55 protein-coding genes, 1 tRNA gene and 1 pseudogene (1 of these 57 running past the window's edge) are annotated in these 57,671 nt (G+C 42.3%); 30 read left to right on the top strand and 27 right to left on the bottom strand.

Features of this window, described 5'->3' with window-relative positions; all coding sequences use genetic code 11:
* Window positions 1-45, bottom strand: the 5' end (the start) of a protein-coding gene (locus VFW36_RS06455; protein ID WP_329657991.1) for a hypothetical protein. 420 nt of this gene lie to the left of the window's left edge; 45 of the gene's 465 nt are visible here — the first part of the coding sequence; it begins with the start codon at window positions 43-45; its stop codon lies off the left edge, out of view.
* Between the two features lie 366 nt (window positions 46-411).
* On the opposite strand from VFW36_RS06455, the gene VFW36_RS06450 reads away from it, so the two are divergent.
* From VFW36_RS06450 to VFW36_RS06425, 6 genes are all read left to right on the top strand, one after another.
* Complete coding sequence (locus tag VFW36_RS06450) at window positions 412-885, top strand: transglycosylase SLT domain-containing protein (protein ID WP_329657990.1); 474 nt, start codon at window positions 412-414, stop codon at window positions 883-885.
* A 41-nt stretch (window positions 886-926) separates the two neighbouring features.
* Window positions 927-1,142: a hypothetical protein gene (locus tag VFW36_RS06445; RefSeq protein WP_329657989.1), complete on the top strand. Its 216-nt coding sequence runs from the start codon at window positions 927-929 to the stop codon at window positions 1,140-1,142.
* A complete protein-coding gene (locus tag VFW36_RS06440) occupies window positions 1,143-2,090 on the top strand; it encodes a DUF523 and DUF1722 domain-containing protein (RefSeq protein WP_329657988.1) in 948 nt (315 codons plus the stop codon). It abuts the gene before it with no gap.
* A 2-nt stretch (window positions 2,091-2,092) separates the two neighbouring features.
* A complete protein-coding gene (locus VFW36_RS06435; protein WP_329657987.1) occupies window positions 2,093-3,472 on the top strand; it encodes a deoxyribodipyrimidine photo-lyase in 1,380 nt (459 codons plus the stop codon).
* A 58-nt stretch (window positions 3,473-3,530) separates the two neighbouring features.
* Window positions 3,531-5,261, top strand: a complete 1,731-nt coding sequence (locus VFW36_RS06430) for a putative bifunctional diguanylate cyclase/phosphodiesterase (protein ID WP_329657986.1) — start codon at window positions 3,531-3,533, stop codon at window positions 5,259-5,261.
* 88 nt (window positions 5,262-5,349) lie between these two features.
* Window positions 5,350-6,954, top strand: coding sequence for a methyl-accepting chemotaxis protein (locus VFW36_RS06425; RefSeq protein WP_329657985.1), 1,605 nt, complete (start codon window positions 5,350-5,352; stop codon window positions 6,952-6,954).
* A gap of 38 nt (window positions 6,955-6,992) precedes the next feature.
* Here the strand turns inward: VFW36_RS06425 and VFW36_RS06420 are convergent, their stop codons facing one another.
* The 3 genes from VFW36_RS06420 to VFW36_RS06410 all read right to left on the bottom strand — a co-directional run bounded on the left by VFW36_RS06420 (window position 6,993) and on the right by VFW36_RS06410 (window position 12,278).
* Window positions 6,993-8,618 (bottom strand): methyl-accepting chemotaxis protein, encoded by a 1,626-nt coding sequence (locus tag VFW36_RS06420; RefSeq protein WP_329657984.1) that lies wholly within the window; start codon window positions 8,616-8,618, stop codon window positions 6,993-6,995.
* 64 nt (window positions 8,619-8,682) lie between these two features.
* On the bottom strand, window positions 8,683-10,914 hold the full coding sequence (locus tag VFW36_RS06415) for an HD domain-containing phosphohydrolase (protein WP_329657983.1): 2,232 nt from the start codon (window positions 10,912-10,914) through the stop codon (window positions 8,683-8,685).
* Window positions 10,915-10,976: 62 nt separating this feature from the next.
* On the bottom strand, window positions 10,977-12,278 hold the full coding sequence (locus tag VFW36_RS06410; RefSeq protein ID WP_329657982.1) for a DEAD/DEAH box helicase: 1,302 nt from the start codon (window positions 12,276-12,278) through the stop codon (window positions 10,977-10,979).
* Window positions 12,279-12,464: 186 nt separating this feature from the next.
* Between VFW36_RS06410 and VFW36_RS06405 the strand changes: the two genes are divergently transcribed.
* Complete coding sequence (locus VFW36_RS06405) at window positions 12,465-13,931, top strand: flagellar hook-length control protein FliK (protein WP_329657981.1); 1,467 nt, start codon at window positions 12,465-12,467, stop codon at window positions 13,929-13,931.
* On the top strand, window positions 13,928-14,179 hold the full coding sequence (locus VFW36_RS06400; RefSeq protein ID WP_329657980.1) for an EscU/YscU/HrcU family type III secretion system export apparatus switch protein: 252 nt from the start codon (window positions 13,928-13,930) through the stop codon (window positions 14,177-14,179). Before VFW36_RS06405 ends, VFW36_RS06400 begins: the two co-directional genes overlap by 4 nt.
* Before the next feature lie 2 nt (window positions 14,180-14,181).
* Here the strand turns inward: VFW36_RS06400 and VFW36_RS06395 are convergent, their stop codons facing one another.
* Both VFW36_RS06395 and VFW36_RS06390 read right to left on the bottom strand, forming a co-directional pair.
* The gene (locus tag VFW36_RS06395; protein WP_329657979.1) at window positions 14,182-15,807 is read right to left on the bottom strand and encodes a methyl-accepting chemotaxis protein; all 1,626 of its coding nucleotides are present in this window, start codon (window positions 15,805-15,807) and stop codon (window positions 14,182-14,184) included.
* 87 nt (window positions 15,808-15,894) lie between these two features.
* Window positions 15,895-16,329 (bottom strand): YcgN family cysteine cluster protein, encoded by a 435-nt coding sequence (locus VFW36_RS06390; RefSeq protein ID WP_329657978.1) that lies wholly within the window; start codon window positions 16,327-16,329, stop codon window positions 15,895-15,897.
* An 84-nt stretch (window positions 16,330-16,413) separates the two neighbouring features.
* On the opposite strand from VFW36_RS06390, the gene VFW36_RS06385 reads away from it, so the two are divergent.
* Window positions 16,414-16,872 carry a hypothetical protein gene (locus VFW36_RS06385; RefSeq protein WP_329657977.1) on the top strand — a complete coding sequence of 153 codons (459 nt, stop codon included), beginning with the start codon at window positions 16,414-16,416 and terminating at the stop codon, window positions 16,870-16,872.
* 135 nt (window positions 16,873-17,007) lie between these two features.
* Here VFW36_RS06385 and VFW36_RS06380 read toward each other — a convergent pair whose 3' ends face one another.
* The 4 genes from VFW36_RS06380 to VFW36_RS06365 form a co-directional block, all read right to left on the bottom strand.
* Window positions 17,008-17,433, bottom strand: coding sequence for a type II toxin-antitoxin system PemK/MazF family toxin (locus tag VFW36_RS06380; protein ID WP_329657976.1), 426 nt, complete (start codon window positions 17,431-17,433; stop codon window positions 17,008-17,010).
* Window positions 17,434-17,592: 159 nt separating this feature from the next.
* Window positions 17,593-19,707 carry a KAP family P-loop NTPase fold protein gene (locus tag VFW36_RS06375; RefSeq protein WP_329657975.1) on the bottom strand — a complete coding sequence of 705 codons (2,115 nt, stop codon included), beginning with the start codon at window positions 19,705-19,707 and terminating at the stop codon, window positions 17,593-17,595.
* A 213-nt stretch (window positions 19,708-19,920) separates the two neighbouring features.
* Window positions 19,921-19,997 (bottom strand) — tRNA-Gly (locus VFW36_RS06370).
* A 45-nt stretch (window positions 19,998-20,042) separates the two neighbouring features.
* The gene (locus VFW36_RS06365) at window positions 20,043-20,582 is read right to left on the bottom strand and encodes a DsrE family protein (RefSeq protein WP_329657974.1); all 540 of its coding nucleotides are present in this window, start codon (window positions 20,580-20,582) and stop codon (window positions 20,043-20,045) included.
* Between the two features lie 65 nt (window positions 20,583-20,647).
* Between VFW36_RS06365 and VFW36_RS06360 the strand changes: the two genes are divergently transcribed.
* Window positions 20,648-21,223 carry an NUDIX hydrolase gene (locus VFW36_RS06360; protein ID WP_329657973.1) on the top strand — a complete coding sequence of 192 codons (576 nt, stop codon included), beginning with the start codon at window positions 20,648-20,650 and terminating at the stop codon, window positions 21,221-21,223.
* On the opposite strand, the gene VFW36_RS06355 is transcribed toward VFW36_RS06360, so the two are convergent.
* The 5 genes from VFW36_RS06355 to VFW36_RS06335 all read right to left on the bottom strand — a co-directional run bounded on the left by VFW36_RS06355 (window position 21,220) and on the right by VFW36_RS06335 (window position 25,496).
* Complete coding sequence (locus VFW36_RS06355) at window positions 21,220-21,933, bottom strand: DUF3108 domain-containing protein (RefSeq protein ID WP_329657972.1); 714 nt, start codon at window positions 21,931-21,933, stop codon at window positions 21,220-21,222. The genes VFW36_RS06360 and VFW36_RS06355 overlap by 4 nt on opposite strands.
* 57 nt (window positions 21,934-21,990) lie before the next feature.
* Window positions 21,991-23,937, bottom strand: a complete 1,947-nt coding sequence (locus tag VFW36_RS06350; RefSeq protein WP_329657971.1) for a CHASE2 domain-containing protein — start codon at window positions 23,935-23,937, stop codon at window positions 21,991-21,993.
* Window positions 23,927-24,487 carry an OmpA family protein gene (locus tag VFW36_RS06345; RefSeq protein ID WP_329657970.1) on the bottom strand — a complete coding sequence of 187 codons (561 nt, stop codon included), beginning with the start codon at window positions 24,485-24,487 and terminating at the stop codon, window positions 23,927-23,929. The genes VFW36_RS06350 and VFW36_RS06345 overlap by 11 nt, the downstream gene beginning before the upstream one ends.
* Window positions 24,488-24,524: 37 nt before the next feature.
* Window positions 24,525-24,950, bottom strand: a complete 426-nt coding sequence (locus tag VFW36_RS06340; protein WP_329657969.1) for a FecR family protein — start codon at window positions 24,948-24,950, stop codon at window positions 24,525-24,527.
* Between the two features lie 144 nt (window positions 24,951-25,094).
* Window positions 25,095-25,496 carry a hypothetical protein gene (locus tag VFW36_RS06335; RefSeq protein ID WP_329657968.1) on the bottom strand — a complete coding sequence of 134 codons (402 nt, stop codon included), beginning with the start codon at window positions 25,494-25,496 and terminating at the stop codon, window positions 25,095-25,097.
* 115 nt (window positions 25,497-25,611) lie between these two features.
* Between VFW36_RS06335 and VFW36_RS06330 the strand changes: the two genes are divergently transcribed.
* Together VFW36_RS06330 and VFW36_RS06325 are read left to right on the top strand one after the other, a co-directional pair.
* Window positions 25,612-26,370 (top strand): DnaJ domain-containing protein, encoded by a 759-nt coding sequence (locus VFW36_RS06330; RefSeq protein WP_329657967.1) that lies wholly within the window; start codon window positions 25,612-25,614, stop codon window positions 26,368-26,370.
* Window positions 26,371-26,379: 9 nt separating this feature from the next.
* Window positions 26,380-26,790, top strand: coding sequence for a rhodanese-like domain-containing protein (locus VFW36_RS06325; protein WP_329657966.1), 411 nt, complete (start codon window positions 26,380-26,382; stop codon window positions 26,788-26,790).
* A gap of 19 nt (window positions 26,791-26,809) precedes the next feature.
* Here VFW36_RS06325 and VFW36_RS06320 read toward each other — a convergent pair whose 3' ends face one another.
* Both VFW36_RS06320 and VFW36_RS06315 read right to left on the bottom strand, forming a co-directional pair.
* Complete coding sequence (locus tag VFW36_RS06320) at window positions 26,810-28,069, bottom strand: diguanylate cyclase (protein ID WP_329657965.1); 1,260 nt, start codon at window positions 28,067-28,069, stop codon at window positions 26,810-26,812.
* A 12-nt stretch (window positions 28,070-28,081) separates the two neighbouring features.
* A complete protein-coding gene (locus VFW36_RS06315) occupies window positions 28,082-28,378 on the bottom strand; it encodes a DUF2018 family protein (protein ID WP_329657964.1) in 297 nt (98 codons plus the stop codon).
* Window positions 28,379-28,521: 143 nt separating this feature from the next.
* Between VFW36_RS06315 and VFW36_RS06310 the strand changes: the two genes are divergently transcribed.
* From VFW36_RS06310 to VFW36_RS06255, 12 genes are all read left to right on the top strand, one after another.
* Window positions 28,522-29,241, top strand: coding sequence for a PAS domain-containing protein (locus tag VFW36_RS06310; RefSeq protein WP_329657963.1), 720 nt, complete (start codon window positions 28,522-28,524; stop codon window positions 29,239-29,241).
* 3 nt (window positions 29,242-29,244) lie between these two features.
* A complete protein-coding gene (locus tag VFW36_RS06305) occupies window positions 29,245-32,445 on the top strand; it encodes a chemotaxis protein CheB (protein WP_329657962.1) in 3,201 nt (1,066 codons plus the stop codon).
* Window positions 32,438-33,769, top strand: a complete 1,332-nt coding sequence (locus VFW36_RS06300) for a diguanylate cyclase domain-containing protein (RefSeq protein ID WP_329657961.1) — start codon at window positions 32,438-32,440, stop codon at window positions 33,767-33,769. Before VFW36_RS06305 ends, VFW36_RS06300 begins: the two co-directional genes overlap by 8 nt.
* Before the next feature lie 50 nt (window positions 33,770-33,819).
* Window positions 33,820-35,673, top strand: coding sequence for a diguanylate cyclase (locus tag VFW36_RS06295; RefSeq protein ID WP_329657960.1), 1,854 nt, complete (start codon window positions 33,820-33,822; stop codon window positions 35,671-35,673).
* 141 nt (window positions 35,674-35,814) lie between these two features.
* Entirely contained in the window at window positions 35,815-36,453 is a 639-nt protein-coding gene (locus tag VFW36_RS06290; protein ID WP_329657959.1) for a response regulator, read from the top strand.
* Window positions 36,453-37,010 (top strand): hypothetical protein, encoded by a 558-nt coding sequence (locus VFW36_RS06285; protein WP_329657958.1) that lies wholly within the window; start codon window positions 36,453-36,455, stop codon window positions 37,008-37,010. Before VFW36_RS06290 ends, VFW36_RS06285 begins: the two co-directional genes overlap by 1 nt.
* Before the next feature lie 80 nt (window positions 37,011-37,090).
* Window positions 37,091-37,699, top strand: coding sequence for a POTRA domain-containing protein (locus tag VFW36_RS06280; protein ID WP_329657957.1), 609 nt, complete (start codon window positions 37,091-37,093; stop codon window positions 37,697-37,699).
* Between the two features lie 3 nt (window positions 37,700-37,702).
* Window positions 37,703-39,427 carry an EAL domain-containing protein gene (locus VFW36_RS06275; RefSeq protein ID WP_329657956.1) on the top strand — a complete coding sequence of 575 codons (1,725 nt, stop codon included), beginning with the start codon at window positions 37,703-37,705 and terminating at the stop codon, window positions 39,425-39,427.
* A gap of 42 nt (window positions 39,428-39,469) precedes the next feature.
* On the top strand, window positions 39,470-40,657 hold the full coding sequence (locus VFW36_RS06270; protein WP_329657955.1) for a hybrid sensor histidine kinase/response regulator: 1,188 nt from the start codon (window positions 39,470-39,472) through the stop codon (window positions 40,655-40,657).
* The gene (locus tag VFW36_RS06265; RefSeq protein ID WP_329657954.1) at window positions 40,654-41,325 is read left to right on the top strand and encodes a response regulator transcription factor; all 672 of its coding nucleotides are present in this window, start codon (window positions 40,654-40,656) and stop codon (window positions 41,323-41,325) included. The genes VFW36_RS06270 and VFW36_RS06265 overlap by 4 nt, the downstream gene beginning before the upstream one ends.
* Window position 41,326: 1 nt before the next feature.
* Window positions 41,327-42,985 carry an EAL domain-containing response regulator gene (locus VFW36_RS06260; RefSeq protein ID WP_329657953.1) on the top strand — a complete coding sequence of 553 codons (1,659 nt, stop codon included), beginning with the start codon at window positions 41,327-41,329 and terminating at the stop codon, window positions 42,983-42,985.
* Complete coding sequence (locus VFW36_RS06255; RefSeq protein ID WP_329657952.1) at window positions 42,975-44,087, top strand: HAMP domain-containing sensor histidine kinase; 1,113 nt, start codon at window positions 42,975-42,977, stop codon at window positions 44,085-44,087. The genes VFW36_RS06260 and VFW36_RS06255 overlap by 11 nt, the downstream gene beginning before the upstream one ends.
* Before the next feature lie 8 nt (window positions 44,088-44,095).
* Here the strand turns inward: VFW36_RS06255 and VFW36_RS06250 are convergent, their stop codons facing one another.
* The 6 genes and pseudogenes from VFW36_RS06250 to VFW36_RS06225 all read right to left on the bottom strand — a co-directional run bounded on the left by VFW36_RS06250 (window position 44,096) and on the right by VFW36_RS06225 (window position 50,298).
* Window positions 44,096-44,425 carry a CZB domain-containing protein gene (locus VFW36_RS06250; protein ID WP_329658056.1) on the bottom strand — a complete coding sequence of 110 codons (330 nt, stop codon included), beginning with the start codon at window positions 44,423-44,425 and terminating at the stop codon, window positions 44,096-44,098.
* Between the two features lie 87 nt (window positions 44,426-44,512).
* A pseudogene (locus VFW36_RS12560) lies at window positions 44,513-44,806 on the bottom strand (methyl-accepting chemotaxis protein); the annotation flags it as partial.
* Window positions 44,807-45,500: 694 nt separating this feature from the next.
* Window positions 45,501-45,989, bottom strand: a complete 489-nt coding sequence (locus VFW36_RS06240; protein WP_329657951.1) for a PAS domain-containing protein — start codon at window positions 45,987-45,989, stop codon at window positions 45,501-45,503.
* Between the two features lie 79 nt (window positions 45,990-46,068).
* The gene (locus tag VFW36_RS06235) at window positions 46,069-48,024 is read right to left on the bottom strand and encodes a PAS domain-containing sensor histidine kinase (protein WP_329657950.1); all 1,956 of its coding nucleotides are present in this window, start codon (window positions 48,022-48,024) and stop codon (window positions 46,069-46,071) included.
* Window positions 48,021-48,791, bottom strand: a complete 771-nt coding sequence (locus tag VFW36_RS06230) for an MBL fold metallo-hydrolase (RefSeq protein ID WP_329657949.1) — start codon at window positions 48,789-48,791, stop codon at window positions 48,021-48,023. Before VFW36_RS06230 ends, VFW36_RS06235 begins: the two co-directional genes overlap by 4 nt.
* Window positions 48,781-50,298 (bottom strand): response regulator, encoded by a 1,518-nt coding sequence (locus tag VFW36_RS06225; protein ID WP_329657948.1) that lies wholly within the window; start codon window positions 50,296-50,298, stop codon window positions 48,781-48,783. The genes VFW36_RS06230 and VFW36_RS06225 overlap by 11 nt, the downstream gene beginning before the upstream one ends.
* A gap of 93 nt (window positions 50,299-50,391) precedes the next feature.
* Between VFW36_RS06225 and VFW36_RS06220 the strand changes: the two genes are divergently transcribed.
* The 6 genes from VFW36_RS06220 (at window position 50,392) to VFW36_RS06195 (ending at window position 54,856) form a co-directional block, all read left to right on the top strand.
* On the top strand, window positions 50,392-50,757 hold the full coding sequence (locus VFW36_RS06220; protein WP_329657947.1) for a hypothetical protein: 366 nt from the start codon (window positions 50,392-50,394) through the stop codon (window positions 50,755-50,757).
* 10 nt (window positions 50,758-50,767) lie between these two features.
* Window positions 50,768-51,262 carry a histidine phosphatase family protein gene (locus VFW36_RS06215; protein ID WP_329657946.1) on the top strand — a complete coding sequence of 165 codons (495 nt, stop codon included), beginning with the start codon at window positions 50,768-50,770 and terminating at the stop codon, window positions 51,260-51,262.
* 389 nt (window positions 51,263-51,651) lie between these two features.
* On the top strand, window positions 51,652-51,825 hold the full coding sequence (locus VFW36_RS06210) for a hypothetical protein (protein ID WP_329657945.1): 174 nt from the start codon (window positions 51,652-51,654) through the stop codon (window positions 51,823-51,825).
* Between the two features lie 3 nt (window positions 51,826-51,828).
* On the top strand, window positions 51,829-52,839 hold the full coding sequence (locus tag VFW36_RS06205; RefSeq protein ID WP_329657944.1) for a hypothetical protein: 1,011 nt from the start codon (window positions 51,829-51,831) through the stop codon (window positions 52,837-52,839).
* 6 nt (window positions 52,840-52,845) lie between these two features.
* Complete coding sequence (locus VFW36_RS06200; protein ID WP_329657943.1) at window positions 52,846-53,451, top strand: hypothetical protein; 606 nt, start codon at window positions 52,846-52,848, stop codon at window positions 53,449-53,451.
* Between the two features lies 1 nt (window position 53,452).
* Window positions 53,453-54,856 carry a DNA sulfur modification protein DndB gene (locus tag VFW36_RS06195; protein WP_329657942.1) on the top strand — a complete coding sequence of 468 codons (1,404 nt, stop codon included), beginning with the start codon at window positions 53,453-53,455 and terminating at the stop codon, window positions 54,854-54,856.
* 21 nt (window positions 54,857-54,877) lie between these two features.
* Here the strand turns inward: VFW36_RS06195 and VFW36_RS06190 are convergent, their stop codons facing one another.
* The 4 genes from VFW36_RS06190 to VFW36_RS06175 form a co-directional block, all read right to left on the bottom strand.
* Window positions 54,878-55,243: a DUF86 domain-containing protein gene (locus tag VFW36_RS06190; RefSeq protein WP_329657941.1), complete on the bottom strand. Its 366-nt coding sequence runs from the start codon at window positions 55,241-55,243 to the stop codon at window positions 54,878-54,880.
* Window positions 55,236-55,526, bottom strand: coding sequence for a nucleotidyltransferase family protein (locus tag VFW36_RS06185; RefSeq protein WP_329657940.1), 291 nt, complete (start codon window positions 55,524-55,526; stop codon window positions 55,236-55,238). Before VFW36_RS06185 ends, VFW36_RS06190 begins: the two co-directional genes overlap by 8 nt.
* A gap of 50 nt (window positions 55,527-55,576) precedes the next feature.
* Window positions 55,577-55,960 (bottom strand): DndE family protein, encoded by a 384-nt coding sequence (locus VFW36_RS06180; RefSeq protein WP_329657939.1) that lies wholly within the window; start codon window positions 55,958-55,960, stop codon window positions 55,577-55,579.
* The coding region (locus VFW36_RS06175) for an AAA family ATPase (RefSeq protein ID WP_329657938.1) at window positions 55,957-57,671 on the bottom strand (1,715 nt) is incomplete at its 5' end. The genes VFW36_RS06180 and VFW36_RS06175, both read right to left, overlap by 4 nt.

Genomic DNA, 57,671 nt, shown 5'->3' with positions numbered 1-57,671 from the left:
CGATACAAGCAATCCAATCGTAAGTTCTGCATGCAAAGGTATCACGCATATCAAGAAAATCATTAATCGGACAAAAATTGTTTCATTTTTACTCATGAGCTCTTTTTTTACCTCTTTTTTTGATACTTTTAGAAAACTTTTTACTCTGAAACTTAAATCAACAACGACAATGATGACATTTTATAACATATAACAACAGTATTTTGGCTCAATCTTAATCACCTGTTTCCCGCTATGGGGTAGGATAGACCCCTTTTCTATTACTTTTTCTTAACTGATTCATTTAGAAAGCTCACACCATTGTTATATCTTCCAGAGTACCCTAAAATTTCACATTCCATTTTTGAGGTGTAACTTTTGAGAATTCTTTCCCTAATATTACTATTTGCTTTGTCACTTTTTGCTGATTCTATGACCCCTAAACAACTCCATGTATTACAAACCGTACGTGATGTCGCGAAATCCATTCCCGATAAAAACGGCAAGACGTATGAAAATACCCTTAGTGCGATTTGTATCACCGAGAGCGATGCCGGTCAATATACCATCGGCGATTTTAAACATAAAACATCTTTTACCAAAGCGTCCCTTGGACCGATGCAGATTCAAGTCGCTACCGCACGTCACGTTTCACAAAATGTCAAAAAACTTCGTTGGCTTAATAATCTTAGTGATGTTCAATTAGCCGGACGTCTCTTAGGCGATATTAAACTCTCTGCTCAAGTTGCTACTCATTATGTTGTACTTCTTCAAAACCGACGTGTTGATCACTTTTGTGCTATCAGCGGTTACAACGGCGGAACCGCCAACTATACCTACTATAATCGGGTTATGAAAAATATGCAAATTGTAAATCACCTCGTCTCAGCCGGTAAGCTGTCATAATTTTTAAGCTATAATACTTCCACTTGAATAGGGAGGTTATTATGAATGACGAAAAGCTCAAAATCGTATTAGCACTTCTGGGTGGTGTTATTTTTAGCTTGGTGTTTATCCTTTTAGCCTTTATTCTCCCCCTTCATCCACCCAAAGTTCCCCCTAAAACCATGAACTCAGAACTCCAAAAACTCTCAAAAGCGTATAAAGAGAGTCAACTCAAACTACCGCCTGAACAACAACAGTCTCCAAAAAAAGAAGAATAGTTGAAAATAGCTGTTTCCGCCTGTTTGTTAGGTCAAAAGTTGCGTTTTGACGGAGGACACAAACATGAGCACTTCATCACTGATGAGCTCTCTCGATTTGCCGAATTCGTCCCGTTTTGTCCCGAACACTTAGCCTTTGGTACACCGCGTCCTTCTATGCGGTTGGTACGTCATGAGAATGCGCTTGTTGTTCAATCCAATAAAGACGGTACCGATCTTACCGATAAGCTTATTTCCCTAAGTAATGAAGAACTCTCCAAGATTTCTAATGAACCGCTGTGTGGAATCATTTTCAAATCCAAATCCCCAAGTTGCGGGATGAAAAGTGCCAAAGTCTATCTTGATAACGGCTTTTGTGAGGGGAAAGAAGACGGTATATTCGCTTCGATGTGTATTGAGCACTATCCGCTCCTTCCGATGGAAGAGGAAGGCAGGCTCCAAGACCCGTGGTTGAGAGAAAATTTTATCATGCAGATTTTTGCCTATGATGCGTATGAGCAATTTAGCGCTTCTCATCCGAATTTGGGAGATATGGTCCGATTTCATACCGTCCATAAATTTTTACTTCAATCCAAAGACGAAAAACTATACCGAGAACTCGGTAATATCGTAGCCAACCGTGGGAATCTGCCTCTCGAAACCCTGCTTGCACTCTATGAACTTGGATTTAAAACCGCCATTTCTCGTAAAAGCTCGATTAAAAAAACACGCAATGTTTTAGAACATTTAGCAGGATTTTTCAAAAACGACCTGACCAAAAATGAAAAAAAAGTGCTCCACACTCAAATCGACGATTTCACCGATAAAATCATCCCTCTGATCGTTCCGTTGTCAACGATCTCTCTGTACGCACAAAAATACAATAACACCTATCTACACGAGCAAACCTTTCTCAACCCCTACCCTAAAACACTGGCATTGCGATCTCATATTGACGCGGGAAAATAACCGTGCGACGTATCGTATGGTTTCGTCGTGATCTGCGCATTGACGACAACCCCCTCCTCTCATTGGAAGGGGATCTCCTCCCCATCTTTATTTTTGATACCCATATTCTCTCTTCGCTCAAAGCGGATGATCGGCGTGTCACGTTTATTTTCAATGCACTCTTCCAGCTCAAATCCTCTTTACAGCAATTGGGGCTTGATTTAGCTGTTTTCTACGGTGAGCCGACCGAAATTTTCCGCTATCTTCTAGCGCACGCCCATTTTGATGAAGTTAGTGCTTCGGGTGATTATGATGCATACGCTCTTCAGCGAGACCGACAAATATCCCATCTTCTCACCTTTAACTATATTAATGATACCTATATCTTCCGAAGTGATGAAATACTCAAACCCGACGGAACCCCCTATTTGGTCTTTTCCCCCTATTACAACCGAGTGAAATCCCTTTTTAGACCTGAGCACATGAGAGAGTTTTTTCCTAAGACTCACGCTCTTATTCCGTTTGATTATTCACCACTGCATTGTGTTCAAAGGTCTCACTATACTCCGAAACCTCTATCACTCGAATCAATCGGATTCATCCCGCAGATCTTGACATCTAGCCAACAACGCTCACCCTATACAAAACTCGATCAGTTTGCCGATAAGCTCGATCACTACTCAAAAAATAGAGACTTTTTAGCCTTGGATGCGACCTCCGAGCTCAGCATCGATTTACGCTTCGGAACCGTTTCGATACGTCATGTTTTGCGGTGGCTGACAACTCAAAAAAATCGAGGAGTTGATACGGAGCCTTTTTTTCGTCAACTGATCTTTCGGGAATTTTATGCCATGCTCTTAGCCCATTTCCCCCATCTCAGCAATCGAAATTTTCGCTATAACTTTGCAGGAAGAGAAAATGAAGCGTATTTTAAAGCATTTTGCACCGCCCAAACCGGAGTCCCCATTGTCGATGCCGGAATAAGAGAGCTATTGGAGAGCGGAGAAATGCATAATCGTGTTCGGATGATCGTCGCCTCGTTCTTCACTAAAAACCTCCTCTTGCCGTGGCAATGGGGTGAAGCCTTTTTTGCCGAGCATCTCAACGATTATGATGCGAGTTCCAATAGTCTCTCATGGCAATGGAGCGCGGGAACGGGTATCGATCCGCAACCTTATTTTCGTATTTTCAATCCCTATACCCAAAGTGCTAAATTTGACCCCGATGGGGTTTATATCCATCGATGGCTTCCTGAATTAGCCGGTATCCCCGCTAAAACACTCCACTGCGAAGAAAGATTATCCGCACTGGCATTAACGGGTTACCCCGCACCGATTGTCAATCATAAAATGAGTTCAGAAAAAGCGTTACATTATTTTAAATCGCATAAAAATGTGCTATGATGTTTTAGAATAATCTGCATAAGTGAGAACAATGTTTTAGTAGTAGGAGGAAGAGTGTATGAATGATAACCATTCGTCGATTTCTCAAACACAGCCTTTAACGCCGGAAGAGGCGCAAGAGTTCCGCCGACTCAAATTTGCTATCAGTTCCTCTGAAGACGGTATTTGGGAATTTAATGTCCAAAATAATACTACCTATGTCTCAAAACGGTGGCTGGAAATCATCGGATATGATGAAAACGAGTACGAAAGTTCCATCGAAGCATGGAAAGATCTACTTCATCCTGACGATGTTGAACAAGCAATGGGTGTCCTTTTTAACTCCATTGCCAATAAAATCGAAAGTGCCCATGTCCGTTACCGCGTTCGTCATAAAGACGGGCATTGGATTTGGATTCATGATCGGGCAAAAATCCTTTTTGATGAGGCGGGAGAACCCCTCATCGTTGCAGGTTTTCGCACCGATGTTACGGAACTTGTCACTGCGCAAGAGCAACTTCTTTATTTAGCAACCCATGATTCACTCACCGCTCTACCGAACCGGACTCTCTTTTTAGACCACCTTCAAAATACCCTCAAAAAAAATTATTTCTCGGATGAGAAAATTGCCGTTTTGTTTATCGATCTTGACCATTTCAAACAGATCAACGACTCATTAGGGCATCCGGTCGGCGATAAACTGCTCGTACTTGCTTCTCAACGACTCAAGAGTATCTTACGCGAAAGCGACACTATCGCTAGGATGGGAGGAGATGAGTTTAATATCCTCATCGGAAGTATCAACCATGTCGACGACCTGATTGATATTTGCGAAAAATTGATCCACGCATTCCGAGAACCTTTTGCGATAGACGGACGCCTTTTACACACCTCTCTGAGTATCGGGATTGCCCTCTCTCCGGATGATGGGATGAGTGCCGAAACCCTGCTCAAAAATGCCGATACCGCCATGTACCGTGCCAAAAATGAAGGGCGCAATACCTACCGTTTTTACGCGAATGAGATGGGAGATAAAGCATTTGAGAGAGTTGTGATGGAAAATGCCCTGCGCATCGCACTCAAAGAGAACCAATTGCAAGTCTATTATCAGCCGCAAGTCGATTTAGTGAACGGAGAATTAATCGGACTCGAAGCACTGGTAAGATGGATGCATCCGACTATCGGGATGGTCTCCCCGATCAATTTCATCCCTCTTTGTGAAGAGATGGGGCTTATTTCGGAAGTCGATTTTTTTGTCTTGGAGAGCGTCGCCAATCAACAAGTGAAGTGGCATAATCAAGGGATAAACGCTCCGAAAGTCGCCGTCAACTTTTCGGCAAAAACGCTCGGAAATCCGCTCATTGCCAAAGAGGTCGCTTCCATATTAAATTTTTACGGATGCGTCCATGAATGGATAGCGATCGAAGTGACCGAATCGCATATCATGAAAAATCCCGAAGAGGTCATTTATATTTTAAAAGAACTAAAAGATTTAGGGCTGGAAATCTCTATTGATGATTTCGGTACGGGGTATTCCTCTCTCTCGTATCTCAAACGGCTCCCCATCCATAAGCTCAAAATCGATCAAAGTTTTATACGTGAGATCCCCTACGATGAGGACGATATAGCCATTACTAAAACCATCATCGGGCTGGCGCACAATCTCAAACTCGACGTCATCGCCGAGGGGGTAGAGACCGCTGAACAACAAACATTTTTGCTCGAAAACGGCTGCCAGCTAGCACAAGGGTATCTCTTTTCAAAACCGCTCGATACCGAAGCCGTTACCGGAGTGCTCAGAAATCTATAGAATGATTTATTTATGAGTACTTCGCCATTCTTTTAATCTCATTTGTGATAAAATTATTAACATTACATAACAGAGAGAAAGGGTTGAAATGCTCAATTTATCCACCATAAAAGGGAAACTCGTTGCCTTGATGACAATCAGTTTCATCACTTATGCTACCTTAGGGTATTTGTCCTATTCAAATAATCAAGATGCGACAAAAACTGCTGAGCGCATGGTTTTGTTGGGTGACATTCGTGCCCATACGAACGGTGCTATGATGGAGCTTCGCGGCTATCAGCTCCTCTTTACTCAAGAGAAATTGGACTCCTATAAAGAGAGAATTGTCAAACTCAATGAAGCGATTGACAACCTTTCAAAAATAACCCGTTCTCAAGAGAACAAAGACCGTTTGGCTGAGATGAAAGCAGATTTTAAAGCATGGGAAGATCTCAATAAGCCCCGTCTTGAAATACTAACCGACCATAAACAAGAAACACTTACTCCTGAGTTTGCTGCCACTACAGACGGTCAACTATTGTCTAAAATCACCAAAGAATCAGCAGAGACACATAAAAAAGTCATTGAAGAACAACGTGCTCTTGTCAAAGCAATGGAAAAGAAAAACCTCGAAACGCTTGATTCCAATGCGACTACTATGGAAATCATCGTTTTACTCAGTATCGTGATTATGATGGGTATTTTTTACTTTATCATCCAAACCATCTCCCAATCCATCGCGCGACTCGAAGAGATGATCCGTGTTGTTGCTCAAGAGCGTGACTTTACTCAAAGTACAAAAATCGAAGGTCACGATGAACTCGCCCAGATAAGCCGAAGTGTCAATGAGCTTGTCAATACCCTCCGAAGTGCGTTTAGCAGTATCCGCTCCGCGTCGAGCGAGAATCTCTCGGTATCGGCTGAACTCTCTGCAACTACCCTATCGATCGGCAGAGCGGCAGAAGAAGAAGCAAAAATCGTTACTCAAACGACAGTTGAATCCGATAAAATGAAAGAGGCGATGAAAGCTTCTGCCATCGAAGCACAAAGTGTACGTCAAAAAGCGCTCGGTGCTCGTGAAAACCTCCAAGAGGCACAATCGGCACTCCACAACACCATCGAACAACTCTCTATCACCGTCCAAATGGAAGGGGAGATTAATGATCGTCTCAACTCCCTCTCTCAAGAAGCATCTCAGGTCAAGCAAGTTCTCACGGTTATCGCCGACATCGCCGATCAAACCAATCTCCTTGCGCTCAATGCCGCTATCGAAGCGGCACGTGCAGGTGAACACGGACGCGGATTTGCCGTCGTTGCCGATGAAGTACGCAAACTTGCAGAACGTACCCAAAAAAGCCTCGTAGAGACCAATGCAACCGTCAATGTCATCGTCCAATCGATCAACGACATTACCGATCAAATGAACCACAATACTGCGCGGATCGAGACATTGGTGCAAGCTTCAGCCGAAGTCAATGACCACACCGAAACAGCGGTTAATGCGCTAGCCGATACCGTCAGCGCCATCGAAAAACTCTCGAATGAGACTCAAAGCAATGCGGCAACGACGGAATCGATTATCCATAAAATCGGTAACATCAACGAGCTCTCTACCAGCAATGCACGAAGCGTCGAAGAGATCGCAGCGGCTGCGGAACACCTCCACCAAATGACCGAACAACTCACCGCTCAAATCGCCGTATTTAGAACGTAATCCTCTTTTCCCCTTTGGGGGATCTCTCATTTCTTACGTTATTTTGCAAAACTAAGTTTTTCACCCAACTCATACGAAATAGAATTTAAACGGCTAATTTTTTGATCCATCCGTTCCATAATTTCGATATTGCTCATCGAATCTTTATCGATATGAACCATTAGCTCTGCAGCCGATTCCCCATGTTTTTGAAGTAAGCTATAACTTGTTTGCGCCTCTTTCATTGCTGTTATGGCATCGCGCATCGCATTAGTCGCATCACTAATAAGCACCTCGGTCTCTTCTGTGGTTTTTGAAAGCGCTACAATCCCTTCTGAAGAGGTAATTGTACTATCTGCTATATCACCTACGGATTGGATAATAACTTCGGTCGTAGCTCGGATTTCTGTTAAACTTGACTGTGTTTTTTCCGCGAGTTTTCGTACTTCATCGGCAACGACGGCAAATCCGCGTCCGTGTTCACCTGCACGTGCCGCTTCGATAGCGGCATTGAGCGCAAGGAGATTGGTTTGATCGGCGATGTCCCCTATGATGGTCAAAACAGAACGGATTTGTGATGCTTCAGTTGCCAAAGAACGAAGTTTTTGGGAAATCATCTCTCCATTGACAGCGCTCTCACGTGCACCACCTACCACCGCATGAATACTATTCTTTGTCATTTCCAGCTCATGATCAGCTTTATCAAGAGAATTAACGACACTGCTAGTTAGCCCTGACATTGTCTGTATCTGATTACTGATGGTATCAATCTCTTCAAGATTTTTTTGAACCAATGTTCTAGTATTGGTCACTTTTCCGGTAACATCATTTGTGTCTCGTACTGCTTCAGAGGCGAGTAAGACATTCTCTTTGGATACGTTTACCGCTTCAAAAATAACACTCCGAATCGTATGTAAAAAATGTTTCATAGCATTTGAAAGACGAGCTATTTCATCTTTTCCGCTTGCATCAAACGGAGTTGTCAAATCTAACGATTTGGAAAGATTTTCTACGTTATGGGTTAACGAACTCAATCGACGGGTAATAAGAGCTGAAATCCACCATGCAATAACGCTTGCTATGACCAAAACGATCAAAAAGATCAACAGACTTTGCATCAACATTCCATTGAGCGCAACATTGATACTATCAACTTTCATATCGGCACCGATCATGTATAATTTGCCGCCATCGGATTTGTTGATCTGCAAATAGGAGCGAAAGTTGCCGTATTTATCGGATGTGTCTTCGTAAAACGTGTGCCCCTCTTGAAATCCCTTCTGTATCCCTTCGCTCGCATCATATTCGGTATAAAAAGGGTCGTACTCATTTGCTTTAAGCTCATCCGTCGTTGCACTGCTTACAACCGTATAAACTTTATCACCCTCTTTAACCATCAAATAGATGTATTCTAAGCCGTTATCTTGGGCATATTTACTCAGTTTTGTCACTAACTTTAGATGTTCATCGGAACTCATCGGGTGTGTTTGATCATAACGGTCGACTAAATCATTCCCCAGATAAAGAGCACCTGCCTGTGCGACAACTTTGAGCTTATCATCTACATTTCCCGTATACAGGTTTTTTTGTACATTGTAGATAAAAAGCATAAATAATAGGCTCGCAATAGTCGCTATAAAAAGGGTAGCCGCAATAATCTTGATTCGTAAACTTCCATTAAACATTCTATGCCTTATCTGTTTTTTATCAAACAGATAATAACTGCTTATTGTTAAATATAATGTTAAATCAACCCCTAATTAGCGCATCAAACTTTTGGAAATCATCACCGTTTGAAAACGTCATATTCTCCGATTTCATAACAACGATTTGTTGCGGATCCAATTCATCTATACGGAGTATCTCTACATCGCAGAAAACTTCCTTTTCAGAAAGAACGACAAAATCATCCCCTTCAAAACGGAAAATTTTTGCGTCACTAAATTGCTCTTTGAGCAGGTTGGCTATACGGATAAGAAGCTCATTACCTTTATTCCATGACATTTGTTTGTTGTAGGTCGTGAAATTGTGAAGACGTAGTACACTCAGGTATGTTTTGGAGGTAATCTGATGTAACATCAATTCCAAATACGCTTCATTGTACAATCCCGTGAGATTATCGTTAAAGAAATACGAAAATCGCTGCCGTTCTAAATCACTCTGAGGCATTTGCGTCGTTTGGGAGATAACAACATCCACCAGAGCATTATTAGCGGCTTCAACAACCCTCGGATGAAATTGTTTAGTGTTTTGTCTATTAATCTCATTAAGTGCATCCTGAGCGCTTAAACGCCCTTTATAGATACGATTTGTCGTCATCGCGTCAAACGCATCGGCAACGATCAGGATATGGGACTCTATCGGGATCTCGTCCTCCTTAAATCCGTACGGATACCCCTTGCCGTCATAATGCTCATGGTGGAATTTCATAATCTCTGCCAATTCCGCATACATTTTCACTTTGGAGAGCATTTTATATCCCGCCGTGACATGGTTTTTGATCAGTTCGTATTCAAGGGCATTGAGCCGACCCGGTTTGAGCAATATCGTATCGGGAGTCGCTATTTTTCCGATGTCATGTAAAATAGCCGCTTTTTCAATCTTATGGATCATACTCTCCTCAATCCCCATATACTCGGCAAGACGGCGAGAGTATTTGGCGACACGAAGCGTGTGCCCCGCCGTGTAGGCATCGCGCTGCTCGATCATATCGACAAAGGCGAGAATCGTCTCCTCGTAGTTCGTAATCTGTTCTTTTTGCAATCTCTCGGTCATTTTACGCTGTTTGTAGGCGCTGAGCGCCATCGTAATGTCATGTACGACGGTATCGAGGATATTGATCTCTTCTTGATCGAATCCCTCGTCTCGGTTGCTCCAAAACGCAAGGACGTCAAACCCTTTTTGTTCTTCGTTTTCGATCAACGGAAAAGCGATTGCGGCGCTCAAATCATAATCTTCTTGACGATGACGTTCACGATGAGGCAGCGTTACCGTACACGGGGTTTGCAAATACCAATGTTTATCCGCTATCGCATTGTATATTGCCGTATAATCCGCATTATTTGCAAGCTCTTTCAGATTGGAATGTTCTTTCGTAAATATCCCGTAAATATCCCCTGAAATGTAGCGCTGATGAAAGATCTCACCGTCAAAATGGCCGAATAAAATGAGTTTATAACTTGGATGATGCTTGAGCGTTTCCAAACTCGTTTCGATGATAGACCCCAGAGAGTAGGTACTGATCAGCGATTCATTGAGCTCGGTAATAGTCTCAAGAAGCCGTTTGAGATAATGCTCTCGGCTGTAGAGCATTTGAACTTCACGGGTACGCTCTAAGACTTTTTTCTCCAAAGAACCGTTTAGCTCTTCTATATGCTCTTTATTTTTAAAAATGTTATGGATAAAATAGATCAAAAGTCCCAGCCCAAGCACATAAACACCGATTACCATTGCATAAAAAAGACGGAATTGGTTTTGAATCGTATGAAGGCTATTTTGGTAGTGATTCAGAGGAAGGGTAATCTCAATACCGCCGCGCATTTCACCGGCTGTAAAGTTGGTATGGCACGCAACACATCGAGCCTGTGTATAGAGTACTCCGACAACATCAAAACGCTCATTATCGGGAGAAAATCGGTGGTAAAGGGATTCTTTGGGGTGAGTTTTGAGATACATCAATGCATCTTTGGCAAAGCCTGTCGCACGATTGGATTCATTTTTAGGGTTTAAACTGTAAATATTAAAGTGGTAATCGTTGTTGTTTACCCCCTCTTTAAAAACCCCGCCGAATTTGTTGTGCCAAATTTCGAGCTCTTTGATCGTACCGTAATGGGCAGTTGCTTCTTGGAGAAGAAGCTCTTGCGTTTGGCGAATTTGAACCTTTTTAGCATTGTCCAAAATCCCCAACACAATCACAAGACCAACGATACTAATACAAACAGTCAGAGCAATAAATACGATCCGTTCTTTCGTTTTAAACATCGACAAACCTCAAATAGTGTCCTTAATTGTACACTGATTTATCGAAAAAAGTTATCCTCTAATTAATAGCGTCGATCATTATCCCGACGTGAGGGTTCATGCCGCCCGCCGTCACGTTTTTGTGAAGGTTTATTGCCTCGATTTCCTCCGCCGTTACCGCCACGGTTACCGCCGCCTCCGCCGCCTGCTCCCCCGCGACCTCGTTGGATCGGTTCGGCTTTGATAGAGGGATCGGGTTCATACCCTTCGATAATACGGCTATCGAGTTTTTTGTTGATCAGTTTTTCGATCCCGCGTAAATAATCGGCTTCATCCACACACACCAATGAGAGTGCTTCCCCCTCACATCCCGCGCGTCCGGTACGCCCAATGCGGTGGACATAATCCTCTGCGATGTTAGGGAGTTCAAAATTGACCACATGAGGCAATGCGTCGATGTCGATACCGCGTGCGGCAATATCCGTGGCGACCAATACCCTCACCGTGCTTTTTTTGAAATCATCAAGTGCTTTGGTACGAGCGGCTTGGCTTTTGTTTCCATGGATTGCGGCGGCGGTAATGCCGATTTTTTGGAAATACTCGGTGAGTTTGTTCGCCCCGTGTTTGGTACGGGTAAAGACAAGCACCTGCTCCCATTTATTTTTGCCGATAAGTTCACCCAAAAGGGCACTTTTGCGCTTGCAGTCAACCAAAATGACACTTTGTTTTACCAACTCGCTGGAGGTGTTGCGGCGTGCTACTTCAACCTCGGCAGGATTACGGAGCAACGTATTGGCAAGGGTTTTGATCTCATCAGAATAGGTAGCGGAGAACATAAGGTTTTGTCGTGCTTTTGGCAAAATAGTAATCACACGGCGAATATCGCGGATAAATCCCATATCGAGCATTCGGTCGGCTTCATCCAGAACAAATATCTCAACACCGCTGAGATCGACTGTCCCCTGCCCTACATGGTCTAACAGCCTACCCGGAGTAGCAATGAGAATATCGATCCCGTTGCGGAGCATCGTGATTTGAGGGTTAATCCCGACACCGCCGAAAATTACGGCACTTTTGAGGGGGAGATATTTGCCGTAAAGTTTGACACTCTCTCCTACCTGAGCCGCCAGTTCACGCGTCGGAGTGAGGATAAGAGCTCGGATTTTACGATGGGTTTTTGGAGTTTTTTGGGAGCTCAGAATTTGAAGCAAAGGGAGGGTAAACCCTGCCGTTTTGCCCGTACCGGTTTGCGCACCCGCGAGCATATCACGCCCCTCTAAAATAAAAGGGATCGCTTGGGATTGGACGGGGGTCGGGGTTGTATAGCCTTGGTCTTTGATTGCTTTGAGCAACGACTCGTTGAGGTTTAAATCAGAAAATGTCATAAAAAGGGTTCCTTTGGTGGTTCGGCCCAACCAAAGTCGCAACTGTGGACGGTTTTAGGCAAGGGGAAAATTAGGGGTGAAAGTGCAGTTAAAGGCAAGTTCGCAAATGCGCCAACCGTAGGCGCACATCATTAAGCGCATTATAGCACACCTATTGGATAACATTTCTATGTTATCATTTTCCCCATGATAACTTTATCCCCCGAAGCGCGGCTCAGCATTATCCTCCCCAACACGAACAAAGCCCTATCCGAGGCGATCAAAAATGCGACCCCCGAACAGCTCGAAACGCTCAAAGAGGGAAAAGACATAAAATCGCTTCTCACGTCGGTCTTTCAGGATAAAACAACCGCTTCCAAATCGGATCAAACGCTTCTCGATCTTCTCAAAAACTCGTCGGCTTTTAAAAATATGGGGAGTTTCAGCGACTCGCTTCAATCGCTCCTCAAAGAGATGAAATCCTCCCCCGATATGGCTCCAAAAACGGCGATATTGGAGAATTTTCTCAAAAATATCGCCACCCTCGATCCCCAAAATCTCAAAAGCCAGATTGCTTCGAGCGGCGTGTTTATGGAATCCAAATTTGCCGCCGCTTTGAATAAAATCCCCGATCTGACCCAGAATCTCGAAACGCTCAAATCGCTTCTGGCTAAAATACCGACCAACGACGCCAAAGCGCTCCAAAATAGTCTGACTTCTTTGCTATCGAGCCCTATACTCCCCTCTGCAAGCACGAATCTGCAAAGCGCTCTCCAACTCACGGAAGGGTTAAAAAAAATCGCCGAAACCCTCCAATCGCTCATCTCCAAAACCGATCCACTCTACTCCAAAGAGGTTGCCGCCCTCGCTCTCAAACTCGATCAGCAATCCGCTACCTCAGAGATCAAGACCACCCTTTCTCAGCTCTATGGAACACTCCTCTCCAGCACTGCACCCGATACCAATGCCCTCCTCGACTCCATCGAGAAACTGCTCAAAAATCTAAACAGCTCCTCCGCCGAAGAGGTTAAAACCTTTGCCCGCCAACTCGACAAAGCAATCAGCGAAGGAGACACCTCTAAAGAGCTCACAACGATCAAAGCCGCGCTGAGCGAATTCACCAACCCCAAAGAGCTCGTCACCGAAATCTTTCTCAAAGAATCGATGTCGGATGATCTGAAATCCAATCTCCTCACCTTGCGCGAAGAGCTAGCCCAATCCAATGATCCGAGTGCGCCCAAACTGCTAGAGCAGACCGATAAACTCCTCACCCAAATCGACTACCACCAGATGCTCTCCCACCTGAGCGCATCCAATTCGATCTATTTTCCGTTTGTGTGGGATCAGCTCCAAGAGGGATCACTGACGTTTAAAAAATCAAATAAACAAAAGTTCTACTGCGAAATCAATCTGAAACTCAAAGAGTACGGTGAACTCGATCTGATGATGGGGCTGTATGATGAGAATCAGCTCGAGATCCAAGCCCATACCGAGAAAAGCTCTCTCAAAGCCCTAATCCAAGAGAATATTTCAGAGCTTCGTTCCCTCCTGAGTAAAGCGGGGTTAACACCCCGTTCTATCCGCGTTTTTGACAAAAGCGAAACGCATAGTTCGCTCAATGAAACGTATACTATATCAGGGGGTTCAGATATGGGGTTTGAGGTAAAAGTATGAAAAAAGCGGTTGCACTCTCTTATGATCTCGACAAAGACAGAGCGCCCCGTGTCGTTGCCAAAGGCAAAGGGCAAAGTGCGGAGAATATCATCAAAATCGCCCAACTCCATAACCTCCCGATCAAAGAGGATGAGGACTTGGTGGAGATGCTCAGCAAAGTCGAGTTAGATCGTGAAGTGCCCGAAAAACTCTATCTTGCCGTCGCCGAAGTGTTTAGTTTTATCTATAAAATTACCAATAAGCACTAAATCTAGGCTCTAAACCGTCCGAGATTTTGCTTTAATCCATCCGCTACATTATAGAGATGTTCAGCCGTCGTAGCGATCTCTTCGACACCCCGTGCATTTTCATGCGATAAATGGTTCATCGTCGCGATCCGTTTGGAAATCTCCTCGACCTCTTTGGTGTTGCTGTCGGCATCTCTGACCAGTTTTTTGATTGCTTCGCTCGTTTGATTCACAACACCCGCAGTATGGTCGATTTTTTCTCCGACAAGCTTGGATTTCTCACCAAGCAATTCAATACTTTTCGCATTGTGCCCCATTTGTACCGAAGCTTCTTCGATCGAAGAGACGATCACGGAAATCGTCGCATCGGTCTGAGTCAGACTCCCCTGTGTCCGCTCGGCGAGTTTTCTCACTTCATCGGCCACCACGGCAAACCCGCGCCCGTGTTCGCCCGCCCGTGCCGCTTCGATCGCCGCATTGAGTGCTAGGAGATTGGTTTGATCGGCGATTTCACCGATGACGGAGAGAACCTCGCGGATTTGACGCGCATTGTTCGTTAGTTCATGGATTCTCACCGCGAACTCGGCTTCCACTTCGACACTGTGGCGTATCATCTCGATCATCGCCATCAATTCGTTTTGTGACATTTGAAGCGTCTCACTCGCGGCAACAATCTCTTTACAGGTTGCCTCATTTTCCCCTTTGGAAAGGGTCAAAAGTCGAATGATCTGCTCTGTAGAGCGATGAATCGCATCCATTTGAGTCGATTCGTCTTCCATTCGACGCCCGATTGCCAAAGAGGTTTTGGAGAGTTCCGTCGCTACCGATGCATTTTCATCGGAAGAACGTTTGGCATTTTGAACCATGGTCTGAATCACCCCGATAAACGAGTTAATCGATTGAGCCGTCTGTCCCGGTTCATCCGTTCCTGTAATCGCTAAACGTTTGGTCAAATCGCCATCACCGCTGGCAAGCTCTTGTGCCATCTCCTGCATCGTTTCAAGTTTGCGTCCGATGGAGCGCTCGATGGCTATCAACAATCCGACAACCACCGCGATCAATAGTGCAATCGAAATCCCTTTTACGATCACCAAATCCAAAAATTCATTATCGACATCATCAATATAAACACCGCTTCCGACGATCCATCCCCATGAGGGAAATGATCTGACAAACGTGAGTTTCGGCAACGGAGTTTCGGTATCGGGCTTCGGCCACATATAAGTGACATACCCCTCTTTCTCCTCTTTGGCTACTTTTGCAAACTCAACAAACAGATGTTTCCCCTCAGGGTCTTTGATGTCGGAGAGGTCGGTATTGTCCAATGCGGGTTTGATCGGATGCATGACCCCCTGCACTTTGTCATTTAGAATAAAGAAATATTCTTTACCGTCGTATCGAAGGGTTTTGATATGCGTTTTGGCTGCTTCTTGAGCACTCTCGAGGCTCATGCGCCCCTCTTTTACCTCAGTATCATAATACGCCAACAGTGAGCTGACCGTATCGATCTGTGTGGTAAGCATCGTCTTTTTAGCGTCCATCAGTCCGCTTTTTGCAGAGATCAGAGATTCAACGGCAATCACCAAGAGTGCCAATGAAACCAATAAAGAAACAAGCAGTAACTTAATTTTGATCGTGACATTATTCATTGCATACCACCTTTTTTATATTAAGTGTAACTTTGAACCGCATTATAGGGATCAACCATAGCACGAGTGTAGCATAAAATACTCTAACTAGTCTATAATATAATCTTCTAAATCAATTTCATCCTTTTCCAAAATCGGATTCAGCGCGTGCATCCCATGAGGATGTACCGTTGCTGGGTCTTTAGTGATAAGAGGATGCCATGAGGGGATCGCTCTGCCCTGATGACGCAAACGATACGCACAGCTCTCAGGGAGCCAGTCAAATTCCTCTACCCGCTCTAGCGTCAGCTTCATGCACCCCTCTACCCGCTCATGGCGGTTGGCGTAATCACTGCATGCATGGGCGGCTATGTCATAGCAGTGGCAGGCAACACGAGTCAAATAGATCGCATCGTCGTCTTCGTCTTGGATACGGTGCAGACAACAAAGCCCACACCCGTCACACAATGCTTCCCATTCACTCTGGGTTAGTTCTTCAAGCGTTTTCGTTTCCCAAAATGGGGCTGTTTCAATATTTTCCATAACCGCAAAATAGCATATTTAGGGTTAAATCTGAGCATTTGGAGCGTTATTTGGGTATGATGAGGATACTAAAAAGGATATTGTATGACAACGGAACAACCATTAAATGAACTCTTACGCGAATGTGCAGACTCCGTGGGAGGCAAAAACTTTTTCCTCACCCTCGCTGAGACCATCCGTAGTACCCGTGAGGGGATTCTCGTCGGCGAGAAAAAACAGATCAACTACACAAGCGGGACGATGACATGGAACAAAACCCTCCATGCCGATAACTGGAGATTGTTGATCGAATCGGCAAAAGTACGCACCAAAGACGGCAATATTTTGCTCCCCGCCGAAGACAAACGACACAAAAACATCCTCAACATGATCCGCACCCTCAAACCGCTCATGTTTACGGTCAAACCGACGAACAGTGCAGATGGAGAGGGGTTTAGTTTCAATGCGTTGGAAGTGATCGATGAGAAGACCACGCGGGTATCACCGCTCTTTAAAGCGATGTTTGTCATGCCGATGGATGTATTGAAAAAGAATATGGGGTAAGTTTTCAAAGTAAAATTAAATTTTAAACAGTTTTAAGTTTAATTAGACAATAATTCTACTGTATATATTCGAACAGGTATCGCAAGGTATTCTGTTTTGACCCTTGGGGTCTTGCCTCGCTTCGGCGGGGCTTTTTTATTTAAAGCTCTTAAACATCGCTCTTTTTATTTTTCTCCGTATCGGGTCAGGCACCCAATTTAAAACGATTCTTTTTATTCGCACTTTTTTCTCGATAGTCACAATGTTGTCAATCAAAATCGTCGTATCTTTATAGAGAAAATATTTGTATTTTTGGTATTCAAGGATCACACGCGAAGGGTTCTCAGCATCACCGTGTTTGGTTTCGGTTAATGGAACGACAGTAATAGAGCTATTAGCAAGATTTTTAGAAATGACGATAGCCATGTGGCGCATTGAAAATTCATTATCGGTATTGATACCGTAGGGGTATTTTCCCATCATATCAACACAATCATGTGGAATCTCTACATATTTTTTAGGTGTGCCAAATTCTACTTCGACGACTGCCCAGCGATAGAGTTCACTCCATTTTACTGCCATTTAATTTTCCCTTTCCCATCGTTTCCTCACGCTGTCCCCTATTTTCGTTTTTACTTAATAAACAAATACCAAAAAATTAAGATAAATACGATGATTGGAAGAAAAAATGAGAAAACTGCTGTTTTAGCGAGACTCATAAAATAATGCATTCAATTTTCCTCATCCTCTATTGTTGTATTGCGAGATAAAATTTTCAACCGCATACACGGTTAACTCATCTTCATTCACATGGATATTCCTTACACGTTCAATAACTGTTTCAATATCAATAAACATGTCAATATCTTTATAATTATACGTCTTGTACGTATACATCGTATAGTCGTTAGCTGACTGTCTACGACCATATGAGATAAATAGCTTTAAAAAAAGTAATAGATTATTCTCATCTTGAATTTGTTTAGAAACATAGTCTTTGGCTTGTTCATTTTGCAGTCTTAACCACACGTATAAAATACTTAACGCGTTTTCATGCTCTAATAAATTATGTCTTTCAATCCATGTAGAAATTTTAGATAGCAGTATCTCTTTTAAAATAAGCAAATCTTCTTTTTCAATTAAACATTGTGATGTTGGTTCAGCTTCCTTGTCATATTCTCCATGCTCTTGCATATGAATACTCACATCTTCCGTCATTATATGAATACTATTTTCAGCTTTTTCCATAGCAGTCTTTAATATTTCAAATCTCTCTTTTTTATTCTCAACACGTATGAGCAATTGATGAAAGATTCTCATAATTTGCATACTAATTCCAAATGAAAATTTCCCTTCATCTTCATCTGGAAAAGCATCACCAGTATCCATCAAGACGTTGATCAGGGATTGAAAAGACTCTTTTGGAATATCTGTTGATGTAAAATCTTGGAGTTTATCTAAAAATCCAGTTATTTTACCATGCTCATTCAGCCATAAAATTTCTTGTTTAAAATTCTCTTCATCAGCTATTTTTTTAATATAACCTTTCATTTCATAACTTGAAAGTTCCTTTTCATTAAGCACCATCGTAAAATAGGTATCAAAATACGCTTCACTACAAATTTTTGCGTCTTTTCTACATTTTGAGGGTGATCCGACATAGTGTGTATTTGAATACACCTCTTTTATTTTTATAAAAAGTTCCTCCAACAAGCCAAGATATGCTTCTTTGGATAATGCTTGAAGATTTTTATATGATTCTTCGATAAAGCTTTTTATTTTCTCTTTTACATCATCACCACCATAACGATTTTCTGGTATCGAACCTATAAATAAATCCTTATTCGCTTTCATTGATTCAAAAATCTTTGGTTCAAAAACCTGCAAAGCAGTTGATGCCATTAAATCCACTACGTTTACTTTATTTTTTAATACCCCATAATTAAAGCGTAATACATTGATATATCTAACAATATCTCTTATGTTTTTAAAAAAATGTTTGTATCCACTATGGTACACATTAACCCAATATTTTTTATCAAAACTCTCATCGTCTTTGACAATCTCATCAAGTTTCATGAAGAGGAATTTTTGAACTTCTTCATTCGAGATACTTGGAACCATAAACGGTACGTTTATAATTTTTTCAAGATACTCACTCCCATCCAATTTTTGATCCTCAAACAATGCATTGGCAACTATATCTTTATCCATTGAAGACAAGTAAACCGTATTAGGAAAGTTACCTAACACCTTAATCATTTGAAAAATCTGTCTGATTTCCGTATTATTGAGTCTATCAATGTCATCAACAATGATTAATATCTTTTTATTTAATTTTAAAAGATGTTTTTCAATAGATAATTTGGTATCTGATAAACTTTTGCTTTTTACCTCTCCCCATTTTTTGCCAGCTTTTCCAATACTGCCAAAAACTTTTGAACTTGCCAAACTAAAAAAAGATATTGTAGGTTCAGGTATTAAACCTAATGGTTCAAAAAAGGCAGCATACGCTTCAAGCTCTTCACCGATTTTTTTTGCCTCATCGGCATAATCTTTGTACTTTACAGCCTTGGCAAATGCTTTAAAAAAATTACTTATCAATTGTTGTGTATCCGAAAATATCCAAGGTTCAAATTGAACAATAATAATATTTTCTTTACTTTCAAGATTTTCTGTAATCATATTGATAATTGAAGTTTTACCAGACCCCCACTTACCATACAGTCCTATCGTCAGACTCGAATTATCTGCGTCTGAATAGTTCAGAATAGCATTACTGATATTTTCTGCAAAATCTTTTCGATCTAAAAAGTCTTCACGTTTACTTTTTATTGGTTTATCAACAATCAACATATTCTACACACTCTTCAAATCATAAATACAAAACTGTTTCATTGTTAAAACCTATACATTGTTTTTTTGTTTTTTTAAATTATAGCGGAAAAGAAGGATGGAGGAAAATTTCATATTCGATACGAACAGATAAATGCAAAATAGATGCGCGTTACACTTGATTGTTGAATGGATGTAATAATAAAAAAAGGGATTGTTTTAAGAAGAAAGAAGTGGAGCGGGAAACGAGACTCGAACTCGCGACATTCAGCTTGGAAGGCTGACGCTCTAGCCAACTGAGCTATTCCCGCATCACTGATGGAAGTATATCGCCGATACCCTTAAAAGTTCATTTATTAGTGAACCGGAATGTAGCCATACCCCTCGTTTTGCCATTTTACCAACCCCACCATCGCCGATTTAATCGGCGTTACAAACGGATAAATATCTTCGGTTAGTATCCCTTTTTTATGCATACCCGACATACATATTTCCAGATGAACCTGATATTTTTTTTCGATCTCTTCGAGACGTTTCTGGATCGATTCTTGACGTTCAACGAGCGATTTATCCACTCCGTACTGCGTGTTTTCCAAATTTTTGACAAAGAACTTATAGGCATCGCCGTGTATCACGACAGCGACTTCCACCGTGTCTCCTTGCCCCCTAAAATAGTCGATAGTCCCAGGCATACCGCTCAAAATCACTTTGTCAAACGTCTCAAAATCACCAGTTTTCAAATCGATCATAAACTTTTTGGTATCTGCAAACGCAAATGTACCTAAACATAACAGTAGAAAAAATATCCGCACGATTGCCGTCCTAGCGAGAGAATTGTTGAGTGTATCATGACTCAACTCTGTAAAAAGAGTGTAAAAAAATCGTTTTTTGTACATGATTTATCTGTATAATTGTTGTTCAATTTGCAATCCATACTTTATGACATATCGGATATTACTTTATGAGAACTCAGCGCGTACCGTTCGGCCAACAAAATCCCGACAAAAAGGATGCCGTCTTTTTAGCCATCTACGTCGATGCGATTTCTCCGTGGCGCTATTTCAAAGACGATATGCAGCACCTCAAATGTCCTGCGCTGATTATGATCGACCGATGGGACGGACGGATGGGATTCCCCGGAGGAACGGTCAATGCTGGGGAGAGTCTGCTCGATGCACTGGTGAGAGAGATCAAAGAGGAGATCGGTATCACGATCAAGCCAGATAAAGTCCACCCCATCGCAACCCACGAAAACCGTATCGTGACCCACCTCTACGGGCTAAAAGTGCTCGAAGCGGAGTTTTTGCACATCTACTACCACATCCTCAACAACTTCTCCCGCTCGATCCTACTGCACGCCTACGAAGAGGGGGATGAGTCACACTTTATGTCCGAGATTACGGGGATCAAGATCGTCCCTTTGATTCAGCATGAGAACAAAGGGATCAAACGTTTCGTCGAAAACGCGTTTGCGGGGGCGACACGGGAAGATTTGGACGTTCTGCTCAAAGAGATATTTCACATCAATTTGGATTAACGAACCCGTTTACCGACAATATCCCCAAAGAGAAGTACATCCTCCAAAATCGCTTTTTCGCACAATCCGCCGCTGTCAAGATTGATCAACAGCTCCCCCTGTGCGCTGGAGAAGATACGGTCATTTAAAATGACTTTCAAAAAATCCCCCCCGTCGAGTTCAAGCGTCTCTTTCATCTCCTTGAGGGAATCTCCTTTGGGGAACGTAACATCAATCCGTCCGTCTTTGCGGTTCCCGCCGATCACATAAAAGGCTCTGTCTTGGCGATTTTTCAAATAATTTTTGAAATTAAAAAAGAGGGTGAGGACATCTTCGCCCGCGTAAAACTCGTTTTTGACTTTGTCCCACTCATCGCTTTGGATACTCTCTCTCCAGACCGTTTTGTTGGGATGATCGAACGTATAGATTTTGGTCGTCTTTTTTGAATCGGTACGGCGGATTTTGATATATTTTTGGGGGATGAGCACTCCGTTGATGATATGTCCGTGACTCTCATAGGTTTCGATACGGTTGTTGGTGAGGAATTTTGCCACCCCCGTGGTACGGGCTTCGATTCGGATGGAATAGGTATCGTCCTCGCGGGTCTCAAACCGTGCATCAGCGATCCCCATCGTTTGGAATATCCCGTATGAGACCTCATAGGTCGCACTGATGACTTTGGCACTCAGGATTTGAGAAAGTAGCGCAAGTGCTAAAACAATTGTTTTCATGGTGGAATCCTTTTTGTACCAGCGTAACGCCTAATCGTGAAGTCTTTGTCAAATAGATTAGTGCAAAGCCCCCTCGTTAATCTCCTCTGCAATTATCTTATATTGATCCTTTATCTCTATAAAGGCATCGACCAAAATCGGATCAAAATGGGTTCCACGCCCCTCTATAATAATATTCTCGGACTCTTCGTACGAAAATGCCTCTTTATAGACACGTCGACTAATAAGGGCATCATAAACGTCAGCCAAAGCCATAAGTCTCGCCTCAAGAGGGATTTCATCTTCTTTGAGCCCGTTAGGGTACCCTGACCCATCCCATTTTTCATGATGGAAATGGGCGATGTTTTGCGCAATCATCATAATCTCATTCTGCTGATACTGCCTCATCGCATTTTCTACGATTCGTTTCCCCATATAGGCATGTGTTTTCATGATCTCAAACTCTTCGCTCGTGAGTTTGCCTTTTTTCTTTAATATGTTATCGGGGATACCAACTTTACCGACATCATGCAGCGGTGCGGCATGATAGAGATCAATAATATATTCTTGGGTCAAGATGTCGCGATAGAGCCCTTTCGATTCGAGATGTTCCGCCAGTTGTCGAACATACTCTTTGGTTCGCATAATATGAGCACCTGTCTCAATATCGCGTGTTTCAGCTACCAGTGCCATACTGTCGATCATCGCCTCATTAGCTTTTGCCATCTTTTCATAAAAACGTTTTTGATCGTGATAATAAACAATAAATAGCACCATCGCCAAAACAAAAAGATAAAACGTGAGCGGAACCATAAAATAGCCCGTTGAAATATACAAATTCTGTCTCAACATGATCACACTAAATATAAGTGCACTGATGATGAGAAGCGAGTAAAGTGCTAATACATGGATATATTTTTTTACACGCATCAACATCAAAAGAGCAATTGCACTTACTAGCGAGAGGATAAATGCTATACGCTTATATAACATAGATTCGCGCACCAAAGTATTATCAAGAATATTTTCAATCAACGTCGCATGAGCGGTCATCCCCGGACGAAAGGTTCCATCATTGAGCATATAATTATCATGCAATCCCATCGCACTCGCACCTACAAAAACATATTTACCTGCCAAAAATGATGGATCAACCTCTCCGCGTAGTACATCCAAAGCCGAAACTCTTTTATACCACTGTGGAGGGTAGAATTGCAATAATACTTGAGATTGTTCATCTCCACGTATGGTATGCCCTAATACACTCACCGAAATTCCTCTGCCGTATGAATCGGTTCTCAACGTCATATTTGATTCAAGAGTAGACATTGAGGCTAAACCCAATGTTGGAATCAGCTGATCGTTATAACGGATAAAAAGAGGAAGACGTCTAAAAATTCCATCTTGATCTGCCGATGCTTGAATATGACCGCATCCGTGCGCGGATTGTTGTAATATCGGTAGATTGCCTATAAGATAGGGGCTGTTGAAGAAAAGGGCTACATTGTCACTCGGAGAAATATTTAGTGCTGTAGGGAGAACATACGATTTTTGCACCGAACCGCTCGGATCAAAAAATACGGGGAGGATAAAATTCATCTTTTCAATCGTATCCGCTAACAAACGATCATTATCCCTCAGACTATCAGGAAGTCCCGAGAGGTGTGTATCCAAATGAAAAAAATGGGTGTAAAACGCTCCGAGTTCAGAGGGAGAGGTACGATCAGGTTCCGAGAACATAATATCAACAGCAGTGGAAGCAGGATTCATAGCAGCAATTTTTTCGAAGAGTTGTGCCATAACGACACGAGGCCACGGCCACTGTCCCAATGCATTCAAACTACGTTCATCTATCTCAACGATTACCGTCGCCTGTGAGCTAAGCGGCTTCGTCTTTGAAAGTGACAAGAAATCGTAAATCTTGCTATCAAACGTTGTAAGGAGTGCACTGTTCCACCACAAAGCATAAAAAAGTGCAGTCGCACCAAACGCAAGAAAAAAACGAGTTTTATTTTTAGCGTACAAGGACTTCAACCCTTCGATTACGAGGCTCATCTATTTCATCAACAGTAGGAACCAAAAGATTACTCTCACCGTACGATTCAATATGAACTTCACTGAGTTGAATATGCTGTTCTTCTAAAAAACTCTTCAACATTTTCGCCCGTTCTAACCCAAGATTATAATTTGATCCAAAAGAAGCTTTTGTATCTGTGTTTCCAATAATATCCACAACACACGGTTCGCGTTCTTTAATCAAATCGATTAAAGCACTCATTTGAACTCTTGATTCAGATGTTAACTCTGTTGAACCGCTTTTAAAATAAAAAAGAAGTGAAACCGGATGCGATGGAAGCGCTTCAAATGCTTGAACATATTTTTGTTCAATTACTGAAACTTCAACGCTACTGAGAGGTTCCGGTTTAGCTTCCTGTGATGAAAGAACTGTTTGGGTATTGGGAATATCAATGTCTACACTTCCTCCCTGAGTAGTTATGGTGATACCGTTAGTGGTTTTATTATTATCAAGTAAAATTACCGTCGTTTTTTGCCCTGAAAAAATAAACGGCATCATAAGGATAATCCCCGTATAAATAAAAAAAGGGGTCACTTTATTCCTCTACATCAACAATAAATTTAGTTCCACGAATACCGACAGTCCCTTGCGGGATTTTAAATGAAAAATTTTGAGGGGCAAGTTTTCCGATTTTCCCTGTTTCAACAATAGCATTCCCTTTGGAAAGTCCCATATCAATAGCATAATCGTTAGCACTCGGTTTAAAACGGTACGTATTCACCATAAACGTACTTTTTGCACCTAGAGAGATTACGGTTCCATCATTAAAGATTACACCGACACTGCTCTTATCAGATGTTTGAAGAACATCACCGGCATACAAGAATGATCCTTTTTTAATCGGCACAAAGCTTACATCATGTTTAACAAGGACCTGACCACTAACATTTTTAACAATGGCAATATTCTCAGCACTCCATAATGATACACTTATCAGAACGATGGATAAAACCTTAATCATACTTCATCTCCTCGTATTTTATGTACAAAACCAATACAATTGGTAAAAAATTATATCTTTCATACGGTCACATATAAGTTACATTTTTATGACCAATACATGACCGATTTTAGACTAAAGACTAAACAAGCATACTAAATAATTCTACAGCTTCAGTAATAAAGATCCTGCCCCTTTAGAGACGATCCCCAGCGGCACTTTGATCCCCTCTTCCATGTGATCGGCGAAAATGCGGTTGAGCCATACCCGATTGGTCTGCACTTTTTGGAGGATCAGATACTCCTCTTTGTCAATCGTGAGGGTCATGTACGAGCCGATGGCAACGCTAAGAGGTTGCTTTTCCCCTTCCGGCATGAGGGTAAAGCTAATCGTTTTTTTCGTCGTATCGACGGTAACGTTATCCACTTTGCCGTATCCTCGTGCACTGAAATAGAGCGATACGGCGGAGGTTAGGATTTTAGAGCGGATCGAATCCATCGTGGAGAGTTCAGCGCCATGAAGCGTGCTCAAAAGTAAAAAAGCGATGAAGATCAAACGTTGAAACATACTTTACCTCATATAGTAAAAAAACAAAATTATAGCTCCCTGCCTCTAAAAGAGTACTTCACATCGTTACTTTTTACGGGTAAACTGTCGTATATTTTTACTCTCAGGATACCCGATGACCCAACTCATTGTCTTTGCCGTTGTAGCGCTCCTCTTTTACTGGCTCTCTCGAAGCTTTGCCCAAAATCAGCACACCTATTCCAAAAGTCAGTTTGCCGGATTTAAACTCACCAAAGAGAACCTCTCCTACAGCGAACTGGGACTTTTTGTCGCCCTCAGTGCCAAAGTCGCCAAAGCCGACGGACGGGTCGATGAACTCGAAGCGGAGTTGGTCGGCAATATGTTCAACGACATCAGCGCCCTCTTCCCCGATCCCGAAGCGACCAAAAAACTTCTCAAAGAGATTTTCGATGAAGAGAAAAATGCGCCTCACAACATCGATCTCGTAGCTCAAGCTCTCTACAAAGCGCTCCAAAACGATCTGCACAAACGTCAAAAGATGATGGAATTTTTAGTCCATCTGACCTATATCGACGGAACCCTTAGCCATAGCGAAGAGGAGATGCTCCGTGTCATCGCCAAACACCTCCGTTTCAGCGAGAACGATCTCGCATCGATGTTGGAGCGTTTCGGGGCGCATCATCGCCACAGTGTCAAAGAGAGTTCTATCGATCAGGCCTACGCCCTCTTGAATCTCGCGTCTACGGCGACCAACGATGAAGTCAAAAAAGCGTACCGCTCACTCGTGCGGGAATACCACCCCGACATCATCAAATCGCAAGGGGCATCGGATGAGTATCTCAAAGAAGCAACCGAAAAAGTGCAAGAGATCAATGCCGCCTATGAGATGATCAAAAAATCGCGCGGAATCTAAAGGAATAGTATGGAGAAGAAAAAAGTGTTAAATATCGCATATTGGATCGTTTTTATCGGACTGGTGGGGGTTTTTGCCTATAGTAAAGGGTGGATACTCACCAACTTCGAATCGATTACCCCTCAACAAGCCAAAGAGCTGATCCAAACGGGTGAAAAAATCGCTATTATCGATGTCCGTACTCCCGATGAGTACACCCAAGAGCACATTGAGGGATCCGTTCTGATTCCGTTGCAAACATTGGACAAAAACCTCGCTCTTATCGCCGGAGTAAAGAATCAAAAAATCATCGTCTACTGCCACAGCGGAAACCGAAGTGTCAGTGCGTCACGGATTCTCGCCAATAACGGCTTTACTCCGCTGAACCTCAAGGGGGGAATTAGTGCGTGGAAAGCGCAAGGGTTCCCTACGCTCCAATAGCAGCGACATCTAACGAGGCTCAGACGATATAGAGTTTATTTCGCCCTGTCGCTTTTGCCTGTGCCAGAGCGCTGTCCGCTTCGTTCATCGTGTCATTGAGGGTATCTTCACGCTCCAACGCCGCTCCGATTGAAATGCTCAGTGCGATCTCTTCTTGGGGGAGAATCAGCGGAGTGAACGAGACTTTTTGGCGGATATGTTCCAAAAGATCGATGGCACTCTCTCGGGTCGTATTTTTGAGTACCAGACAAAACTCTTCCGCGCCGAAACACGCAAAAATATCCTGATGTCCGACACACGAACGGACGATCTCGGAGACATGGACGATCGCTTGATCGGCAATCTCCGCTCCGTGGGTATCGCCGATATGCTTTATATTATCGACGTCGATCATCGCCACGACAAACCGTTCTTCCGCCTCGAGCGCTTCAGCGAAATACGGTTCCATCACACTGAAAAAATGGCGGCGGTTGTATAGCCCCGTCAAAAAGTCACGATGCGAATAGTTCGTCAAAGTGTCGATATTTTCCAACGCTTCGATCGCGTTGTTCAATCGGCACGAAAACTCCTCTTTGCTAAAGGGCTTGTTAATAAAATCATTCGCTCCCCCTTTGAGAAACATCGCCGAAACATCCGAATCGTCACTCGAGGAGAGGACAAAAATACTGAGCTGATTTTTCGTATAGTTTTTACGAACCGCTTTGGTCAGTTCCAATCCGTCCATCACCGGCATATTGTAATCGGTAATGATGATACGGATGTCGGGATTCTCCTCCAAAATCAGAAGTGCCTCTTCGCCGTGGGCGAGGGTAAAGACTTGGAAAAAGAGGTTTTCCACCATCTTTTTCATCTGATTTCTAAACACCACCGAATCATCCACCACCATCACTTTGTGGGAGCGGTTTTTGAGGAGCCGTTTGATCGTATCGATCACGTAATCGATATCGCCGATCCCCCCTTTGTGGACGTAATCGATAATATCTTTTTTGAGGATCGCTTTGCGGAACTCTTTGTCGATGCTTCCCGTGAGGACGATGGAGGGGATGTTCTTTTTGAGCATCACATCCACGATCTCACCGTTGGGGGCATCGGGGAGGTTGAGATCGAGAATCCCGAGAGTATAGGTATGTCTTTGGCTCAAGAGCTCCGCTTCTGCGAGCGAATACGCGACATCCAGCTCTAAATCCAATTCGCTTTTTATTTTTAGCGTGATGAGTTTTGAGAGTGTTTTGTTATCGTCAACGAGTAAAATTCTCTCTACTTTTGGTTTGTTTCCCATTTGGCCCCCTCATCAATCCGAAAGTTTATAGATCAAACGTCCGGCGTACTCCATATAGAGACTTTTTTTACGGGTTTCGATCGTACTGGCATTGGCAAAAATATGGCGGTCGATGATTTTATCGAGTTCCTCTTCATCATGCTGTTCCATCAACATCTGCTCCATTGCCGCCATTTTCGCGATGATCGAATCAAACTCGTCGCGTGCGATATCGGGGCTCACCTGTTTTACGATGTCCCAGTATTTCGATTCGGGAGTCCCTCCGAAAATATCGTTTTCATCTTCAAAAAGTGCGTCATACGATGCCATTGAGAAATCCTTTTTATTTAATCATGCCATTGTATTAAAATTCTTAAAAAATTTGTACCGTTTTTAGGGTTATTCCGATGAGTTCAGACTAAATTATCTCAATATAGGCACTTTAAAGATACTTTTGTAATAGAATGGCTTTTATGAATGCAAAAACACTGATTAAGCTATGTGATAAATGTTATTGGAATCCTCTTACACAGACCGTTAACGAAGATAATAACACGCTTGTATTGACATCGAATATGACCAAATTGCTCGCTATGCTAATCGATCACCACGATAAGCCCGTGAGCAGTGTCGATATTTTTTTCCATATCTGGGACGATTATGACAAAGAGTTCAACCCAAAAAATGTCCGTAATCTCATCAGTAGCCTCCGAAAAAGAGTCCCTTGCCTGATCATCAATAATTATTACGGAGGGCGTTATGTCCTCAAAAAATATCGTGATAATATCCCCGATATTACCGATTATGTTTTGGAAATTCTCGATCAAGCCAAAAACGGGGTGGTCATTTCGGACCCGAATTTGCCCGATAACCCTATCATCTTTGTCAATGAAGCGTTTACGGAACTCTTCGGCTATACCTCCGAAGAAGCGATCGGTCGAAATTGCCGTTTTTTACACGCTGAAGATCGGGATCAACTCTCTCTCAAAGAGATCAAATCGGCGATAAACAGCGAACGTGACATCACCGTGACGCTCCGCAATTACACCAAAGGGGGGGAACTGATTTTTAATGAGCTCACTATCAGCCCCATCTTTGACAAAAAAACAGAAAAGTTAAAATATTTTTTAGGTGTTCAGAAAAATGTGACCGCCATACAAAAGCTGATTCAACAAATCAAAAGGATGTTATAGACGATGGCAAAGAAGAAAGTGAGCAACGACTATACTAATCTAACCATAGTAGGTTTAGGTGCCAGTGCCGGAGGGTTTGAAGCACTCCAAAAATTTATTCAGAATATCGAGCCATCCAGTCGTATCACCTATGTTATTGTTCAACATCTCGATCCTAAGCAGCCGACGTTGCTGGGAACGCTTTTGGAGCGATTCTCCAAAATACCTATTATCGCCGTAAGTGATGGGCTTGAGCCTTTGGCGAACCATATTTACTATTGCCCTCCCAATTCGGATATAGTGATCGAAAAGGGGCATTTTAGACTTGTTGAACCTTCCATCAAACCCTATCCGAAACCCTCGGTCAATCGATTTTTAAAATCATTGGCGCAAGAGAAAAAAGAGAAAGCGATAGGGATCATCCTAAGCGGAACGGGAAGCGACGGTGCGGACGGGATTGTCGCTATCAAACAAGCCGGAGGTATCGCCCTCGCCGAAAACGAAGATGCCAAATATTTTTCGATGCCCAAAGCGGCTATCGACACCCACGCGGTCGATGCCGTGCTCCCCTCGGAGCTTTTGGCACAAGGTATCCCCTATGCCATCGACGATCCGAAATATTTTGATCGCCATTTTGATCTTTTAGACAACATTGACAAAGTGTTTCGTCTGTTGAACCAAAAAAGCGAAGTCGATTTTAGCGATTACAAAGAAAATACGATCCATCGCCGTTTAGAGCGGCGCATCATCGACACCAAATCAGAAAGTGTCAGTGATTATATCGATCTCTTGCAACGTTCACCCTCTGAGATTATGAAGCTCAAAAAAGAGCTTTTGATCATCGTTACCTCACTTTTTCGCGATAAAGAAGCATTCAGAGCGCTAGGGAGCGAAGTGGAGAATCTTTTGAGTGATAAGCTCGACAACCATCTACGGATTTGGGTTGCGGCATGTGCTACGGGTGATGAAGCGTACTCTTTGGCTATTGTCATCAGTGAACTGTTGAAAAAGATGGGAATCACTAAAAAAGTCACTATTTTCGCCACCGATGTCAGCGAAGAGGCCATCGATGAAGCACGCAGTCGAAATTTTAGCGAAGAAGAGGTCAGTGAGATAGATCCATTACTCCTCTCAACCTATTTTGTCGAAAAAAATCACCGATATACCCCGATCAAGCCGATACGGGACATGATCGTATTCTCAAAACACGACGTGATCAAAGATCCGCCGTTTTTGAATCTCGATTTGGTGAGCTGCCGCAATCTTCTGATCTATTTTAACTCCGAATTGCAACAGCGCGTTATCAGTATTTTTTCGTACGCACTGCGCTATCAGGGGCTGATGTTCTTAGGATTATCCGAAACCATCGGAAACTTAACCTCTATTTTTGCCATTATCGATAACAAACACAAAATCTATCGTAAATCGAATGATATGGGCAATATTGACATCGAAGCGCTCGCCTATTTTCAAAAAAAAGATTTTCAGCGCGGCTCACGAAAACTACGGGATGAAGTCAATGCGTTGGATGTAAACGGTTCGATCAATAATGCCGTAGCGGGATTTTTTGCCCAAAACGGTATCGTTGTTGACTCCAGCGGGGGGATTTTGTTTTTCAAAGGGGAGAATAAATATATCTCTCATCCCAGCGGTCTGGCTACAAACGACATCTATAAACAAGTCTCTGATTTTCTCCGGCTCGATTTACGGGCAACCCTCAATGAAGCGGTTAGAAATGAGCACGTCAGTGTCTCTAAAAAAATCCGTCTCTTACCCCTCACCGATGATAGAGTCTATATTACCATCACCGTATTTCCCCTGCCGCGCAACAAACTCGCTGAAAACAGCTATTTTATTACGTTTGAAGAGATCAATGAAACCGATCGTTCCGTTCTCCTCTCTCACCAAATGCAAGTACACGACATCAATGACGTCAATATTCTCGAAAATGAGCTAACCGCGCTTAAAGAACGTCTGCAAATTACCATTGAAGAACTGGAAACCTCGAACGAAGAGCTCCAAAGTACCAACGAAGAGTTGCAAAGTACCAACGAAGAGCTCCAAAGCACCAATGAAGAACTCGAAACGTCCAATGAAGAGCTCCAAAGTACCAACGAAGAGCTCCATACCGTTAATGATGAGCTAGAACATAAGAATAAAGAGCTGGCATTTGTGAACGAAGCACTGAACAAGGTGGTTGAAGTCATCAATACCGATGTTTTGATTTTGGATAAAAATCTTGACCTTTTCCTCCATACCAAAGGGATGGAGCGTTTTTTCCAAATCAACTACACCCATAAAATCAACCTAAGCGAAATCATTATCAATGCGTTGGTCTCGATCCCCGATCTTTTTGAAAACGTCAAAAACGTGGTTCAGCATAAAACGGAAGTTGAATACGATTTGATTATCGATAACCGTATTTTTTGGTTCCAGATCAAACCGATTAATTTCTCTACCGAAGATTTCGGGGTTATTATCGGCTTTACCGATAAAACCGATATTATCCGAAACCAAGAGCTGATGTTTCAACAATCAAAACTCGCCAGTATGGGAGAGATGATCGGAAATATCGCGCACCAATGGCGACAACCGCTCAACTCGCTTGCCCTCAATCTGTTCGCTATAGAGAAAAAAATCCATAAAGACAGTGTTAATAAAGAACTCTTTCACACGTTTGTGGAGGAGTCTCAAAAGACGATTCAGCACATGTCCACCACGATTGATGATTTTCGCGATTTTTTCAACCCGAACAAAGCGAAAAAGCTCTTTAAACTATCCTTTGTGATCGATAAAACCATCTCATTCGTCCATGACTCGTTTAAAAACTACAACATTTCCCTCTACAAAGAGAACGAGAGTGATCTGGAAATTTTCGGATATGAGAATGAATTTGCCCAAGTGCTCATCAACATTCTCAATAATTCCAAAGATGCCATCCTGCGCGATAATCGCAATAACGGGTTTATACGGATCGGAGTTACATGCCAAGAAAATACCGCTCTTGTTACCATCACCGATAACGGAGGCGGAGCATCCACTGAGATCATTGATCGGGCATTTGAGCCCTATTTTACAACCAAAGAGAAAAAAGAGGGGACAGGAATAGGATTGTATATGTCAAAAATGATCATCGAAAACAGTATGAACGGATCGATTCGCATGGAAGCGACTCCGGACGGTATGAAAACAGAAATCTCTTTGCAAGTACAACAAAATGCTTAAATCATTAATCTTGTTATATGTCGAAGACGATGAATCGACGGTACGATCTTTTATCAACGCATTCGACGATTACTTTAAAGAGGTGATCATCGCACGTACCGCCGAAGAGGGGATAGAACTTTGCGAAAAGCACTCTCCCCATATCATCATCACCGATTTACAGCTCCCTAAAATGAGTGGTTTGGAGATGATCGAGCAGCTACGCCATACACACCCTACTCTTCCGATTATCGTCAATTCTGCATTTAGCGATACCCATTTGCTCTTACGCAGTATCGCGTTGCGTGTCGATAACTACATACTCAAACCGACAGACCCTTATCAGCTTTTGAGTGTGTTGGAAAAAACAGCACGGATTATCACTCTCGAAAAGAGCCTCACGACCACACGTGAGATGATGCAAACCATGATAGACGGAATCCCCGATCCGATCTTGTATATTGAGCAAGATTACACGATTGCGCTGATGAATAAAGCGGCGAAAGATCAAGCAGAAGACTCGGTACTGCTCAATAAATGCTTTAATCTCGCAAAAAAAGATATGCCTGCTTGTTCGGAAGACGGAAGTGCATGTCCTATGAACAGTGTCAAGACAACCAAACAGCCGATTACCCTGCGTCATCTTCGCAAAGACAAAGAGGGAAACAAACGGCATGTTGAAGTCCACATGCGTCCCGTCTTAGATTCCGAGGGGGAGATAACCGCTTATTTGGAAATCACCCACGATATTACCGAATATCTCTCTATCCAAGATCAGCTGATGGCCGAGACTCAAAAACTTTCCCATATTTCAATGCATGATCCGCTGACCCACTTACCGAACAGACGCCTCTTGATGGATAGAATCGAACAAGCGATTCAACGTAAAAATCGATCAGGAGAAACATTCGGAATCTTTTTTATCGATTTGGACCATTTTAAAGAGATCAACGACTCTCTCGGTCATTCAAGCGGTGACAAACTGCTAATTGAAGTAGCTAAACGGATGAGACACGTTATCCGAAAAGGGGACACCCTATCCCGATTCGGAGGGGATGAGTTTGTCCTTATCATCGAAAACGGTATGGATATTGCCCATTTCAATAAAGTTGCCGCAAAAATCCAACAGCTCTTTCATGAGCCTTTTATCATCAACAATCACAAAATTTACAGTGCTTGCAGTATCGGCATTAGTCTGTTTCCTCAAGACGGCGAAAGCGCAGAACTTCTCCTCAGCAATGCGGACACGGCAATGTATGTATCAAAAAATGGGGGTCGCCATCAGTTTCAATTTTATACGCACACTATGACAAAAGTTGAAAATGAATATCTTCATATAGGGTGATTCATAAACTCTGATATAATGTTTGTAATGTTGCATTTACGGGATGAGTAATGACCCAAAAAAATTTTAAACTTATTTTTACCCTTTATTTTATCATCTTCGGTATTGTGATCACTCTGTTCAGTTCTTTTATCGGATATAACATACAGATGATCAATATCAAAGATCGAATCGATAAAAATGCCGAAGAGATCTCCTATATCCGAAAAATCAATATGCTCAAACCCGATATTGATAAAATGGGTTCTATCTTGATTGCCCTCAAAACGGACAAAGCCTTAGACACCTACCTCAAAACTCCCAATAACACCAATAAAGCGCATAGCCAAAACGTCTTTTACGCCATTGCCCTCTCCGATCACCTCATCATGCAAGCGCGATTTATCGATGCAACGGGAAAAGAGCAGATACGGATCGATCGGACCAATAGTTCCGCCTTACCGTTTATCGTCGATGATGCAAAACTCCAAGACAAAAGCGGACGGGATTATTTTCAGATCGTAAGCAAAATGAAACACGATACAATCTGGTACTCTAAAATCGATCTCAATATCGAACACGGCAAAATCGAAGTGCCCTACCGCCCCACCTATCGTATCGCAACACCGATTTACCGAGACGGGGTATTCAAAGGGATCGTAATCGTCAATATGCTAATGGATGAAGTGATTTCAAAAATAAGCAAATCAACGGTATTTGATCACTATATTATCGATAAAGAAGGGCATTTCATCCTCCATAGCGATGAGCGGTTTTCGTGGTCTAAATATACCCATTCAAACATAAGACTCGTGGACGTATTTCCGCTCGAAGCTTCCGCTATTCTCGCCGGTCAATCCAAAGGGGAGAGCTTTTACGCCTACAGCCTCGATGACATTTTACATAACGGTGAGGGGGTTCGTTTGATCCTCAAACCTAAACAAGAGTATATCGATGCCCTCTTGCGCTCCAATATCAAAGTATCTCTATTGGTCATTTTATTAAGCATCCTCCTCAGTATCCCCCTTGCCATGTATGCCTCTCTTGCTCCATCCAAACTACAAAAAGCGCTTGTAGCCTCCAACAACGATCTCAAACGCTTTGCCGACATCATCGATCAATACGTCGTAACCGCAACGACTAAAACCAACAGCATCATTACCGCCGTCAGCACCGCCTATGCGAAACTCTCAGGCTACTCTAAAGCTGAACTGATCGGACAAAAGGTCAATATACTCAAACACCCCTCTACCCCGAAAGAGATGTATCAGGAGTTATGGGACACGATCGAAAGAGGGGAAGAGTGGAAAGGGGAACTGCACAATAAGCACAAAAACGGAGAGTCGTATTGGATCGAACAGACCATCATCCCGATCAAAGACGAGCATAATACCCCCCTTTATTATATGTCGGTCGGAATCGACATCACGGCCAAAAAAGAGCTCGAAATTCTCTCTATGATGGATCGCTTAACGGGGATTGCCAACCGAAGAAAATTGGATGAATTTTTAGCTCAGGAGGCGGAACAAGCAAAACGCTACGATAGACCGCTCAGTTTGCTGATGATCGACATTGACCATTTCAAAGAGGTCAACGATACCTATGGACACCAAATCGGAGACTATACGCTCCAGAGCGTTGCTATGCTGCTCAAAGAGAATATCCGCCTCAGTGATTTTGTCGGAAGATTCGGAGGGGAAGAGTTTATGGTTATCTGTCCTGAGACGAACCACACCTCTGCAAGCACATTGGCTGAAAAACTCCGTCTCTCCATCGACCAGCATCCGTTCGAGACGATCAGACATACCACCATCAGTATCGGTATAGCGCAGTTACACCCTGATGAGAGTGTTTCGGATTGGGTTGATCGAGCGGACAAAGCGCTCTACCTCGCCAAACATGGGGGGAGAAATCGCGTCTGTTAACCGCTTGATCTCCCCTCTTCCTCAGTAGCACTGAACACGCAATCACCTCCTCCAATACGTTAACGACCGCTTTGCAACATTGTTGCGACACAAAAGAGAAATAATTAGGGTATTAAAACGGCTAAAAAGAGGAAAACAGCGATGAACAGTGATCCATTGATGATACAAAGCAATACTAAACTGTTAAAAGACATAGCTTTTGATATGACCGTTCTTCTGGTAGAAGACGACATAGAGATTCAACACCATCTGAAAAACTTTTTATCCCGTTTTTTCGGAAGAGTTGATACGGCGACCAATGGGATCGAAGCGCTGGATTTATACAATCTTCACCTCTATGATCTGGTCATTACCGATCTAACTATGCCATACATGGATGGTATCGAGTTCTCCGCCAACATCCGAAATATCAAAAACTCGCAGCATATTATTGTCGTTTCAGCCCATTCTGAAAGCGAAAAACTCATTAAACTGATCAACATCGGGGTAGAGGGTTTCATCCTCAAACCCGTTGACATACAGCAGGTTATCACCATGCTCCTCAAATCGTGCCAGTCGATATACGATCATAAAATGCTCCATTATTTTAATAATCTATTGGAACAAACCAATGCCGAACTACGTGAAAGCAATATGGAACTCGAATCTACCCTCAACAAGCTCGGTCGGCTTCGCGAAGAGTACCATAGCCTCGAAAACAGCACCTCCGATTTAGATGACCCTATGGAGGATGATCTACTCAAAAAAATTGACGAAATTGAACTATCTCTCACCCGATAATGCTACAACAAGAACAGCTCCTAAGCGATATTATTGAAGATACGATCAAAAAAGGCTCACCTATCATCGGGTGGGAGTATTCGGCAAACGGAAAAATCATTATCCTAAAACGCAACTGTGTCCCCCAATACTGCATCAACCTTTTTCAGGCTGCGGATATGTTGATCCATCAGTATAATTTAGTCAAAAACTACGCGCACATCTACACCCATTTAGAGAGTAAACCCCGATTTAACCCTATCGATACGGTCAAACCGTCTCCTAACACGGAAGAGAGTTTTGAGGCCAAAAGCATCTCGTTGTGTGATGCGATTTTATTTAACTCTTCACAACCGTTCAATACGGATACCCAAAATAAAATTTACAATGCACTGCATAAAGCCAACCGAGGAAATCCTGTCTCAAAAGACAATTTTCTCCTCCTACGAAGCAGAATGTCTGAATACTATTCGGGCAAAGCGCTCCTTGCCGCCAACATCGATGAAAAAGAAAAATTACGGAAAATTACCCGTTTTTTTGAAACGATGAAGTACAAAGATTTTCTTGAACTGTTTTAATCCTCGTGAAAATTGCAACACATTTGCCACACTAAACCTTTAGACTTTCACCATCACTACCTACCGTAAAAAGGAATACCATGCTCTCTAAAACTCTCCTTGCCGCCCTCTCATTAAGCGTATCGCTTTTAGCGTCGACTCCGATCAAAACGATCACTTTCGAAGGAAATGTCAAAGTCCCGACGAAAGTATTGCAAAAGAACATTCAGCACCATCTCGGAAAAGTTGCCGATACGAATGAACTCAATGCCATTATCACCGAGACGGAAGCCTACTACCGCAACCACAACTATGCCCTTGCGTTTGCAACCGTAGAATCGATGAACGATACAAACGGAACGCTCAAAGTCGTGATCGGAAAATACGCCGATTTTAATGCACGCTCCATCGCGGAAATGAAACGCCGAAAGGTTCAAGAGGGTTCTATCAACCAAATTTTCTTTGAGGGAAACGAAAAAATTTCAACCTACCGCCTGATGAAACTCATCGCCCCCTCACTCGGAAAAACAAATACAACGTCTAATCTGAATGACATTGCACTCAATGTCCAAAACTATTACCGACAACACCGTTATGAACTCGCTTATGCCCAAATCAAAAATATCGATGACAAAGGGGTGGTCACCGTCGAGATCAAAAAATACCCGAATTTCAAAGCGCTCTACGCACGTGAAAAGAAACAATCGTAAACAATGTCAATCAATAACACTTCTTTAGCCCCTATATTGAGCGATCTTTGCACGATGGGACAGAATATCACTATCCTATACGTCGAAGACAATGAGATGATTCGTGAAGAGTTTAGCCTCATTTTAAAACGTTTTTGCCCCCATGTCGATACCGCATCCGATGGTGAAGAGGGGCTACAGGCAGCGTTGAACACCCATTACGACCTCATCATCAGCGACATCGAAATGCCCAAACTAAGCGGGTTGGAAATGATTGAAGCGATCAAACAGCATATCCCTCATCAGGCGACGCTTCTTATCTCCGCACACCAAGAAGTCACAATGCTTCATCGCAGTGTGGAGCTGGGGGTGGATGGCTATTTGTTCAAGCCCGTCCAGCCTCAGCAAACACTCAAACTCCTCCATAAGATCATCTCCCACATCGAGCATGAAAAAGAAAATACCCATTATAAACTCCATCTCGAAGAGCTGATCGAGAGTAAAAACAATGAACTGATACAACTCTACCAAATCGATCGGATCACCCAACTCTATACGATGGGTCAGTTCGAGCACGACATTCTCAACGAAGAAAATCGCTCTCTCGTTTTATTCAAAATCAACGATTTCAAGAGTCTCAACGATTTTTACGGGTATGAAGTAGGCAACTCCATTCTCCGTCAAGGCGCCGATTTTTTACGGGACATGGTCTCGAGTCTCCCCAATGCGAAACTCTACCGTATCAGCGGAACCCATTTCGCCCTCTTGATCCCGATGGACAGTTACGATTTGGAGCGGTTTGCACGGCTGACGATCCATATGTTTGAAGAGCGTGAGATTCAGGTCGATAACGAGTTGATGTATCTTGAGATGACTATTGCGATTGTCGATCGAAAAGACGGAATCTCCCTCTCCAATGCCGATAAAGCGCTTCGCGAAGCCCAACGATCGGGAAAAGTGATCGTATATATGCATGATGAGAACAAAGAGCTCCTCCGATCGGCCAAATTCAAATGCCAAGATGACATCAAACGGGCATTGAAAGAAGGGCGTTTTTGCCCGTACTACCAACCCATAATCGATAATGAAACCCAAAAAATTGTCAAATATGAGGCACTGGCACGTTTGATCCTCTCCGATGGGGAAGTGATAGGTCCCGCACATTTTTTACCGATTGCCAAAGAGACCAAAACCTATCATCAAATCAGCCAAATGATCATCCAAAAAGCGATGCACGATTTCGAAAGTTCCGAATGCCGTGTCAGTATCAACCTCTCGATCGAAGATATTAAACACCCCTCAACCCGCAGTTTCCTGTTCAATAAAATCGAATCCTTCCCCGAACCTGAACGGTTGGTCTTTGAACTGCTCGAATCCGAGGGGATCGACTCTTACGATGAATTGGGAGAATTTTTTAACCGGCTCAAATCGTACGGGTGCAAGATCGCCATCGACGATTTCGGCTCAGGATACTCCAACTTTGAGCATCTGGCTAAACTCAATATCGATTATATTAAAATCGACGGTTCTTTGATCGTCAATATCGACCATGCCTACCTCTCCCAGACCATCGTCGAAATGGTGGCATCGTTCGCACAGAAGATCAATGTCAAAACCGTCGCCGAATTCGTCGGAAATCGCTCGGTTGAGTCGATGATCGTCTCCATGGGGGTTACCGAATCACAAGGCTATCTCTTCGGAGCTCCGATTCCGTTTAACCCTTCCATGCGTTTTATCCAATCTCTGTGAGAGTTGAGCTATAATAATCCAACCTCAGATAAAGAGTTCAAAATGATGAATGCAATCGCCCTCTTAAAAGAGCTTTCACATGAAAAGAATCTCCTTATTGTAGAAGATGACCCTAATGTTTTAGAGAGTTTAGAGCGCCTTTTATCGCATTTTTTCAACACGATTTATAAAGCCTCCAGCCTCGGTGAAGCGATCGATTCGTGCAAACAGCTGCGAGATGCTTCCCTCCCGTTTATCATCATTAGCGATATTCATTTGGGTCAAGACAACGGTATCGATCTCATCCGTCAAATCAAACAAAACAATCCGAGTCAAAAAGTAATCGCCATCTCAGGAACCGAAGATCGCGATATATTTATCGAATCGATCCGCTACGGAGTTGACCGTTTCGTCCTAAAACCCATCGATCAAACCAATCTATTCAATGCACTGATAACCCTGCTTCAGCAAATCAACTACGATTGCGAGCTCGAAGCTTCCCAAAAACTGCTCAAAGATTCCAAAGAGTATGCCCTCAGACTGCTCGATGAGCAAGATCAATTTTTAAAAAATGCGATCCATGAGATCCATACCCCCCTCTCCGTCATCATCACCAATATCGATCTACTCCGTATGGACGGCATCGATAACGAATACCTCAATGCGATCGAAGCGGGATCGAGGATCATCCAAAACAGCTACGAAGATATGACCTATCTGATGAAGCGTGACCGCGTCCCCGATCACCACAGCACTATTGATTTGGTCGGATTTATCCGTGAACGTGTCCGCTATTTCACCTGTATCGCAGAGGTCAACGAACTCTCGTTCTCCATTCGAATCGGACAGCCGAACCTCCCTCTCATCCGGTTTAATGAGCTCAAACTCTCCCGTCTGGTTGACAATACCCTCTCCAATGCGATCAAATACTCTTTCCGTCCGAGTGAGATCAATGTGACGGTGGGGATTCGCAAAGATAACCTCTTTTTTGAAGTTCGCAATCACGGACCGTTGATCCAAGACAAAAAGAAAATATTTGAACGTTTCCACCGCGAATCGGAACACAAAGGGGGATACGGGTTGGGACTGAGCATCGTTTCTCAAATATGCGATGAGGAGAACATCGACATCGAGATTTCTTCCACGGCGGTTCGGGGAACGGCATTTCGGTACATCTTTAAAAATGCGACGCTCTTGCAACACAATTCTTCTACAATGACGCTACTAAACCAAAATGGAGCGATGGAGTGAAAATTCTCCTTCTTGAAGATGAATTTATGTTGGCGCGTTCCATCCGAACCTACCTCCTATCCCGTGGCCATTTTGTCGATCATTACGACAACGGTCAAGAGGTCTTGGAGCTGATCGATTCCCAAAGCCACGAATTCTATATTCTCGACATCAACACCCCCCTCGTCGGAGGGTTAGAGTGTCTCAAAGCCATCGCCGCAAAATACCCTAATACCCCGAAAATCATTATCAGTGCCTATCACGACGTCGAGTATATTTCCGACGCTTTTTCCCTAGGATGCAGCGATTATCTGAAAAAACCGTTCAACCTCAAAGAGCTCGATATTCGGATTTCGCATCTCACCAGCCAAGTACAGCAGAGCGCAAAACCCCAATACGATCCGATTATCCATCTGAGCGAACATTACACCTTTAACAAAGAGAGCAATTTCCTCTTTTATGACGGTGTCATCCAAAAATTTACCAAACGGGAACTCTCCTTGATCACGATGTTCGTCAGCAATCTGGGGCAGATCATGACGGATGAGAGCATCCGATCCTTCGTATGGGACGGTGAAGAGGCTGAACCTTCGACGATACGATCGTTGGTGAATCGGGTACGGAACAAACTCAAAGAAGAGTTGATCGAAAACATCCGCGGATTCGGCTATACGATGAAAAGGCTCTAACGTGTCGAATCAGATCCAGCAGCTCAAAGAAGGCGCAGAAGCCCGCAGTGTACTCATCATCGATGATGACATGGAGCTTTCTGAATCGCTGAGTCGGATACTGCACGTCTTTTTCAAAGAGTGCGTCATCGCCACCGACGGAGAAGAGGCCTACCAAATCTATCGTTCACGTGTGGAAGAAGGGAATTCGTTCACACTGGTCATCAGCGATCTAGAGCTTCCTAAGATGGGGGGACTTCGCCTCATCAAACAGATCCGAGCACTCAGTACGCATCAGCCTATTTTGATCCTTTCGGCGCATGATGAGGCTGAATATATGGCCGAAGCGATACGTCTGGATGTGGAGGGGTATCTGATAAAGCCCCTATCGATGCCGAAACTCTTTGAGAGTCTGGAGAAAATATTTACCCAGCCCTCCCAAAACGGAACCGTTGTCTCATTCGATAACGATCCGGTGACGGGGTGGAAAAGCTTCCAAGAGCTTGCCGATCGGATCCAAACACTCGAGTCTCCCCCTTTTACCCTTTTACGGATTCGGGTCAATCATCTGAGCAATATATTTAAATTCGTAGGGGACGTATTCGCGAATGAGTATATCAGTGAACTCTCCGCTCTCCTGCAAAGTATCTCACAGGAGGGAAAAGGGGATTTTTACCGCATCGGAGTCGATGAGTTTTGCCTCGTATTAGAGGGGGAAGTGATCGAGCAAGCTAGCAATATCGCATCAAGTATGATCTCCATAGCCCGTTATTTTCATACTTCGGAGAAAGGGATTGTCCTAAATTCGAGTCTCTCTATCGGTATCGCCTACGGCAAAGATCATATATTGTTCAACTCCAAACTGGCACTGGATATGATTCCCGATCGTATCGGAGGGGGCTACAACGTCTACTCCCTAAGTGAACAGAACCAAGACTCTACCCACATGAAAAGCCGTGAAATTCTCCGGATGATTTTCGATGCCCTCCACGAAGAGAACATCGTACCGTTTTTCGCACCGGTACGATGGAGTGAAGATCATGAGATATGCGGCTACGAGAGCGTTGTCAAGATTCGCAAAGATGATCGCCTCTACGGTTCGGAAACCTTTCGTTCCATCGCGCTGGATATGGGTCAGATGGGGATGATAACCCGTTCTATCATACGCCGTATCTTTGAACTGAGCCGTGTATTAACCCCGAATAAACCGATTTTCTTGACCCTGAGTGCCATTGAACTGAGCGATGAATCCCTCTTAACGTATATCCATTTTTGGGCTCAACGAAACAACATAAGCCCCTCGTATATCTGTTTTCATATCGTCGACGGGCTAAAAATACTCCAAAACAGTACCCTTTTAAATCATGTTAAAACGCTTCAGATGAACGGTTTCAAAATCATGCTCAGTCAATTTGGGATCGGGGAGTTTAATCTTTTGACACTCCTCTCCCTCCGCCCCGATTTCATCAAATTGCATCCTGAGCTTATTGCGCAGTCTGATAATGCGGATATACGTTTTATCCTCTCAAAAATGGTCGAAATCGCGCATCATATAGGAGCGCAGTGCATTGCACAAGCGATAAACGACGAGCACCGCCTAGAATGGATCAAAGATGCGAATATTGATGCCTTCAGCGGATCTCTTGCCGGAAATATTTTTGAGGTAACCCATGAACACTGATCTCCCACTCATCCTTCATCTGTATGAGGGAACTGCCTCTTTTTCCCCAGATGAGAGTTTAAAGAGTTTCTTTTCTCTCGAATCAGCCCTATACACTCCTCAAATCGACCCGCATGAACTGCTGGTTGCGATTATATTAGAGACAAAAACATTTGAAAAGCACCATTTAGAGAGTATTCGGCATCTTCACGCATTAGGTAAAAATATTATCTTGGTGGCTATCTGCGAAGGCTCTGAAGAGTATCTCCGCTCAGCTTCACTCATCACCCGATGCGTCACGTTTCCTCCCCATACGCAATCTAAATCGCTTTGTACGATGATCCTCCCCATGCTCCGCGAACATGTCGATTCACTGCGCTACATGGAAGCACTCAAACTACGTTCCCACCGTTCAGGAATGGTCGATTCGCTCAATGTGGTCGCCCACCAGTGGCGACAGCCCATCAATCTCATCAGCATGGAAGCGATTAACCTCTCTATCCAATCAACTCTCGAAGAGTGCGTCCCCTCCCCCTCTATCAAAAAGAGTACTCAGATGATTTCAGAACAATCCCAGCGGATGGCTGAAATCTTAAAAAATGTCCTCAACATGGGAAAAACACACCGAGGAAGAGAGCCTTTCTCTATCAATGCGATGTTAGAGAGGGTAGGACTTTTTTTTAACGATCAACTACAGCGTGAGCGTATCGGATACCAAACACTCCCCCTCGAAGAGGATAAATTCCTCCACGGCTATGCCAGCGATTTGGAAGAGGTATTGGTCAATCTTATCGCCAATGCCAAAGATGCATTCAAAACCTCTCCCCTCGAATACCAAAAATCGATCACCATCGAAGCGACCTATTCTCCTACGGAGATTCTTTTCCATATCAAAGATAACGCCGGAGGAATCCCCGAATCGATACGGGAGAAAATCTTTGAGCCCCATTTTTCGACCAAAGGGCAAGGAGAAGGGTTCGGAATCGGGCTCCATATCGCTCGCCTCATCATCACTCAGGAGTTCAAAGGGAACCTCACCTTCTGCGTATCGGATCATGAGACGGTATTCACCATCACACTCCCTCGCAATGATGCCAGCCAGCTAACCTTTATCTACTCATAACATCCGTTTTATTTGGCGGCTGACTCATTCAACATCGAATCCAAATGGATAAACAATTCACTTGATGCATTCTCCATACGGCTGAATTTGTCAATAATCACATCGCGATTATCCCCTAAATGCTCCATATCTTTGATCGTATCCCGAATCTCACCCACAATGGTATGAACCTCTTGGTGAGGTTTGAGCATCTTTTGATACGAATCGAACCGACCGAAATGGATTTTCCCCGCATCGCCCTCATACCATTGTCCCAAACGACAATTATGATGATCGACATGGCTGCCGCTGATTTGACGGGTAAAGATAGTGTTGTAGGTTCCATTTTTGAAAAGCATATGATCGATCTTCGCCAAAATGACAAACGCCGTCGATTCAATATCGCGCACAACCGAAGCCGTTTTGAGGGCATCCATATTCAAAAGATGAATGGTTTCGTCAAACTTTTGAATCAATGCACTCGAACGCACCGCAATTTCATTGATCGACTCTGAGCCCGACTGTATGGAGGCCGTCTCTTGTTGAAGCGTTTGGATCGCGATCGAAATCTCTCCTGTCGCACTTTGGGTTTTTTCCGCCAATTTTCTCACCTCATCGGCAACGACGGCAAACCCTCGTCCGTGTTCGCCGGCGCGTGCCGCTTCGATGGCCGCATTGAGTGCCAGAAGATTAGTCTGATCGGCGATGTCTTTGATCAGATTGACCACCGAATTAATGTCATTGGCACGACCGCTGAGGGCATTGATAGCTCCGTTAGAATCGGCGACCAACTCGCTCAATGACGAAAGATTTTTACTTACCTCTCCGATTTCGTCTACCGTTTCAGAAGAGTGCGACGCCGTATTTTGAGAAATCGATGCGATATTGGAGAGATTACTTAGTGTTGTGACCAAATCCTTTTGGATCACGTCCAATCCTCCGGTCGAGCGGCTGATTTCGGAGAGTTTACTGTCGAGTTCGGAGAGTTTTAAGGCTTCATGGCTTGCTCTCATTTTCACGACGTTTTGATTGATATACTCCGCAGAGCGTTTAAACGTCCCTTTGAGTCCGGAATCTTGAACGGTACGGTAGTAGCGATCTTGGCTCAACGCTTCGATAACGGCATAGGTATCGCGCATATAGACTTCGAGCTGATCGATCATGTTGTTGGTATTCCAGCACAATGCACGCAATTCTCCGTGTTCATCGACGTTCGTAATCCGAGACTCCATATGCCCCATCTCGATCTCTTTCATCGTTTCGGCTACGTTGTGTATCGTCGCTTGCACTTTGCGGATGTTGACAAAGATAGCCCAAGCGATCGCAAAATTGACCAGATTCAACACCCGAATCCAGTCAAACCCGATCGTAATAACCTCAACGATCAACGCGACCATAAAAACAATGATCGAAACGATATTAAGATACTGGAGTTTAGAGAGAGAGGATAAATTCATCATAAGAGACCTTTCGCTGATTTAAAAAGTGCGTCAATGTCTCGATACCGGCGCGAATCCCTCCGCGTTTCTCCGCTTCAAGAAGCGAACGGTAAATAGGTTTAATCTGTTCCAATATGGCTGGGGAGGGTTTACGGCGGACAGAGTGATAGGCGATCAATTCGTTTTGATCGTTCATACTCGGAGTGATATGGGCCATGACCCAGTAATAATTATCTTGCTTGGTTTTATTGATGACGTAGGCGAACACCTCTTCTTTGTTTTTAATCTTCTCCCACAAAAATTTAAAAACACTCGCAGGCATCTCAGGGTGTCGAAGGATATTATGCGGCTGACCGAGAAGCTCAGACTCACTGAATCCGGACATTTCGATAAATACTTCGTTGCCGTAGATAATTTTCCCACTCAAATCGGTTTTAGAGACGATAAAATCTTTTTCGTCGAATGTCAGCTCCATTCCAGCCATATTCTCTCACTTTAAAATATTTGGCGATAGTATGAATGGTTAATGTTGCAATTGTGTGGCAATTTTATGTTTTTGGAATCTATATAACCTTTTTAGGAAGGCGTATCGTAAAACACACCCCATTTTCGATATTTTCGACATCGATGCTTCCGTTTAGATGCTTCTCGATAATCGTTTTCGACATATACAGCCCCAATCCCGTCCCTGCTTTCTCATCTTTCGTCGAAAAATAGGGGTCAAATATACGCGGGAGTATATCGGTGCCGATGGTTCCTCCGTTGTTGCATATCTGTGTCACCACCTCATCCTCTTCATCATAAACCTGAATCGAAATAGCTCCGTTGAATGTCAGATTGCTCACCAGTGCCTCTTTGGCATTGTTCAAAATATTGATAAAGACCTGCAGCAGTTCCCGTGAGTAGGTTTCGATTATCTCGTCGGAATCATTATGGATCTCCAAAGAAATAGCATGATTATTCAAACTCGCACCGATCATCGCTTCGGCTTCTTTCACCGTTTCGATGATTCGAATCGACTCCTTCTCTTTGTTCGGACGGAAAAAGTCACGGAATAACTCGATGGTTTGAGAGAGATAGTTGACAACCCCCAAAATGTCCTCTCCAATTTTTTTGCATGCTTCGGGTTCAAGTTCTTCGAGATCAATATCGATCAGCATATTATTCACACTCATCGATATGGTACTCAGAGGCTGACGCCATTGATGGGCGATCATCCCGATCATCTCCCCCATCGCCGCATGACGCGATTGTGCGATCATCATCTCCTTCGTCTTTTGTATCTCTTCGAGCATTTGCTGACGCTGGGTAATATCGGTATGAAACCCGACCATCCGAATCGGCTTCTTCTCCTCATCGTAGATCACCTGCCCCCGATCAAGATTCCAGATATAGTGCCCCTCTTTGTGCCGTAGACGGTGGATGTTCTCATACACTATTTCAGGGTTGGCTATACTTGTCTCGATTGCTTCTTCCGCATCTTTGAGATCATCAGGGTGGACGAGTGAACTCCATGTTTCCAACCTATTCGGAAGCTCTTCATCTCGGTATCCCAACATCGTTTTCCAACGCGGGGAAAAGTAGATTTCATTGGTGATGAGATTCCAGTCCCATAGTCCGTCGCGGGATCCGCTGATCGCGAGATCAAACCTCTCGCGTGCACATTCGAGTTCGGTGATGTCGTTTAGGATCAGTACATAGCCCGAAAACTTTCCGCTCACATCGTCCAACGGGCGGATAAAGACATCGTAAATCGTTCTGCTCCCGTCAACCCTCTTTTTGTCATACGTAAAACGGTACTTCTCCCGATCACCCAAATTACCGATCGCATCAAAGATCCACTCGGGCGTTGATACCGTTTTATGCTTCATATAGTAATAATGACCGCTGGATTGCCGTTGGTCGAACAGCACTTCGCTCGCACTTTGATTGTAGTTGGTAATCACTCCGAACGAATCGAGTAAAACAGCCCCCGACGAGAACGAATCAAACACCGTCAAATAGAGATTTTTTTCGTTGGTGAGATGGAGATTTTGCTCAGAGAGTTCATGGATCTGCTCTTCCGAACTTCGCCCGTGCCATTCGATCGAGTAGGCGATTTCGACACGGTCAAAAAACTGCCGAACATACTCATAATAAAACTTCGGATCATCGAACAGCGCTTTGTTCTCTTCGATCAAATCGTGATAGGTTTGGCGATAGTACTTGAACAGCGAGATAAACATCGCGAAATTGACCCCGCGACTACGATGACGCCGTGCTTCGAGTAACCCGAACTGAGATGCGGGATCGTCGTTAAAATGCTCATCCGGAGTGAGAGAGGGGGGAGTAGGATAGCGTTGGATCAGTAACTCAAGCGAATCGGTCAACCCGACTATCGAGATTCGCCATGCTTCCAAAAGAGTCGATGTATAGCGGGTATAGCCGTTCGTTTTGGCGTAGTTGAGTATCCGCTCCATCAACCATGATTCATTCTCCCGCAGCCATGCGATAAAGCGCGGGTGAGAATCGATTCTCATGATTTATCCAATCCATAGAGTTTTTCACACTGCTCTGCTCCACCATCAACATTTTCAAACCACTCTAAAAATCGAGTCGCATTTTCCCCGTGAAACAGCGATCCGTGCTGAGGGGCGATCGTAGCGACATCGCATCGGCGAACGCACTCGACCCACGCACGGCAAAAACGGTTAGCCGCCATATAACGACTATGAAACCCTTCCAAAAACGGCCGATGTTCCTCGAAATCATCCACCTTTTTGTTGAGATTCTGAGGAGACGCGATAGCCGCTCCGATGTCTCCTGAAAAGAGGATTTTGGAGCGGCTGTCATAGAGCGAAAAGTTCCCCGGAGAGTGCAAAAAGTGGGCAGGGATAAACTGCAAATAATCCGCTCCGAACGAGATTTTTCCCCCGTGATCTTCCAACCCGACGATACGATTCATATCCATGAGTCCATAATGCCCCATAAACCGTACCCAGAGGTTAGAAATCACCAACTTAGCCGAGGTGGCGACGCTCCATTGCGCAATCCCTCCGGCGACATCGGGATCTTGGTGGGAGAAAAAGATGTATTTGATCTTTTGCGGATCGATATGGCGTGAAATCGCTTCATAAAGTTCACTAAAGATCGCTTCGCTCCCCGGATCGATCAATACCGCACTGTCGTTTTGAACGATCAAAAACTGATTGACCGACAATGAGTGCTCGGCATGCTCTTCATCTTCGAGACTGAACATAACGCATTTATGATGCGCGTCGTCAAATAGGATCGTTTCATTTTTCATACTGTATTCCTTTAAATTCCCGAATTAACACCATTTGCCGTTTGGCGATATAGTCGATCATCCCTTTTTTCCCCTCGTCATGAAGATTAAATACAAATACCACTTCGAAACGGCGATTCACCTCATCGATTCGAAACACCTCTGCCGTTGTATTGATGATGATCGGACGACTCGCGGTCGTAAGTACTATATCCAAAATCACCGAATGTTTCACCGCGAAACCGGCGGGCAAGGAGAAAAGCTGAACTCTCATCCCACTGATAGAAACATCCATAATCTCTAATTCGGCATCGAATCGCCGCTCTTCGTACAGCATCGTCACCGCAATGTTGTTATCCGGAGTGACCCGTATCGACTCCCTCCGCGCGGGAGAGGTCGGCACCAGACGGTATTGACTAAAAAGGACGTATTGCTCCCCCAAATCGATCTGTCTTATCCCCTCTGCCAAGATCGTCATAGGGAAAAGCTCGGACGTGAGGTAAAACATTTTCTCATACTGCATCGCTTTGAGCTGCACGTAGGCGCTCTTGATGCTCACCGTTTTCCCCTCGATGCTCTCGACGATACCGTCATTGACGATACTAAGCCCTTTGTAGAGATTATGGACTTTCATTTTCGCACTGCTGCGCATCGCCATCTCCAACAATGCACGTACCGTCTTCTCATCTTTGATCAGCGATTCGCGCTCAGTCGCATTGCTGTCATAGAGTTTCAATAGCCCCAGTTCGGTCACGTCATTCAGTGACAAAACCGCATACCCATCTTTCTCGGGAACGCTTTGATACGTGAGGATAAAATGGTGCGACACCTCCTCTTGATCGGCTATCTTGACGTTAAAGAGCCGCTTAGGGTGGGCGGATATATGCTCAAACCATTTCATCGTCCCATGATCGTAGACGAAGCTCTTGTGTTCGAGGAGAACCTCACCGAATGTTTGAAACCGCTTCCGAAGCGCTTCGATATTTTTGACACCGAAAAAATCGAGGGTGGGCTGATTGGCGATCACTACATTGCGTTCATGCAGCAAAATGACGAGATTGTTTTGGTAGTTGAAAACGGCATGGAGATTCGCATTAAATATTTTGCGGTGGAACGCCTCGACCAACATCTCGGAACAGCGGGTAAACGTCTCGATCAGATTATCGATTTTGAGCGGTTTGATGAGATAATCAAACACTCCGATTTTGATCGACTGATGGAGGAAATCGCGTTCATCGTGCGCCGTTGTGATGATGATAAGCACATCGGGATCGATCTCATGAATCGCTTCGGACATTTTAAGCCCGTCCATTTTAGGCATATTGATGTCGGTGATAACGATCGCGGGACGATGCTTCTCGAACAGCGCCAGCCCCTCTTCCCCGTCATATCCTGAGATGACGTTATCGAAAAACTTTTTAAACAGCACCGTCGCCTGAGCGTTCAGCCCTCTATTGTCTTCGACATACAAAAGCGGATAGGTATGCAAATTAGCCCGAAGCTGTTTTAAAACATTCGGATCGCCCATCTATTCTCCTTTGTAATATGGCATAGAGTAACGAAAAACATCTTAAATTTAAAGTATACTAACCCTATCGATTATAATCATGAGGATAAGTGTATGACCTTTTCACCCGAACAACTCCAGAACATCAAAACATCGAGCGAAATCTACCGTAGCGAAGTCAACCGTATCAACGAGCTGATCAATGCACCCCAAAGCGAAGATCGCCTTGACAAACTCTATCTTCTGCGCACCATCGCCACTATCGAGCACGGCAAGCGTATCGGATTGTTTGATGACAAAAACAGTGACGAATATCTCGAAGCGCTGGGGCGTGAAGTGAGCAAACATTTCCCTGAAAAAGATGACGAAGAGCTGTTTGACGATCTCGCTATTTTGGACGACGACCTCCACAACCGTCTCTTCTCCAGCACGGAAAAAGAGAAAAATATCCTCTTAAAAGCGTTGGGATTAACCCTCTAGGGAGCCTGCCATGAAAACCCTCTACCTCATCCGTCACGCCAAATCGGACTGGAGCGATGAGTCACTCAGCGATTTTGATCGCCCCCTCAACAAACGGGGGATGAAAGACGCTCCGCTGATGGGTTCACATCTCGCAAACAAAGCTATCCGTCCCGACCTCATCATCTCCAGCCCCGCTCTACGCGCCAAAACCACCGCACTCACTATTGCCCAAGCCCTCTCTTATCCTCACGAATCGATCCACTACGATCATACTCTCTATGCGTGTACTATGGAGACGATCCTCTCCGTCATCCGTGATGTATCTCCGAGTGTCGATACCCTTTTTGTCTTCGGACATAACCCTGAGTTTACCGAATGTGCCAACTTTATCACGGGCGGCGATATAGAGAATATCCCTACGTGCGGAGTAGTGGAGATGCGGTTACTAAAAGATGATTGGAAGAGTATCGGAGAAAATTCGGCGGAACTAAGAGGGTTTGATTTTCCGAAGAAATATCGGTGAATATAATAAAATTATCTCTGTTCAATAATCTTTTAATAATATATTGGTAATAATCAGGGGCGAAGTAAAAAATGAAATTAGTGTTTAACAACAAGTGTTTCGTTATCTATCATGTAGCGTGTCAATAGTGAGTTCAAGAAGTTTACGCTTCGTTCGCTATCCATGCACGAATATGAAAAAGACGGCGTTGATATTTCAAATACTATTTTTTTAGCCTTTGTAAATGAGATGTATTCAAACTCCCTATTCGTGTATTCGATATAAACATCGTTTTTGAGTATTTCGATGCAAAGTATATTTTTAACCATATAGGTAATAATTCCCTTTATATTGCAAATTATAGGTAAATATTACCTCTTTGTCAAGTTTATTATAAAAGAAAAGTGCAGATGACGAAAAAAGAGCTAGCAGAACGTATCGATGTTGATCCAAAAACATTAAGAAATTGGGAAACAACCAAACCTGAGCTAATGAAATTGATCTATTTAGGACTTGCTACAGAAAAATATATTTCAAACGTTGAGCAATACGTACAAAAAACTCAAAAAAGTCCTAAGCATTAGTTCATGTTAAATTCTAATAAATTATCCATTCATGAGTCAGCAGAAAAAGCATTAGAAGCACTAGGTAAAGAATCAGAGTATATCGATATTTATCATTACATAATTGAAAATAGTTTATTCGATTTTGGTGCAAAAAAAGAAAAGCATGAACATGTATTGAGAAAAATTTTAGAGCGCAAATGTATCAATTCAAATTTATCCTATAAAACTAAAGAACTTCTTTTTTATAAAAAAAATAACAAATATGGATTATTGAAATGGCTAAATGCCCAAGAGATAAAAGCTTTTTCTATACAAAGTGATAAAGATTTATTCATACAAAAAGAGTTAGAAAGCCTCAAAGAACAATTGTATCAATCAAAATTAGATATCGAAAAGTTAAACACTATCAATTTTAATACAAAAAATTTCAACGAAAAATTTGATCAATTTCAAAAGCTACACAATGAAAACGAACTTCACAATAGTGAAATGAAAACTTTGTTTGATAAGTTTAATTTTGAAAAAGAAAAAGTTCAAGCTCTACTTGATGATTTAAAAGAAAATAAACACCAACTCAATGTAGCAAAATTAGATAAAGGGTTTACCTCTTTATTGTTGAAGAAAGAAAAAGAAGGGGAAAAGGTTCTATCTCTTTTGAGAATATTCGGCGGATTAATTTTAACTGTTCCATTGTTAAGTTTTTCTCTTGTTATTACTCATTTTACGATTAGCATAGCTATGGCTATACCATTGTTAACAATTGAAATATTTTTGGTTTATTATTTTAGAATTTTTCTACACAATTACAATTCGATAGAAGAGCAAATTCTCCAACTAGAAAATAAATCGTCACTTCTGCAATTTATCTCAGACTACATGGAATACAAACAAGATAATGAAGTTAAATCGGATGATATAGCAAAATTTGAAGATATTATCTTTAGTAAGATTTCACCCAATATGAAAACGATTCCGACTTCGCCTGATCTAATTTCACTTGTTGAAAAAATTGCGAAAATTATTAAGAAGTAGGTAGAAATGGAATATAAACTAAATTTTGTTGAGTTTAAAAAAGATTTTTCTAGTGATGTAGATTCAACTTCTGGAATATATCAAATTGTAGCTTTACCTTTTTCTGAAAGAACATGTGATAATAATGTAGACATTCTAAAAGGATACGTAGATTATTGTCAAAATTTTTTTCTTCACTCTTGGGAAGATAAGGTAACTTCAACAACACAATATAAAAATAGAAGTTTAATAATCGATTTAAACGATTGTCAAACCACCCATATTGATAAATCAACTAACTACATTGAAAATGAGGGAAAGCAAAATTTACATTCTTTTTTTCTTGATTTTTTACCTTTCTTACCCTCTTTATATATTGGAATTGCAGAAGATTTAAAATCAAGATTTCTTCAACACACAAACATAAATGATGATAAGAGTACAATATATAAATTAACAAATAATAGAGAGTATGAGGCATTTAAGCATTGTAAAAAATATTTTATTTGGAAAGAAATTCCAAATAGAAATTTAGATACATTTAATACAAAATATCGAGATGTTTTAGAAGAATTTGAAAGAGTAATGATCCAGACAAAAAAACCGCTTATTAATAAAGTAAAAAGGAAATAAAATGAGTTTAAAAAAAGTTGAAAAAATGGTTGATTATTTATGTCATAAAGCTCAATTCACCAATGTTACATACTACATGACAAGCTTTAGTCTTGATGAAGCTGCTGATGGATTACACTATGAAAGTGAAGTTATTGATGGTGGCTCATTTGCTGAAAGAATGCAAAGAAAAATTAATATAGAAAGGGCAGAAAAAGAAATCTTAAATGATTATCTTTTAAAAGATGGGACGCGTTTTTTTAATGCGATTGTCGCAACTTTTATACCAAATGTTGAAGACGATGAAGGATTCTTAATTGAAGAAGAGTTAGGAATGGATTTTGTCAAATTAAGTGTTAAAAAAGACATTAAAAAATTCGTCTTAGATGGGCAACATCGATTATATGCCCTACGTAAACTCCGAGAAATACTCATTCAGCAACAAAAACAAGACAATGATCTAAAAAACATAAGAATACCAATTATTTTCATTGTGTATAGTGAACTGAACAATACTTTAGAACAAAAAGATAAAATAAGAGAACAAATCATAAGAGAAACAAGAACTGTTTTCACATCTCTAAATAAAACTGCAAAACCGATAGATAAATATACTGCGCTAATAACAGATGATGGAGATTTATCTGCTGTATCTGCAAGAAAACTATTAGAAGAAAATTTATTAGATGAAAATTATATTAAATGGTCAATTCCAAGTAGTTCATTAGGACAAACAGACCCCTATTTTACAACGCTTAGTATCATCAATGACTTTTTTGATATATGTGAATCAAATTTTAATGAGTCAATAGATAGTACTTTAAAATATGAAGATCGAATGTCAAAAGTTAATGAATTATATTTTGATTTTGTTGAAGAACTTGGATTTGTTCCAAGTAAATTAATAATAGATTTTTTTAATGAAATTTCTTTTTTCTTCAATTGGAAAAAAAACATATCTGCCTTAGGAATTGTTTTGCCGAAACAACCCGAATTACCTAATTTATCAGCAGATCAAAAATCAAATGTTAAACAATGGAGGCAATCAAACGTATTAGCAACTGTTGTAGGGCAAAAAGCTCTTTTTGGTGCTATAGTTTTATCTTATAATAAAATGGGTACAACTACAGAAGAAAAAAATACAAATATATTTAAAAGAATTAATATTCTTTTAGAATTGAAATTTTTTGATCGCAATGATAAAATTTGGGAGTCCATACTAGTTCGTAATGATAAAAATAGAAGTATGATAACTAAAACTTCAAATATCTTTTATGCTGAAAGACTCATTGAGCTTATTCTTACATTAGCATCAAATTCAATTGAAAATTTTTCAAAAGATGTCTATTATGAATTGGGAACGGATAGATTGGATGGACATCTTAATAAATATATAGACTTATTATCTAAAAATCTTGCAACCTAAAATCAAAAATATTGATAGCGTTCAAAGCGTGCTTTGCAATTTCAAAACCTTATCTTCAAGCTCATCAAGTTTTTCATTGCAGATGTCATAGATGGTTTCAGCATCGATGTCAATGTAATGATGGGTGAGGATTTCTCGTGTTTTGATGATTTTGCTCCAGTAGGTTTTGTCGGCTACTTGGAGTAAAAAATCCCCCTCTTTTTTGTCGATGTTTTTGAGAGCTTCGCCGATAGACTGAAGTCTCATAGATATAGCATCAAGTCTCATAAGCCCCTCATGATCGGCTAAAAAGTCATCACTTGAGTGTATGGGTACAAATCGCTCTTTAATGAGATGCAGGCTTTCTAGTATGAAATGGATAAGTTCAGAAATACTTGCTTTATCCATAAATAACCTCTTTTTGAATGTTTGAGATGATGATGGGATTGTTGTTTTTATGTTTATGGATAATGTCAATTTTCTTGTGATAAAGTTCTTCGAGATAGACCCAAAGCCCAGCGAGATTGTCAAACGTTTTTCTTTTAAATTCTACATAAAAATCTATATCACTCTCATCCGTTTGTCTATCTTTTGCATAGCTACCAAAGAGACCAATTTTACTGACCTCAAACTCTTTTTCAAGGTAGGGCTTTTGTTCGGAGAGTGTCGCAAGAATCTCTTGTTTTGTCATTGTAAAACTCCGCTAACTGTGTGCACCATTATAGTGCAAAAATTAAGTATTTAAAAATCCTGCAACATAAAATCAAAAATATTACTATCGTGTTTGAGTGATGTACTCAAGATGTGATAGCCTCTAAAGATGTGTCTTTGAAGGTGTTGTTCGAGAGCTTTTTTCGAAGTGATGGTAATGTCATCAAACACTTCGATAGCGTCCCAATAGAACTTCGTATAGTCCTCTGAGCCTTTGCCCTCACCCGTAATCTGTTCTAATCGGTACTCTTTTCCCTCTTTAGTCTCATATTCTACTTCTTCAAAAGGTGTTTTGAGTGATAACGATACATTGAGCATAAAACGCAAATAAAACCATTTCGGCTCACTTTCGAGGTTAAGCGCTTTGCCCAACGGGATAACGTAATTTTCGATCTCTAAACTGGTTCGTATCATGCTGCTTTCTCGATTTTAGAACCTAGCTCATCACGCAAGATATGATAGGTTTCATAAGATAGGTTTTGGGATTGTACAAATTCAAACTCACTATCGGTCAAGAGTAAAATGAGGTGATCGAATTTGAGATAACAATCATTGAGCAATAATTTTTTATTTTCATTCGAGAGTCGTCCAAACGGAGTATCGACCATAACAAACGAAGCGAATTTTTTAAAGTCTAAAATACTTTTGACGATGAGAAAATTTAATACCTGTTTTTGCCCTGCAGAGAGCAAATCAATATCAAGCCGTTGTTCACCATCTCCGATGACAATGTTGTGCTTATCATCGATGTAGATTTCATTGATATGCTTGTATTGTTTGAGAAATGGAGCGGTATTTTTTTTCAATGTTTTGTTAAACACCTCTAGTTTTTCTTGAAGCTCTTGTTTGTAGACTTTTTCACTGACATGTGCCACTTGCTGTAACTCTTCATACCCTTTGATAAAAGCATATTTCTCTTGGTTGGCTTTGAAGCTTTGGGTTAATGTACGGTTGATCTCTTTGGAAAGCTCTGTATTTCTTGTGATACTCTCTTCGAGTTCTTCGAGTGAATGTTGCATCTGTGTTAGTTGGTCTTGTTGTTCATCTCTCGATTCACTCAAAGAACGGGTAATTTCTTGTTCCATAGCAGACGATTCGGCTTCTTGAATCTCTTCTTGTAACTGTTTTATTTCGAATTGTAAATTTTTTATATCTTCCAAAAGCTTTGCAAACTCTTGAGGTGATACCGATAGGGTAATCGATGCAGATTCGGTAAGCATTAATCCTCGAAATAACGATAGAGCTTCCTCTTCCTCGACACTCGATTGCAATTGATTTAAAAAGCGTTTGAAATGATTGATAAAAAGTTTTTCATCAACAACACTCAATGGGCTATGTGTACGTTGCTGTATTCCATCTAATAATGATTTATTGAGTAATAGAGGCATTTGATACATAACAAGCTCTTTAAAGGTCACAGAGAGGCTATTAAGTGTTTCTTTTCTTGCATCTCGTTCTTGGTGAAGTGCTTTTACTTTTTTATTACGGTTACGTATTTGCGTATTTAATTTTTGGACATTGAGTTCTAACTCTTTGTACTCTTTTGTTTTGGTAATGAGCGTCTCTTTATCTTTACTAATCATCGCAAGTATATCAAGGCGTTTGTTTTCAAGATCGATGAGTTCTGAGGTTTCGGAATCTTTATTTTTATCCAAAAGATTTTTGGCGACCTGCAAGGAATCCTTATGGACATTCACGAGTAGATCGAGATCAAATACAAAATCAAAAAGGTGTTTAAGGCGTGTACGGGAAAGTAAAAAGAGGTTGCTTCCAACTTCACCATCATAAAATAAAAAGTCGATCAAAAAGTTAGGAAATTTATTTTGAATAAAGTGTTCTGCTTCGGCACCTTCGATGGCATTTCCGTCTTCAAACGATATGGTTAAAGACTCTTCGATTTTAGTTTCAAAGATCCATGTTCTTTCGATTCTAAACAGATCAAAATTCAACACGATACTGCAATGTTTCTCTTTTGCATTATTATTTAAGATCGATTCTAATGAAACATTCGTATGCCCAAGACAAAGCTTGATAGAGTTGAGAATAGAGGTCTTTCCAAATCCATTTGTCCCGATGATACACGTAATAGTATCAAAAGTGACTTCGTGTCTTCCATTGTAAGAAA

Source organism: Sulfuricurvum sp., assembly GCF_036279695.1.
GTDB lineage: Bacteria > Campylobacterota > Campylobacteria > Campylobacterales > Sulfurimonadaceae > Sulfuricurvum.
Note: the sequence above shows the minus strand (reverse complement) of the source record. Positions and strands in the feature narration are given on the sequence as shown.

Excerpts from the sequence above, each read along its gene's own strand:
- VFW36_RS06450 (WP_329657990.1), top strand. The coding sequence starts at position 412 with ATGACCCCTAAACAACTCCATGTATTACAAACCGTACGTGATGTCGCG.
- VFW36_RS06445 (WP_329657989.1), top strand. The coding sequence starts at position 927 with ATGAATGACGAAAAGCTCAAAATCGTATTAGCACTTCTGGGTGGTGTT.
- VFW36_RS06430 (WP_329657986.1), top strand. The coding sequence starts at position 3,531 with ATGAATGATAACCATTCGTCGATTTCTCAAACACAGCCTTTAACGCCG.
- VFW36_RS06425 (WP_329657985.1), top strand. The coding sequence starts at position 5,350 with ATGCTCAATTTATCCACCATAAAAGGGAAACTCGTTGCCTTGATGACA.
- VFW36_RS06420 (WP_329657984.1), bottom strand. The coding sequence starts at position 8,618 with ATGTTTAATGGAAGTTTACGAATCAAGATTATTGCGGCTACCCTTTTT.
- VFW36_RS06415 (WP_329657983.1), bottom strand. The coding sequence starts at position 10,914 with ATGTTTAAAACGAAAGAACGGATCGTATTTATTGCTCTGACTGTTTGT.
- VFW36_RS06410 (WP_329657982.1), bottom strand. The coding sequence starts at position 12,278 with ATGACATTTTCTGATTTAAACCTCAACGAGTCGTTGCTCAAAGCAATC.
- VFW36_RS06405 (WP_329657981.1), top strand. The coding sequence starts at position 12,465 with ATGATAACTTTATCCCCCGAAGCGCGGCTCAGCATTATCCTCCCCAAC.
- VFW36_RS06400 (WP_329657980.1), top strand. The coding sequence starts at position 13,928 with ATGAAAAAAGCGGTTGCACTCTCTTATGATCTCGACAAAGACAGAGCG.
- VFW36_RS06395 (WP_329657979.1), bottom strand. The coding sequence starts at position 15,807 with ATGAATAATGTCACGATCAAAATTAAGTTACTGCTTGTTTCTTTATTG.
- VFW36_RS06390 (WP_329657978.1), bottom strand. The coding sequence starts at position 16,329 with ATGGAAAATATTGAAACAGCCCCATTTTGGGAAACGAAAACGCTTGAA.
- VFW36_RS06385 (WP_329657977.1), top strand. The coding sequence starts at position 16,414 with ATGACAACGGAACAACCATTAAATGAACTCTTACGCGAATGTGCAGAC.
- VFW36_RS06380 (WP_329657976.1), bottom strand. The coding sequence starts at position 17,433 with ATGGCAGTAAAATGGAGTGAACTCTATCGCTGGGCAGTCGTCGAAGTA.
- VFW36_RS06375 (WP_329657975.1), bottom strand. The coding sequence starts at position 19,707 with ATGTTGATTGTTGATAAACCAATAAAAAGTAAACGTGAAGACTTTTTA.
- VFW36_RS06365 (WP_329657974.1), bottom strand. The coding sequence starts at position 20,582 with ATGTACAAAAAACGATTTTTTTACACTCTTTTTACAGAGTTGAGTCAT.
- VFW36_RS06360 (WP_329657973.1), top strand. The coding sequence starts at position 20,648 with ATGAGAACTCAGCGCGTACCGTTCGGCCAACAAAATCCCGACAAAAAG.
- VFW36_RS06355 (WP_329657972.1), bottom strand. The coding sequence starts at position 21,933 with ATGAAAACAATTGTTTTAGCACTTGCGCTACTTTCTCAAATCCTGAGT.
- VFW36_RS06345 (WP_329657970.1), bottom strand. The coding sequence starts at position 24,487 with ATGATGCCGTTTATTTTTTCAGGGCAAAAAACGACGGTAATTTTACTT.
- VFW36_RS06340 (WP_329657969.1), bottom strand. The coding sequence starts at position 24,950 with ATGATTAAGGTTTTATCCATCGTTCTGATAAGTGTATCATTATGGAGT.
- VFW36_RS06335 (WP_329657968.1), bottom strand. The coding sequence starts at position 25,496 with ATGTTTCAACGTTTGATCTTCATCGCTTTTTTACTTTTGAGCACGCTT.
- VFW36_RS06330 (WP_329657967.1), top strand. The coding sequence starts at position 25,612 with ATGACCCAACTCATTGTCTTTGCCGTTGTAGCGCTCCTCTTTTACTGG.
- VFW36_RS06325 (WP_329657966.1), top strand. The coding sequence starts at position 26,380 with ATGGAGAAGAAAAAAGTGTTAAATATCGCATATTGGATCGTTTTTATC.
- VFW36_RS06320 (WP_329657965.1), bottom strand. The coding sequence starts at position 28,069 with ATGGGAAACAAACCAAAAGTAGAGAGAATTTTACTCGTTGACGATAAC.
- VFW36_RS06315 (WP_329657964.1), bottom strand. The coding sequence starts at position 28,378 with ATGGCATCGTATGACGCACTTTTTGAAGATGAAAACGATATTTTCGGA.
- VFW36_RS06310 (WP_329657963.1), top strand. The coding sequence starts at position 28,522 with ATGAATGCAAAAACACTGATTAAGCTATGTGATAAATGTTATTGGAAT.
- VFW36_RS06305 (WP_329657962.1), top strand. The coding sequence starts at position 29,245 with ATGGCAAAGAAGAAAGTGAGCAACGACTATACTAATCTAACCATAGTA.
- VFW36_RS06300 (WP_329657961.1), top strand. The coding sequence starts at position 32,438 with ATGCTTAAATCATTAATCTTGTTATATGTCGAAGACGATGAATCGACG.
- VFW36_RS06295 (WP_329657960.1), top strand. The coding sequence starts at position 33,820 with ATGACCCAAAAAAATTTTAAACTTATTTTTACCCTTTATTTTATCATC.
- VFW36_RS06290 (WP_329657959.1), top strand. The coding sequence starts at position 35,815 with ATGAACAGTGATCCATTGATGATACAAAGCAATACTAAACTGTTAAAA.
- VFW36_RS06285 (WP_329657958.1), top strand. The coding sequence starts at position 36,453 with ATGCTACAACAAGAACAGCTCCTAAGCGATATTATTGAAGATACGATC.
- VFW36_RS06280 (WP_329657957.1), top strand. The coding sequence starts at position 37,091 with ATGCTCTCTAAAACTCTCCTTGCCGCCCTCTCATTAAGCGTATCGCTT.
- VFW36_RS06275 (WP_329657956.1), top strand. The coding sequence starts at position 37,703 with ATGTCAATCAATAACACTTCTTTAGCCCCTATATTGAGCGATCTTTGC.
- VFW36_RS06270 (WP_329657955.1), top strand. The coding sequence starts at position 39,470 with ATGATGAATGCAATCGCCCTCTTAAAAGAGCTTTCACATGAAAAGAAT.
- VFW36_RS06255 (WP_329657952.1), top strand. The coding sequence starts at position 42,975 with ATGAACACTGATCTCCCACTCATCCTTCATCTGTATGAGGGAACTGCC.
- VFW36_RS06250 (WP_329658056.1), bottom strand. The coding sequence starts at position 44,425 with ATGCTTTTCAAAAATGGAACCTACAACACTATCTTTACCCGTCAAATC.
- VFW36_RS06240 (WP_329657951.1), bottom strand. The coding sequence starts at position 45,989 with ATGGCTGGAATGGAGCTGACATTCGACGAAAAAGATTTTATCGTCTCT.
- VFW36_RS06235 (WP_329657950.1), bottom strand. The coding sequence starts at position 48,024 with ATGAGAATCGATTCTCACCCGCGCTTTATCGCATGGCTGCGGGAGAAT.
- VFW36_RS06230 (WP_329657949.1), bottom strand. The coding sequence starts at position 48,791 with ATGAAAAATGAAACGATCCTATTTGACGACGCGCATCATAAATGCGTT.
- VFW36_RS06225 (WP_329657948.1), bottom strand. The coding sequence starts at position 50,298 with ATGGGCGATCCGAATGTTTTAAAACAGCTTCGGGCTAATTTGCATACC.
- VFW36_RS06220 (WP_329657947.1), top strand. The coding sequence starts at position 50,392 with ATGACCTTTTCACCCGAACAACTCCAGAACATCAAAACATCGAGCGAA.
- VFW36_RS06215 (WP_329657946.1), top strand. The coding sequence starts at position 50,768 with ATGAAAACCCTCTACCTCATCCGTCACGCCAAATCGGACTGGAGCGAT.
- VFW36_RS06210 (WP_329657945.1), top strand. The coding sequence starts at position 51,652 with ATGACGAAAAAAGAGCTAGCAGAACGTATCGATGTTGATCCAAAAACA.
- VFW36_RS06205 (WP_329657944.1), top strand. The coding sequence starts at position 51,829 with ATGTTAAATTCTAATAAATTATCCATTCATGAGTCAGCAGAAAAAGCA.
- VFW36_RS06200 (WP_329657943.1), top strand. The coding sequence starts at position 52,846 with ATGGAATATAAACTAAATTTTGTTGAGTTTAAAAAAGATTTTTCTAGT.
- VFW36_RS06195 (WP_329657942.1), top strand. The coding sequence starts at position 53,453 with ATGAGTTTAAAAAAAGTTGAAAAAATGGTTGATTATTTATGTCATAAA.
- VFW36_RS06190 (WP_329657941.1), bottom strand. The coding sequence starts at position 55,243 with ATGGATAAAGCAAGTATTTCTGAACTTATCCATTTCATACTAGAAAGC.
- VFW36_RS06185 (WP_329657940.1), bottom strand. The coding sequence starts at position 55,526 with ATGACAAAACAAGAGATTCTTGCGACACTCTCCGAACAAAAGCCCTAC.
- VFW36_RS06180 (WP_329657939.1), bottom strand. The coding sequence starts at position 55,960 with ATGATACGAACCAGTTTAGAGATCGAAAATTACGTTATCCCGTTGGGC.